Genomic DNA, 56998 nt, shown 5'->3' on the forward strand with positions numbered 1-56998 from the left:
CGACCGGGCATGCCGCTGGGCGTTGTCGAGCAGATTGGCGAGGACGCGCCCCAGCTGCCCCCGTGATCCGGCCACGTCCACCGGCTCCGCGTCCACCGTCACACCCGTCCGCCCCTCGGCCTCCTCCCGGGCCATCCCTGCGAGGTCGACCCGCGCGTCGTTGGGCCGCTCCCCCGCGTCCAGCCGGGCGAGCAGCAGCAGATCGGCGGCCAGCCGCTGGAGCCGTACGGTGTCCTCCACGGCCCCGTCGAGGTCCAGCAGCTCGGGATGCGCGGCGGCCACCTCCAGCTGCGTGCGCAGTGAGGCGATCGGACTCCGCAACTCGTGGGACGCGTCGGCGACGAAGCGCCGCTGCCGTTCCACGGAGGTCTCCAACGCCGCGAGCGTCTCGTTGGTGGTGCTGGCCAGCCTGGCGATCTCGTCGTGCGTGTCCGGCTCCGGAACGCGGCGCGCGAGGTCCTGGGACTGGGTGATCGCGGCCATCTCGGTCCGGATGCCCTCGACCGGACGCAGCGCCCGCCGGGTGACCAGCCAGGTCACTCCCGCGACGACCCCGAGCAGCAGCGGGAAGCCGATCAGCATCACCGTCAGGGCGCTCCGCACGGCCCCGTGCTCGGCGGCCAGCGGCGAACCGGCGTAGACCTTGAGGGTCCCCCGGTCCTGGGTCTCCACCTTCACGGCGGCGAACCGGTAGTCCTCCGCCTCGCCGTCGATCGTCGCGGACCCGTTGCTGAAGAGGCTCTCCCCGGCGATCTCCCCGGGTTCGAGAGCCTCTTCGTGGTCGTCGGCGTCGTCGTCCTCGTCTCCGCGGAGCGCGGCCGGCGGCTGCGGCTTCACCCGGTCGGAGTCGGTGCCGCTGATCTTCTGGAGATCCTCACTGGCCGCGACCAGCCGCTTGTGCTCGTCGAGGACCTGCACCGGCCCGTCGTCACCGTCCAGCCCGGACAGCTTGTCGTACGGCGTCCCGGCGGCGAGTTCGGAGGCGACGGCCCGGGCGGACTGCTCGGCCTGCGTCCCGGCCTCGCCGATCAGGTTGGACCGCAGCGACAGCAGCACGGCGGCGCCGGCCGCGACGAGCGCCACCGCGACCACGAGCGTGGCTCCCAGCGTGGCCCGCGCCCGGACGGACCCGAACAGCCGCCTCATGGCGACGTCTCCAGCCGGTACCCGGCCCCGCGCACGGTCCGGATCAGCCCCGGCCGCAGCTTCCGCCGCAGGGTGCTGATGTACACCTCGACGATGTTGGGGTCACCCTCGTACGCGAAGTCCCACACATGTTCGAGGATCTCGGACTTGGACACGACCTCCCCGGCCCGCAGCACGAGCTGCTCCAGCACGGAGAACTCCTTGGTGGTCAAGGAGACTTCGTCCTCCCCCAGAAACACCCGCCGGGCCGCGGTGTCCACCTTCAGATCCCCGTGCACATGCACGGGCGAGGCCCCGGCCCCACGCCGCCGCAGCAGCGCCTTGATCCGGGCGACGAGCACGACGTACGAGAAGGGCTTGGTCAGATAGTCGTCCGCACCGGTGTCGAGCCCCTCGGCCTCGTCGTACTCGCCGTCCTTGGCGGTCAGCATCAGGATCGGCACCTCGTGCCCGGCGGCGCGCAGGGCGGCGCAGACCCGGTAGCCGTTGAGGCCGGGCAGCATGATGTCGAGGATCACCAGGTCGTACGCCCCCTCCGAGGCCTGGTGCAGTCCCTCCCGTCCGTCGTGGACGACGTCCACGGCGTACCCCTCGGCCGTCAGGCCCCTGGCGAGCGACAGGGCCAGCCGCTTCTCGTCCTCCACGATCAACAGGCGCATGGGTAAAGAGTCGCAAAGGCAAGCTGAAGATCCCTTCAGGGGGCTTCAGGTTCCTCTCAGCCTCGATCAGCCACCTTGGAACACGTCGAAAACGAAACGACTCGGGAGGAACCCCCATGAAGCGCAACATCGTGATCGCCGCTGTGACCGCTGCCGCTCTGATCGGAGGCGGTACGGCCACGGCCCTCGCGACCACGGGAGACGGCGGGGGCTCGGCGCAGCAGACGGCGAACACGCGGCTGTCGGACGACGACGTCCGCGACGACCAGGACGACCGCGACGACGACAAGGGCCAGGACGACGACGCCGCGCAGGCCGCTTCCGGCGACGTGACGGCGCCCGAGGCGATCGCCTCCGCGCTGAAGCACACGTCCGGCACGGTCGTGTCCGCCGAGCTGGACGACGAGGACGACAGCGGCAAGGTGATCTGGAAGGTCGACGTCCTGTCCGGTGACAACACCTGGCACAGCGTCCACGTCGACCCGTCCAACGGCAAGGTCCTCGGTGCGCACACCGACGACGAGGACGACACGGCGCAGGTCCGGGCGGCCCTGAAGGGCTCCTCCGTGACGGCCGAGCAGGCCGCGAAGGCTGCCGCCGGCAAGGGCACGGTGACGTCCGTCGACCTGGACGAGGACGGCAAGAACAAGTCCTGGGAGGCCGAGACCCGCAAGTCCGGCGGCGCCGAGCAGGACTGGAAGATCGACCTCAACACGGGCAAGGTCACGGCGGACCGCGCGGACGACCAGGACGACACCGACGACCAGGACTGACCTGCCACTGCCAATTTCAACCGCCCCGGCGTCTCCGCTGACGCCGGGGCGTTGCGCAACCCGGCGGAGCGGGGTGCCTCCCCCACTCTCGGCTTCGCTCGAGCGGGGGGACCCCCACCGCCCACCCGTGCCGCCCTAGCGGCACGCATGCCCGCAGCTAGGTACGCACGGAAGGGGACGTGTCGGGGGGGTGTCCGCCCGCAGCTGGTTGGCGCGTCAACGAACAGTCAGTCGGCGTGAGACCCCATCGCGCCGTTCCGAGGACGAACACCCCCCGACACGGCCCCGACCCACCACCGGCGATCAGGCGCTACACGCACACACCCGCGCCACTCACCCCTCCGTCAACCCCGCCACCAGCTCATCAGCCGCCCGATAAGGATCCAGCTCCCCGGCCACGATCCGCTCGGCCAACGCCCCCAGCCGCCGGTCGCCGTGCAGATCCCCGATCCGCTCCCGCAGCGCCGTCACCGCGATCGTCTCGACCTCCCGCGCCGCCCGGGACGCCCGCCGCTCCGCGAGCACCCCCCGCTCCTCCATCCAGGCCCGATGCTTCTCCAGAGCCTCGACGACCTCGTCCATGCCCTCGCCCCGCGCGGCGACCGTCTTGACGATCGGCGGACGCCAGTCCCCCGGCCCCCGGGACTCCCCGAGCCCCAGCATGTGGTTCAGCTCGCGGGCCGTCGCATCGGCCCCGTCCCGGTCGGCCTTGTTCACGACGTACACGTCGCCGATCTCCAGGATCCCGGCCTTGGCCGCCTGGATCCCGTCCCCCATCCCCGGCGCCAGCAGCACCACGGACGTGTCCGCCTGCGAGGCGATCTCCACCTCGGACTGCCCGACCCCCACCGTTTCGACGAGGATCACGTCACAGCCCGCAGCGTCCAGCACCCGGATCGCCTGGGGCGCGGCCCACGCGAGCCCGCCCAGATGCCCCCGCGTCGCCATCGAACGGATGTACACACCGGGATCCGACGCGTGCTCCGACATCCGCACCCGGTCCCCGAGCAGCGCCCCGCCCGAGAACGGGGACGACGGGTCGACGGCGAGCACGCCGACCCGCTTCCCCTGCTTGCGATACGCCGTCACCAGCGCCGACGTGGACGTGGACTTGCCGACCCCGGGCGACCCGGTCAGCCCCACCACATACGCCCCACCCGTCAGCGGCGCCAGCGCCGCCATGACCTCCCGCAGCTGCGGGGACGCCCCCTCCACCAGGGAGATCAACCGGGCCACGGCCCGCGGCCGGCCCTCCCTGGCCTGGGCGACCAGCGTGGAGACGTCCTGCATCACAGCTCCGTTCATGAAGGAAAGGCCCGAAACCGAAAACCGGTGCTCAGACCTTCGGTACCCGCACGATCAGCGCGTCACCCTGACCACCGCCACCGCACAGCGCGGCCGCGCCCACGCCACCGCCCCGCCGCTTCAACTCCAGCGCGAGATGCAGCACGAGCCGGGCACCGGACATCCCGATCGGGTGCCCCAGGGCGATGGCACCGCCGTTGACATTCACCTTTTCGGTGGACACCCCAAGATCCTTCATTGACTGCACGGCCACCGCCGCGAACGCCTCGTTGATCTCGACGAGATCGAGATCCTCGACGCCCCGCCCCTCCTTCTTCAGCGCGTGCAGGATCGCGTTGGACGGCTGGGACTGCAGCGAGTTGTCCGGCCCGGCCACGTTCCCGTGCGCCCCGATCTCGGCGATCCACTCCAGGCCGAGTTCCTGGGCCTTGGCCTTGCTCATCACCACGACGGCCGCAGCGCCGTCGGAGATCTGCGACGCCGAACCGGCGGTGATCGTGCCGTCCTTGGCGAACGCCGGCCGGAGCTTCCCGAGCGACTCGGCCGTCGTGTCGCCCCGGATGCCCTCGTCCTTGCTGAAAAGCACCGGGTCGCCCTTGCGCTGCGGGATCTCGACGGGCGTGATCTCGGCGTCGAACAGGCCGTTCTTCTGCGCGGCGGCGGCCCGCTGGTGCGACAGCGCGGCGATCTCGTCCTGCTCGGCCCGGCCGATGCCCAGCCGGGTGTTGTGCTTCTCCGTCGACTCGCCCATGGCGACGTTCTCGAAGGAGTCGGTCAGCCCGTCGTACGCCATGGCGTCGATCATCTCGACGGCGCCGTACTTGAAGCCCTCGCGGGACTTGGGCAGCAGATGCGGGGCGTTGGTCATGGACTCCTGACCGCCGGCGACAACCACGTCGAACTCACCCGCGCGGATCAGCTGGTCGGCCAGCGCGATCGCGTCCAGGCCCGACAGACACACCTTGTTGATGGTCAGCGCGGGCACGCTCATCGGGATGCCGGCCTTGACCGCGGCCTGGCGTGCCGGGATCTGCCCCGCCCCGGCCTGGAGCACCTGCCCCATGATCACGTACTGCACCTGGTCGCCGCCGATCCCCGCACGGTCGAGGGCGGCCTTGATCGCGAAGCCGCCGAGGTCGGCTCCGGAGAAGGACTTCAGCGACCCGAGCAACCGCCCCATCGGAGTACGGGCGCCCGCCACGATCACGGACGTCGAGCCGTTGGTCCCAGAAGTTCCAGGAGTTCCAGAAGACATGAGCTGCGATCCCCTTACCGGCTGCACAGCCGAGGAGTGAACGAGGGTTTACTTCGAATGTACTGACCAGTACTCCACCCCGTCATCGGGCTGTCGGTGTGATCGCGCGCACGTTGCGTAACCACCTCCGGAGCGCTGCACTGAATCCATGCTGACGCGAATCGACCACATCGGAATCGCCTGTTTCGACCTCGACAAGACCGTCGAGTTCTACCGTGCCACCTATGGCTTCGAGGTGTTCCACTCCGAGGTCAACGAGGAGCAGGGCGTGCGCGAGGCCATGCTCAAGATCAACGATACGTCCGACGGCGGCGCCTCGTACCTGCAGCTTCTCGAACCCACCCGCCCGGACTCCACCGTCGCGAAGTGGCTCGACAAGAACGGCGAGGGCGTCCACCACATCGCTTTCGGTACGGCGGACGTGGACGCAGAGTCGGCCGGGATCCGCGACAAGGGCGTACGCGTGCTGTACGAAGAGCCGCGACGCGGTTCCATGGGGTCACGGATCACCTTCCTTCACCCCAAGGACTGTCATGGCGTACTGACAGAACTGGTCACTTCGGCGCCCGTTGAGTCACAGGAGCACTGACCCTCGTACATAAGGGCCGGTAGGGTTGGGTGCGGTCGCCGCTCAATCTGTGGCGATCGCATTCCGGGGTCCGGGTTTCGGGGGACGAGCGTCGGGGCAGCAGCCCATGCTCCGCCGATGATCTGACACCATTCCCCGGGGGCCCCGTTCGGCGGATGGACGGAGCTCGTTTGGAGAGAGTTGCGACCAGGGGACGGATGGGACCGCGCAGTGCGGGGCTACGAGAGCCAGGAGCGAGAGCCGGCGGCTGACGTCGACCACCTCTCTCGGTTCGAAGCCGAGATGAAGCGGCTGAAGACCGAGCGGGAAAAGGCGATCCAGCACGCCGAGGACCTCGGCTACCAGGTCGAGGTGCTGCGTGCCAAGCTGCACGAGGCGCGGCGCACCATCATGTCCCGGCCCTCCTTCGAGGGGGGCGACATCGGCTGGCAGGCCGAGCAGTTGCTGCGCAACGCTCAGATGCAGGCCGACCAGATCCGGACGGACGCCGACCGCGAGCTGAGCGAGGCCCGGGCGCAGACCCAGCGGATCCTCCAGGAGCACGCCGAGCAGGCGGCCCGGCTCCAGTCGGAGCTGCACCAGGAGGCGGTGACCCGCCGCCAACAGCTCGACCAGGAGCTGGCCGAGCGCCGCCAGACGGTCGAGTCGCACGTCAACGAGAACGTGGCCTGGGCAGAGCAGTTGCGGGCCCGCACGGAGCAGCAGGCCCGGCGCCTGCTGGAGGAGTCCCGGGCCGAGGCCGAGCAGGCCTTGGCCACGGCCCGCGCGGAGGCCGAGCGGCTTGCGACCGAGGCCCGGCAGCGGCTGACGAACTCGGCCGAGGAAGCCCGCGCCGAGGCCGAGCAGATCCTGCGCCGCGCCCGTACGGACGCCGAGCGGCTCCTCAACGCCGCCTCTTCGCAGGCCCAGGAGGCCACGGACCACGCCGAGCAGCTGCGGACGTCCACCGCCACCGAGTCGGAGTCCGCGCGCCGCGAGGCCACGGAGCTGAGCAAGGCCGCCGAGCAGCGGATGGCCGAGGCCGAGGAGGCGCTGCGCAAGGCGCAGGCCGAGTCGGAGAAGCTGGTCACGGAGGCCAAGGAGGCCGCCGCCAAGGCCCTGGCCAGCGCCGAGTCCGCGAACGAGACGCGTACGCGCACCGCCAAGGAGCAGGTCGCCCGGCTGGTCGAGGAGGCCACGAAGGAGTTCGAGAACACCAAGGCCGAGGCCGAGCAGCTCGTCGCCGACGCCCGCGCCGAGGCCGAGAAGATCGTCGCGGAGGCCTCCGAGAAGGCCCGTACGTCCACCGCCGAGGAGACCGCGACCCAGCTCTCCAAGGCGGCCAGGACCGCCGAGGAGGTCCTCAACAAGGCGTCCGAGGACGCCAAGAAGACCACCAAGGCCGCAGCGGAGGAGGCCGAGCGGATCCGCTCTGAGGCCGAGGCCGAGGCGGACCGGCTGCGCGCCGAGGCGCACGACATCGCCGAGGAGCTCAAGGGCACGGCGAAGGACGACACCAAGGAGTACCGCGCCAAGACGGTCGAGCTGCAGGAGGAGGCCCGTCGGCTGCGCGGCGACGCCGAGCAGCTGCGGGCGGACGCCGTCGAAGAGGGCGAGAAGATCCGCGCCGAGGCCCGCAAGGAGGCCGTAGCGCAGATCGAGGAGGCGGCGAGGTCCGCCGAGGAGCTGCTCGCCAAGGCCAAGGCGGACGCGGACGAGCTGCGCACGAACGCCCAGGGGGACAGCGAGAAGGTCCGCACCGAGGCCATCGAGCGGGCGACGACCCTGCGCCGGCAGGCCGAGGAGACCCTTCAGCGCACCCGGCAGGAGGCCGAGCGGCACCGCGAGGAGGTCGTCGAGCAGGCCGAGGCCCTCAAGGCGGACGCCGAGCGCGCGGTGGTGGAGCTGCACGAGGAGACCGAGCGCGCCATAGAGGCCCGCCGTACGGAGGCCGCCGCGGAGCTGACGCGGCTCCAGACGGAGGCCGAGGAGCGGCTGACGGCCGCCGAGCAGGCGCTGTCGGACGCCCGTGAGGAGGCCGCGCGGATCCGCCGCGAGGCCGCCGAGGAGAACGAGCGGCTGCGCGACGAGGCCGCCGAGCGGATCCGTACGCTCCGGGAGCAGGCCGAGACAGAGGCCGAGCGGCTGCGCGATGAGGCCGCTTCCGACGCGTCCGCCTCGCGTGCCGAGGGCGAGGCCGTCGCCGTACGCCTGCGCTCGGAGGCCTCGAACGAGGCCGAGCGGCTGAAGTCGGAGGCGCAGGAGAGCGCCGACCGGATGCGCGCGGAGGCGCAGGCCGCCGCCGAGCGGCTCGCCACGGAGGCGTCCGAGACGCTGGCCGCCGCCCAGGAGGAGGCCAACCGCCGGCGCCGCGAGGCCGAGGAGCTCCTCGGCAGCGCCCGGCAGGAGGCCGACCAGGAGCGCGAGCGGGCCCGCGAGCAGAGCGAGGAGCTGCTGGCTTCGGCGCGCAAGCGCGTGGAGGAGGCGCAGACCGAGGCCGTGCGGCTGGTCGAGGAGGCCGACCGGCGGGCCACGGAGATGGTGTCGGCCGCCGAACAGCACGCCCAGCAGGTACGGGACTCCGTCGCGGGGCTGCACGAGCAGGCCCAGGACGAGATCGCCGGGCTGCGCAGCGCCGCCGAGCACGTCGCGGACCGGACGCGGCGGGAGGCTCAGGAGGAGGCGGACCGGGTCCGTACCGACGCCTACGCGGAGCGGGAGCGGGCGAGCGAGGACGCCGGCCGGCTGCGGCGCGAGGCGCACGAGGAGACCGAGGCCGCCAAGGCGCTCGCCGAGCGCACGATGTCCGAGGCGATCACGGAGGCGGAGCGCATCCGTGCGGAGGTCTCCGAGCACGCCCAGCGGGTGCGCACGGAGGCGTCGGACGCCATCGCCGAGGCCGAGCAGAACGCCTCGCGCACCCGGGCGGATGCCCGTGAGGACGCCAACCGCATCCGGTCGGACGCGGCGACGCAGGCGGACACCCTCATCACCGAGGCGCGCAACGAGGCGGAGCGGCTCACGTCCGAGACGGTCACGGAGACGGACCGGCTGCGGATGGAGACGGTCGCCGAGGCCGAGCGGGTCCGCACCGAATCCCTGAACGAGGCCGAGCGGGTCCGGTCCGAGGCGGTCGCCAAGGCCGACCAGCTGGTCGGGGAGGCCACCGGAGAGGCGGAGCGGCTGCGGGCCGAGGCCGCCGAGACGGTCGGCTCGGCACAGCAGCACGCCGAGCGGGTCCGCAGCGAGGCCGGGCGCGTCAAGGCCGACGCGGAGGCGGAGGCGGAGCGGCTCGTCGCCACCGCGCGCGAGGAGGCCGACCGCACGCTGGACGAGGCCCGCAAGGACGCCAACAAGCGGCGCTCCGAGGCGGCCGAGCAGGTCGACAAGCTCATCACGGAGACCACGGCCGAGGCCGACAAGCTGCTGAGCGAGGCGCAGCAGCAGGCGCACAAGACCACGGCGGAGGCCGAGTCGCAGGCCGACACGATGGTGGGTGCGGCCCGCACGGAGGCCGACCGGCTGGTGTCCGAGGCGACGGTCGAGGGCAACTCGCTGGTGGAGAAGGCCCGTACGGACGCGGACGAGCTGCTGGTCGGCGCGCGCCGGGACGCCACGCAGATCAGGGAGCGCGCCGAGGAGCTGCGCGACCGCATCACGAGTGAGATCGAGGAACTGCACGAGCGGGCCCGCCGGGAGTCGGCCGAGACGATGAAGTCGGCGGGCGACCGCTGCGACGCGCTCGTCAAGGCCGCCGAGGAGCAGCTCGCGAAGGCGCAGGCGAAGGCCAAGGAGATCGTCTCGGAGGCCAACTCCGAGGCGGGCAAGGTCCGTATCGCCGCGGTGAAGAAGGCCGAGGGGCTGCTCAAGGAGGCCGAGCAGAAGAAGTCCACGCTGGTCCGGGAGGCCGAGGAGCTCAAGGCCGAGGCGATCCGCGAGGCCAAGCGCACGGTCGAGGAGGGCAAGCGCGAGCTGGAGGTTCTGGTCCGCCGCCGGGAGGACATCAACGCCGAGATCTCACGTGTCCAGGACGTCCTGGAGGCGTTGGAGTCCTTCGAGGCCCCGGCCGGGGGCAAGGACAACGGAGTCAAGGCGGGCGCGACAGTGGGCGCACCCCGTTCGGGTGGCAAGTCCTCGGAAAGCTAGGGCCTTCCGGTGGGCCGTGCCACACTTGGGCGGACGCTTCGGGGCCATGGCTGCGCGGGGGCGATGGGGTGCTCCCACAGCGAGAGACGCCCCGAACGGCAGGTCGATTCCGGTGTCATCCGGGGGCTTTGACCAAGTTTTGGCAAGCCCCCTGCCGCTTAGCCACCCAAAAGGGGTCTCATTTTCCGTATCAAACGCGCATCCGCTCGATGACACACCGTTTCGGCCCCTAGGATTCCACCTATCACCTCACCGGTCTCATTCGACAGGAACCCCATGAGCGACACTTCCCCCTACGGCTTCGAGCTTGTGCGGCGTGGATACGACCGCGCTCAGGTGGACGAACGTATCTCCAAGCTCGTCTCCGACCGTGACAGCGCTCTCGCCCGCATCACCGCTCTGGAAAAGCGCATCGAAGAGCTCCACCTCGAGACGCAGAACGCCCAGGCCCAGGTCACCGACGCCGAGCCGTCGTACGCGGGTCTCGGTGCGCGCGTGGAGAAGATTCTCCGCCTCGCCGAGGAAGAGGCGAAGGACCTGCGCGAGGAGGCCCGGCGCGCGGCCGAGCAGCACCGTGAGCTCGCCGAGTCGGCGGCCCAGCAGGTGCGCAACGACGCCGAGGCGTACTCCGCGGATCGCAAGGCGAAGGCCGAGGACGAGGGCCTGCGGATCGTCGAGAAGGCCAAGAGTGACGCCTCCCAGCTGCGTTCCGAGGCGCAGAAGGACGCGCAGTCCAAGCGCGAGGAGGCGGACGCCCTCTTCGAGGAGACCCGCGCCAAGGCCGCTCAGGCCGCCGCGGACTTCGAGACGAACCTCGCCAAGCGCCGCGAGCAGTCCGAGCGCGACCTGGCGTCCCGTCAGGCCAAGGCCGAGAAGCGCCTCGCCGAGATCGAGCACCGCGCCGAGCAGCTGCGTCTGGAGGCGGAGAAGCTGCGCACGGACGCCGAGCGCCGCGCCCGCCAGACGGTGGAGACGGCCCAGCGCCAGGCCGAGGACATCGTGGCCGACGCCAACGCCAAGGCCGACCGCATCCGTTCGGAATCCGAGCGCGAGCTGGCCGCCCTCACCAACCGCCGCGACAGCATCAACGCCCAGCTGACGAACGTCCGCGAGATGCTCGCGACGCTCACGGGCGCAGCGGTCGCCGCCGCCGGTACGCCGGCCGAGGACGAGCCGATCTCCCGTGGGGTCCCGGCCCAGCAGTCCCGGTAACACGCGGGCATACGGAGTCTGAATCTCCGAAAAGCCCTCTGCCGCTCGGGTGGCAGAGGGCTTTGTCCCGTTCTAGCGTGGCGGCATGATTGAGCTCGAGGGGCTGACCAAGCGTTACGGCGAGAAGGTGGCGGTCAACAACCTGTCCTTCACCGTCAGACCAGGCATCGTCACCGGCTTTCTCGGGCCCAACGGCGCGGGCAAGTCCACGACCATGCGGATGATCCTCGGTCTCGACCACCCCACCGCCGGCGACGTCCGTATCGACGGCAAGCACTACCAGCAGCTCAAGGACCCGCTGACGTACATCGGCGCCCTGCTGGAGGCCAAGGCCTGGCACGGCGGGCGCACCGCCTACAACCACCTGCTGTGCCTCGCACAGAGCAACGGCATTCCGCAGGGCCGGGTGCGGGAGGTGCTGGAGACGGTCGGGCTGACGGCGGTCGCCAAGAAGAAGACCAAGGGCTTCTCGATGGGCATGGGGCAGCGGCTCGGCATCGCGGCCGCGCTGCTCGGCGACCCGCGGATCCTGATGTTCGACGAGCCGGTCAACGGCCTCGACCCCGAGGGCATCCACTGGATCCGCACCCTGATGAAATCGCTGGCCGCGCAGGGCCGGACCGTGTTCGTCTCCTCCCATCTGATGAGCGAGATGGCCCTGACGGCCGAGCACCTCGTCGTCATCGGGCAGGGCCGGCTACTCGCGGACACCTCCATGGCCGACTTCATCGCGCGCAACTCACGGTCGTACGTCCGGGTCCGCAGCCCGCAGCGGGAGCGGCTGCTCGATGTGCTGCACCAGGCCGGGATCGTGGCCGTGGAGAGCGGCGAAGGGGTGCTGGAGGTGGACGGCGGCAAGGCCGAGCACGTCGGCGAGCTGGCGGCGCAGCACGGTCTCACACTGCACGAGCTGAGCCCGCAACAGGCCTCGCTGGAGGAGGCGTTCATGCAGCTGACCGCGGAGTCGGTGGAGTACCACGCACACAGCGAGACGAGCCCGCAGCCGCCACAGCAGCAGCAGTGGGGCGACGGCTGGAAGAGGGGCTGAGCATGGCGACGACCCAGGTCGTACGGTCGGAGTGGACCAAGATCCGGTCAGTGGCGTCCACGGTGTGGACGCTCTCGCTGGTGGTGGTCGTGACGGTCGCCCTCGGCATGCTGATCTCGGCGCTTTCTAAGAACGAGTTCGACAGCATGAACGCACGGGACCGGGCGGAGTTCGATCCGACGTTCATCAGTTTCGCGGGGATGAGCCTCGGCCAGCTGGCGATGATCGTGTTCGGCGTGCTGGTGGTGTCGAACGAGTACAGCACCGGCATGATCCGCACCTCGCTGGCCGCCGTGCCGCAGCGCGGCTCCTTTCTGTTCAGCAAGATCGCGGTGGCCAGTGGTCTCGCCCTTCTGGTCGGTCTCGTCACCAGCTTCGCCGCGTTCTTCCTGGGGCAGGCGATGCTCGGCGGGCACCGGGCGGAGATCGGCGACCCGGGTGTGCTGCGGGCCGTGCTCGGCGGCGGCCTCTACATGGCACTCATCGCGATGTTCTCCATGGGCGTCGCCGCGATGCTGCGCTCGCCGATGCTGTCGCTGGGCATCCTGATGCCGTTCTTCTTCCTGATCTCCAACATCCTCGGCAATGTCGACGCGACGAAGAAGGTCGGCCGGTATCTGCCCGACCAGGCCGGCAGCAAGATCATGCAGGTGGTCACGCCGATCGACGACGACACCCCGTACGGGCCATGGGGCGGCCTCGGAATCATGGGGCTGTGGGTGCTCGCGGCCCTGATCGGCGGGTACGTGTTGCTGAAGAAGCGCGACGCCTGAGCCGGCAGGGTCTGAAGGAGGATGTCGGGGCGCGTGGGGCCCCACCCTTTACTTTGATTTGGGCGGAACCGTCAGCGCCTCGATATCCTCCTAACCCTTACGGGGGGCGTGTGCCCCGCTGTCCTGAACCTTGCGATGGGTGCGGAGCATGATCGAAGCAGTCGGTTTGACTAAGCGCTACGGCGACAAGACCGCTGTGTACAACCTTTCCTTCCAGGTGCGGCCCGGAGCCGTCACCGGCTTCCTCGGGCCGAACGGCTCGGGCAAGTCGACGACGATGCGGATGATCCTCGGCCTGGACAACCCGACGGCCGGGCAGGTGACGATCGGGGGCTATCCGTATCGCAAGCTGCCCAACGCCCCCCGCCAGGTCGGGGCCCTGCTGGACGCCAAGGCCGTGCACGGCGGCCGGGCCGCCCGCAATCACCTGCTGTGCCTGGCGCAGCTGTCCGGCATCCCGGCCAGGCGTGTGGACGAGGTGCTCGGGGTCGTCGGTCTGCAGGACGTGGCCAGGAAGCGGTCCAAGGGCTTCTCGCTCGGCATGGGACAGCGGCTCGGCATCGCCGCCGCGCTGCTCGGCGACCCGCAGGTGCTGCTGTTCGACGAGCCGGTCAACGGCCTCGATCCCGAGGGCATCCTCTGGGTGCGCAACCTGATGAAGGCGCTGGCATCGGAGGGCCGTACGGTCTTCGTCTCCTCCCATCTGATGAGCGAGATGGCGCTGACCGCCGACCACCTCATCGTCATCGGGCGCGGACAGCTGCTCGCCGACATGAGCGTCACGGACTTCATCTCCGCGAACTCCGCGGACTTCGCGCGGGTCCGCACCCCCGACACCGAGCCGCAGCAGCGCGAGAAGCTGTCGGCCGCGCTCACCGAGTCGGGCGGGCACGTGCTGCCCGAGCAGGACGGCGCGCTGCGGGTGACCGGGCTGCCGCTCCCCCGCATCAGCGACATCGCGCACACCGCCGACGTACGGCTGTGGGAGCTGTCGCCGCACCAGGCCTCGCTCGAGGAGGCGTACATGCGGATGACGCAGGGCGCCGTCGACTACCGCTCGACCATCGACCAGAAGGAAGGCCTCCAGCAGCCGCTGCCGCCCGGCGCGCAGCCGCCGATGCCGGTGCCGGGGCAGGGCCAGCCGGACTGGTACGCCCCGCCGCCGCCCCAGCAGGGCGGGCAGCCGCTCCCGATGCCGCCGCAGGGCGCGCCGGGTCAGGCCCCGGCGGGCCCGTACGGGGCTCCCGGGACTCCCGGCGCGCCCGGGTCCGCTCCGGCCGCCCCTGGCGCCTCCGGCGCGGGTGCACCCAACCCGTACGCCCAGCCCGCGCCCCAGGCGCCGCAGGCACCGCAGGCACCGCAGGCACCGCAGGCACCGCAGGCACCGCAGGCACCGCAGGCACCGACGCAGCCCGCACCACGGGCGCCGCAGGGCGGCCAGGCAGCCTCCGCCGCCCCGCAGGCGGCTGCCCAGCCGCCCGTGCCGCCACAGGCGCCCGCCGCCCCGCCGGCTCCCGCCCCGACCTCCGACCTGACCAAGCCCGAGGACGCCCGATGAGCAGCCCCCAGTCCCAGACGCCGCAGGCCGCGCCCAGCTGGCAGGCGGCGCCCGGTGCCACGCATCCCGCCTCCGGCGCCGCTTACCCCGCCTCCGGCTCGGCGTACCCCGGCTACACGTCGCCGATCCCGGTCGTGCGCACGCACCTCGGGCACGCCATCGCCTCCGAGTGGACGAAGATCAGGTCGGTGCGCTCCACGATGTGGACGCTCGGCGTGTTCGTCCTGCTCGTCGTCGGCATCGGCGTGCTGACCGGCGTGGTGGTGGCGAACTCCGACCCGGCCCTGTCCGGCGAGAGCCCGCTCGGCCTGGGCTTCTTCGGGCTGCTGCTGGGCAGCATGTGCCTCATCACGCTGGGCGTGCTGACCACGGCCTCGGAGTACGGCACCGGCATGGTCCGCACCACGATGGTCGCGTGCCCGAGCCGCGGCCGGGTGCTGGCGGCGAAGGCCATCGTGTTCTTCCTGGTCGCGTTCGTGGTGACGCTGGTGTCCTCGTCCCTCGTCGCCTTCCTGCACGTCGCCATGCTGGAGGGCGACGGCGCCAAGCCCCCCACCGGCGGGGAGTGGCTGAAGGCCACGGTCGGCATGTCGGCCTACGTCGCGCTGCTGGGCCTGCTCTCGCTCGCCGTCGGCTCGATCATCCGGCACTCGGCGGGCGCCATCACCATCATGATCGGCGCCGTGCTCGCCCCGCTGGTGATCGCGCTGTTCATGTTCTCGGAGTCGCTGGTGGCCGTGCGCGACGCCCTGTTCGAGTACTCCATCCCGAACCAGCTGAGCATCTTCTACGCCAACTCCCTCAGCGAGTCCGGCCCGTCGGGCTGGGACCCGCTGTGGATCATCCTCGCCTCGACGGCCGTCGCGTTCGCCGCCGCCTTCGCGCTGCTGGAGAAGCGGGACGTCTGAGTTCCCTCAGAATCTGGGCGAGTTACGGGACCGCCGCACCCCCGGGGTGCGGCGGTCCCGCGCGTTCCAGCAGGCCTTGTGCCAGTGCCGGCGATCGTCGACGCCCGTGTGCTCGGACCAGGCCACCACGTGCGGCACACCGTCGGGGATCAGCTGGTCGCAGCCGGGGCAGCGGTACGACTTGCCCTGCGCGCTCGCACCGGCCACATGCCGCACGCTCCAGTTCTCACCCTGCCAGTTCTCCGAGGACTGCCAGCCGCCGTAGCGGCCGGGGCTGTCGTCCTCGGCGCTCCGGCCGGACGAACCGGCATCCTTGGGTCGGTTACGACGCGGGGACACGGGACACCTCTCGGGGCTATACAGGGAGCACGGGCCGTGTCCAGCCTACGTGGCGCGGACGAGGGTACGCGTACGGCACCAATCGCCACAAGTCCCTCTCCGGGCGAGGCGGGTGCTCGCCGGGCCCCCAGCGGAACGCCCCATTCTGCAGACAATCCGCAAAATACTCCGCCCGGCCGTGTCCTCGGCACGTGTCAGACGGTTATGCCCTGTGGGGGAGCTCCGTGTCGGAGCCAAGGAAGCAGGAAAGCAATGCACGTTGGAAGTTTCGTGTTGGCGGCCCAGTTCCCCGGTCAGGGCGAGGGAGAAGCGCTGCACCGCGCGGTCCGCTCGGCCGAGGTGGCCGAGGAGTCGGGGCTCCACGCGGTCTGGCTGGCCGAGCACCACTTCGTGCCGTACGGCACGTGCCCGTCGGCCATCACTCTGGCCGCCTTTCTGCTCGGCCGCACCCGCCGTATCCGGGTCGGTACGGCGGTCAGCGTCCTGCCCACCGCCCACCCCGTGGCCCTCGGCGAACAGGCCGCGCTGCTGCACCACACGAGCGGCGGCCGGTTCACGCTCGGCGTCGGGCGCGGCGGCCCATGGGTCGACCTGGAGGTGTTCGGCGCGGGCCTCGAGGCGTACGAGAAGGGGTTCCCGGAGGGCCTGGACCTCCTGGAGCGCTGGCTGCGCGAACCGTCCGTGGCGGCCGACGGGGAGCGCTTCCGCTTCCGTGAAGTCCCGGTGGTCCCCCGGCCCGCGGAGGCCCTGACCGACGTCCAGGGGCCCGAGCTGGTCGTCGCCTGCACCTCCCCGGCGAGCGTGCGGCTGGCCGCCGAGCGCGGTCTCTCGATGTTGCTCGGGATGCATGTGGGGGACGAGGAGAAGGCCGAGATGGTCGCCCTGTGGCGGCAGCACGCGCGGGCGTGCGGCCGGCCCGCCGAGGAGATCCTCGGCGCGTCCCATGTGTCGGCGGGCGTCTGCCAGATCGCGGACCGGCGCGTCGACGCGGCCGAGACGCTCATGAAGGCGATGCCGGGCTGGCTGAAGCAGGGCCTGGAGGCGCATGTCACGGTCGACGGGCGCACACGCCGGATGCGCGACCCACTGGCGTACACCGAACTGCTCTGCGGGCTGCACCCGGTGGGGACGCCGCGGCTGTGCGCCGACCGGCTGGCGGCGACCAGCGAGCGGACCGGCATCTCCCGCTTCGCCCTGCTCGTCGAGGGCTCCGGGGACCTGGCGGCGACCGAGGAGAACGTACGGCGGCTGGGGACCGAGGTGCTCCCCCAACTCGTCTGAGAGCGCGGTGAATTCCTGGGGGCTTGCCGCTCCGGTACAAAAGCGCACCTCCCCCGCACGGAGCGGCAAGCAAGCGGCGCCGCGTCAGCAGTCCCGGAACTCGGGTGACTGGTTCAGCACCTGGCTGCGGACCGAGGTGAAGCGGCCCAGCTTCTCGTCGACCGAGGAGTCAAGCGGGAACACGGCTACCCGGTGGCAGTTCTGAAAAGCCAGCCGCACACCGAAGTGCCGTTGCAACGCGCCGCGTATCGCGTCACTCGCAAGCGCACGCAGCAACTGCCCGCGTGCCTGCTCGTCCGGCGGAGGCGTCTGGTTGTCGGCGAACGCACCGCCGTCCACCTTCAGCTGGGCCACCAGGGAGCTGATCATCTCCCACGCATAGGGCAGGGAGGTCCGGACGCAGTCGACGAATTCCGCTTCGTCGACCTCGCCTCGCTCGGCCTGTTCGAGTAGGGCCGGTGAGACGTCGAGCGACATGAGTTCTCCTCTCGCACCCCCAACGAGCGGGGGTTGCCGGACAGATGGGGGAGGTTCGCGATACCGGACACGCTGCGTACACACCTCGCGACCTCCCGTTCATACGGTAAGCAACCGACGGTGACGGCACCAGGAGAATGCGCAGATGAGACACTCTCAATGAGCACACCGTGCACACAATCGGCCATTACCGAACACGTGTTTTCCAGGGCGAATCGCGTCGGCAGGCGCCCGTCGAGTAGCGTTGCCGACCATGCGTCTCGTCATTGCCCGCTGTTCCGTGGACTACGCCGGGCGGCTCACCGCCCACCTTCCCTCGGCCCCGCGCCTGATCCTGGTGAAGGCGGACGGCAGCGTCTCGATCCACGCCGACGACCGGGCCTACAAGCCCCTGAACTGGATGTCGCCGCCCTGCACGCTGAAGGAGGGCACCGGCGAGGAAGAGGGCGTCTGGACCGTCATCAACAAGGCGGGCGAGAAGCTCATCATCACGATGGAGGAGGTTCTCCACGACTCCTCGCACGAACTGGGCGTGGATCCCGGCCTGATCAAGGACGGCGTGGAAGCGCACCTCCAGGAGCTGCTCGCCGACCGCATCGAGACACTCGGCGACGGCTACACCCTGATCCGCCGCGAGTACCCGACGGCCATCGGGCCGGTGGACATCCTGTGCCGGGACGCCGACGGCAAGACCGTCGCGGTGGAGATCAAGCGGCGCGGTGAGATCGACGGCGTGGAGCAGCTGACGCGCTATCTGGAGCTGCTGAACCGCGATCCCCATCTCGCGCCGGTCCGCGGCGTCTTCGCCGCCCAGGAGATCAAGCCCCAGGCCCGCGTCCTCGCGACGGACCGGGGCATCGGCTGCCAGGTCCTCGACTACGACGCGATGCGCGGCATCGAGGACGACAAGCTGCGGCTGTTCTGACCCACCCCCGCCTTTGACACACCCCGTCCGACGAAGAGGGCCGGGTCCGTGGAAACGGACCCGGCCCTGCTGTCTGTACGGGTGTCAGATCACTTGGTCGGAGCTGCTGGGCGTGCCCGCGCCACTGCTCTGCGGCGCGCTCGCGGTGGTGCTCGCGGGCGCGCTCGGGGCCGGGCCGCTGGCCGAGTCGGAGGTGGTCGGCGAGGACGGCGGCGGGTCGGACGTCGGGGGCTGCGAGGTCGGCGGCTCGGACGTGGGCGGTTGCGAGGTCGGCGGCTTCGAGGTCGTCGGCGGCTTGGACGTCGTGGGGGGCTTGGACGTCGTCGGAGGCTTGGACGTCGTCGGAGGCTTCGAAGACGTCGGCGGCTTCGACGTCGAAGCCGGATCGCTCGGACTCTGCGAACCGCTCGGTTCGTCCGTCGGCGTCGGATCGTCCGACGTACCGAGCGTGCCGTCCGGCCCCGGGGCCGTCGGGCGGCTGGTCGCCGCGCCGGTGTCGCCGCCCTCGTTCGCCGCCGGGTCGGCGCCCAGGCTGCCGTCGCCCGCGCCCTGGCTGGCCGAGGGGTTGACGCCGACCTGGTCGGACGGCGGGTTCCGGTCCTTGTCGGAGGTGGCGCCGAGGGTCACCACCGTGCCGAGCACGGCGACGAGCAGGGCACCGGCACCCGCGGCCACGAGGTTGCGACGGGCCAGGCCCTTGAGACCGCCTCGGGCCTTGCGCGAGGGCGCGGACGAGCTGTGGTGGGTGACCACGGTCGGCGAGGAGGGCTGCTGGAGCGTCGGGAAGGCCGCCGGGACACCGCCGGCCGGGGACGCCGACTCCTCGTACCGGGCGTCGGGCACCTCCTCCCCCGCGGTCGGCCCGAGCCCGATCGGGGTGCCCGAGCGGTCGGAGACCAGGGCGAGGGCACGACGGCCGGCGACGGTGCCGCGCTTGTCGGCCAGGGCGCCGCGCAGGCCGATGGAGGCCTCCAGTTCGGCGCGTGCCCGGTCGAGCCGGCCGCCGCACAGGGCGAGGATGCCGAGCTCGTGGTGGAAGTAGGCCTCCTCGGCGACGTCCCCGGCGAGCCGGGCGGCCTCGGCGCCGGCCCGCAGGGTCCGTTCCCAGGCGCTCCAGTGCAGTCCGGCGGCGAACGCGGGGGCGGCGGTGCGGGCCAGGTGCACGGCCGCGCTCTCCTCTCCCTCCGCGGGCGGCTGGGTGACCGGCCCGAGGACGGCCAGCGCGGCGAGGACGGCGTCGGACTCGGCACACACGCGCTCCGGGGTGACCGAGGGGTGCCCGGCCCACCAGGAGTAGTGCTGGGCGGCGCTGCGGGCCCGGGCCTCGGCCTCGTCGGCGTATCCGGCGGCCTCCAGCTGGGCCGGCACGCCCGCGGCGAGCCGGTAGCGGGAGCCGACCGGGGAGACCAGACCGCAGACGGCCAGTTCACCGAGGGCGGCGTCCGCGTGGGTGTCGCCGACCAGGGCGGGCAGATGCGCCTGGTGCGGGACCTCGCCGCCGAGGGCGACGGCGAACCGCAGGGTGGCGCGGGCGGAGGCGCTCAGGCGGGAGGCGAGCAGCGGGGCGGGGGCGGCGGCCTCGCCGAGGGCGGGCAGCGGTACGTCGTCGCCCTCGGCGGCGTCGTACGCCTCGGCCGACGGCACGTCCTCGACGCCGGACTCGTCGACGGCACTCGTCCCGGCGCGCAGCCGGTCGCGCTGCCGCAGCAGGGCACCGGCCTGGACGAAGCGCAGCGGCAGGCCCTCGGACTCGAACCAGAGGTCGCCCGCCCAGTTGGACTCCTCTTCGGTGAGGGACCGGCCGACGGCGTGCTCCAGCAGGTCGAGTCCGGCCGCGCGTTCCAGGCCGCCGAGGACGACTTCCTCCACGGCGGCGCCGGCGGAGGGAGCGGGCACGTCCGGGGTGGCGCCCAGCAGGAAGGCGCACTCCGGGGTCGCGTCCAGCAGCTCGTCGAGCGCGGCGCCGCCGAACTCGATGTCGTCGAGGACGACGACCGCGCCGATCTCACGGAGGTGGGTGAGCAGTTCGTCCCGGTCCGGGCGGTACAGGGGGGCGCTGAAGACGGCGTGGAACAGCTCGTACTGCAGGTCGCCGGAGGTGCGGCCGAAGCCGTTGAGGCGGACGACGCCGTCGGGGGCGAGGTCCGAGCAGTCCTCGGCGACGAGGTCGAGGAGGCGCGTGCGGCCCGAGCCGGCGGGTCCGGTGAGGCGGACGGAGCGGCCGCGGGCGAGCAGGCGCACCAGGTGCTCGCGTTCGTCCTGGCGGGCCAGCAGCGGCAGGGCGGGACGCGCGGGACCTGGCGGGACGGGCGGCCGGGCCGCGCGCTCGGCCTCGGCGCGTTCGGCCGTGGTGAGCTTCACGGGCCGAGCGGGCCGTTCGGCGGGCGGGCAGGCCTCTATCTCGCTGCCGTCGACGGGGTTGACCGTCAGCAGGAAGTCGCCGGCGACGAGCTGCACCGTCCGGGCGAGCGCGGGCGCGTGCTGCGCGAAGTCGGGTGCGAGGGATTCCCGGGGCGGGCGCTGGCGCGGCCCCTGGCCGTCGCCGTCGTGGCCGTACTCCTCGGGTCCCCGGGTGTTCGGGTCCATAAGTCAAGCCCCCCAAAAGCGGGTGTGTGCTGTGAAAGCCCCTCCCGGCCTTGCTGCACACCGCGCTGTCGCTTCTGGTCCGGGCCCGCTCGAAGGGTGGCAAGGCAGCGGGCAGCCGAACCCTAAACCTTCGCACAGTATCTACGACAGTCCGGGGTGCCGCGGCGTCCGAGACGTCACGGTCTCGTGAGGATTGTGCGCGTCGCACGATTCGACGACGTCCGTCCGGGTCCTCCCCGGTCTCCCGGTTCACACCCGTTCGTCGGCGTCACACGCGGGGCAGTGTCTCCACCCCGATGCCCCCTTCGATCGCCAGGATCCGGTGCAGGCGGGTGGCCACCAGCAGGCGCTGCATCTGCGGCGGTACACCGCGCAGCACCAGGCGCCGGCCGCAGCGGCCGGCCCGCCGGTGGGCTCCCATGATCACACCCAGTCCGGTGGCGTCCCAGGAGTCCAGTTCGGACAGGTCGAGCACGAGGTCGCCGACGCCGTCGTCGACGGCCGAGTGCAGGACCGTACGGGCGTCCGCCGCGCTCCGGACGTCGAGGCGGCCCCCGACGACCAGCTCGGCGTGGTCGCCCCTGATGTGCATATGCGCTCCCCGTGCGTGCGTCTCGTGCTCCGCGTTTCTGATGCCGGTGATGCAACCTCTGACTGTGTGGAGGCGGCAGAGGTTGCTTCCTGTAAGCGAACCGATACCGAATTCACCCGGGGGTGTGATGCCCCCGGGGCATGTGCGGTTTCAGTGCTTGTAGAAGCCCTGCCCGCTCTTGCGTCCGATGTCACCGGCGTCAACCATCCGGCGCATCAGCTCGGGAGCCGCGAACTTCTCGTCCTGGGACTCGGTGTAGATGTTGTTCGTGGCGTGCAGCAGGATGTCGACGCCCGTCAGGTCCGCCGTCGCCAGCGGTCCCATGGCGTGACCGAAGCCCAGCTTGCAGGCGAGGTCGATGTCCTCGGCGCTCGCCACGCCCGACTCCTGCAGCTTCGCGGCCTCGACGACCAGGGCGCAGATGAGACGGGTCGTCACGAAGCCGGCGACGTCGCGGTTGACGACGATGCAGGTCTTGCCGACCGACTCGGCGAACTCCCGGGCCTTGGCGAGGGTTTCGTCGCTGGTCTTGTAGCCGCGGACCAGTTCGCACAGCTGCATCATCGGCACCGGCGAGAAGAAGTGCGCGCCGACGACCCGCTCGGGGCGCTCCGTCGCGGCCGCGATCTTGGTGATCGGGATGGCGGAGGTGTTGGAGGCGAGGATCGCCTCGTCCTTCACGAGCTTGTCGAGCGCGCGGAAGATCTCGTGCTTGATCTCGAGCTTCTCGAAGACGGCCTCCACGACGACGTCCGCGTCGGCCACGGCGTCCAGGTCGGTGGTGGCGGTGATCCGGGCCAGGGCCGCGTCGGCGTCGTGCGCCTCCAGCTTGCCCTTGGCGACGAACTTGCCGTACGAGGCCTCGATGCCGTCGGTGCCCCGCTTCAGCGCCTCGTCCGTGACGTCGCGCAGGACCACGTCCCAGCCCGCCTGCGCCGAGACCTGGGCGATACCGGCTCCCATGAGGCCGGCTCCGATGACGGCGAGCTTCCCTGCCACGTTACGACTCCCTGCTGACACGGCTCTTATGTATGCCTCTCGGGCGGACACTAGCGCTCGTGAGGCGCTGTGTGACCGCTAAGTAACGCGCGTCACGTCTCACATGACGGACATCACACCGGGCCGGGTCATTCGGGGTCTCGTACGGCGTAGTTGAGCACCTTCTCGCTCAACAGCTCCTCGATGTCGTCGAGGAGGACGAGCATCTCTCGTGACACTTCGTCCGGGTTGCGCCCCTTGACCATCTCGCGGCCGATCGCGACGAAGACGGTGCCGTGGATCCAGCAGATCTGACCGGCGATCAGCCCGGGCAGCGGGTCGCCGTCACCGGCGCCGGCCTCCTCGCGGAGGGTCGCCTCCAGGTTGTCCTGGAGCTCCTGCTGGATGCTCCACAGCCGGGAGCGCAGCGGCGGCGCCTCGTCGATGCAGCGCATGAAGCGGTCGTAGCCCTCGATGAGACCCATCCGGGGCGAGACGGCCTCGGTCTCGGCGCGCAGCTCGCGCAGTACCGCCCGGGTGGCCGACTCCCCCGGGTCCCGGCCGCGCACCCAGCGGGAGAGGCGGTCGACGACGCCCTGGGAGCGGTCGAAGAAGAGGTCCTCCTTGGCCGGGAAGTAGTTGTAGACGGTGTTCACGGAGACGTCGGCCGCTTCCGCCACGTCCGCGATCGTCACGGTCACGAACCCGTGCTCCAGGAACAGCCCGGTGGCGATGTCCGAGATGCGCTGCCTGGTCTCGCGTTTCTTCCGTTCCCTGAGCCCCTCAGCCATGTCCGAATCCTAGCTTCCCTGGGGGTTCTGAAAATTTGGAGTCATTGCAAACTTTAAGAGACTCTGTTTTTCTGTGGGGCATGGCAATCATCAGTACGGCCGGTCTGGCCCGTACCTTCCAGACGAAACGCGGCCCGGTGCAGGCCGTGCGCGGCATCGACCTGACCGTCCGCGAGGGCGAGATCCTCGGCTTCCTCGGCCCGAACGGCGCCGGCAAGACGACGACCCTTCGGATGCTGACGACCCTGCTGGAACCGACCGGCGGGGCAGCCACCGTCGCGGGCCACGACCTGGCGACCGACCCGGCGGGGGTGCGGCGGGCCTGCGGCTACGTGGCGCAGTCCGGCGGGGTCGATCCGCAGATCACCGCGCGGGAGGAGCTGATCACCCAGGGGCGCCTGTATCGCCTGACCAGGGCGCGGGCCGCCGAGCGCGCCGAGGAACTGGCCCGCGACCTGGGCCTCACCGAATTGCTCGACCGCAAGTGCGCCGCGCTCTCCGGCGGACAGCGGCGCCGCCTGGACATCGCGATGGCGCTCACCCACCGCCCGAAGGTGCTGTTCCTCGACGAGCCGACGACGGGTCTCGATCCCGGCAGCCGTGCCGACCTGTGGGATCTGGTGCGCCGGCTGCGCGACGAGCACGGCACGACCGTCTTCCTGACCACTCACTACCTCGACGAGGCCGACGCCCTCTCCGACCGGCTGGTGGTCGTCGACCAGGGGGTGGTGGTCGCCGAGGGCACCCCGAGCGTGCTGAAGCTCCGGTACGGCGGCTCGCTCGACGCCTCGCTCCAGGACACGTTCCTCGCCATCACCGGCCGCAGTGCCGCGCCGGCCGACCAGACCCCCGTCGCCGTATAGGCCCCTCGAGAGGATCCAGAGGACTCCCGATGCTGTTGCACGACACCGCGCTCGTCTACGGGCGCTATCTCCGCCAGTCCCTGCGCTCCCGTTTCGCGCTGCTCTTCGGCGTCCTGATGCCGCTGCTGTACCTGCTGTTCTTCGGTCCCCTGCTCACGGACCTGCCGCTCGGCGAGCGGGGCAGCTCATGGCAGGTGCTCGTCCCCGGCCTGCTGCTTCAACTGGGCCTGTTCGGGGCGTCGTTCGCCGGCTTCTCGATCATCATCGAGAAGGGACAGGGGGTGGTCGAACGTATGCGCGTCACCCCGGTCAGCCGGCTGGCCCTGCTGCTGGGCCGGGTGCTGCGGGACGCCACGGTGTTCGTCTTCCAGGCGGTGCTGCTGGTACTGGCGGCGATGGCGATGGGTCTGCGGGCCCCTCTGGCCGGCGTGCTGATCGGCTTCGGGTTCGTCGCCCTGCTCTCGCTCTCGCTGGCCTCGCTGTCGTACGCGCTGGCCATGAAGCTGGACACCCCGCAGAGCTTCGGTCCCGCGATCAACGCGCTGACCATGCCGTCCATGCTGCTGTCCGGCCTGATGCTCCCGATGACCCTGGGCCCGGCCTGGCTGGACGTCCTGTCGCACCTCATGCCGTTCCGCTATCTGGTGGACGCGGTGCGGGACGCCTACGTCGGCAGCTACGCGACGGCACCCATGCTGTACGGCGTCCTGGTGGCCGTCGGGCTCACGGCTCTGTCCGTGACAGTGGGCACACGCGTGTTCCGAACCGCCGGAGCGTAACTACGCTGGCCATATGGTCAATCTGACGCGCATCTACACCAGGACCGGCGACCAGGGCACCACCGCCCTCGGCGACATGAGCCGGGTCGCCAAGACAGACCTGCGGATCTCCGCGTACGCCGACGCCAATGAGGCGAACGCGGCGATCGGCGCGGCGATCGCCCTGGGCGGCCTGGACGAGGAGGTCGTCAAGGTCCTCACCCGGGTGCAGAACGACCTGTTCGACGTGGGTGCCGACCTGTCCACGCCGGTGGTGGAGAACCCGGAGTTCCCGCCGCTGCGGGTCGAGCAGTTCTACATCGACAAGCTGGAAGCCGACTGCGACCGCTTCCTCGAGCAGGTGGAGAAGCTCCGCTCCTTCATCCTGCCGGGCGGCACCCCGGGGGCGGCCCTGCTCCACCAGGCCTGCACGGTCGTACGCCGGGCGGAGCGCTCGACGTGGGCCGCCCTGGAGGTGCACGCCGAGACGATGAACCCGCTGACGGCGACCTACCTCAACCGCGCCTCCGACCTGCTGTTCATCCTCGCGAGGACGGCGAACAAGCAGGTCGGAGACGTGTTGTGGGTGCCGGGCGGAGAGCGCTAGGTTCTCCCCCGGACGGCATGCCAGAGGCCGTTGGCGGAGAGGACCCCGCCGACGATCATCATCACGATGCCGACCTTGGTGAGGGTGACGACGGGGACGTCCACGTCTCCGGTGAGGCGCCACAGCAGCAGGCCGATCAGGAAGGTGACGACGCCTTCGGTCAGATACCGCTTTGCCTTGGTCATGACTGGATCCTTTCCTTCGATGTGCTGACGGTGGTGTCCCGCTCCCCGGCGGAGGGCTTTCGCGGCCAGACGAAGTAGCTCAGCGCGATCAGGCCGTGGATACCGGCCGCGCGCCAGGCCGTATAGCGCCAGCTCTCCAGGGAGGTGACGCGGCTCGGGTCGTCCACGTACCAGATGGCGCCCTGGAGCAGCACGGTCGCGACGACCGCGCCGACCAGCGTGCCCAGCCAGATCCTGGCCTCGTGGCGCGCGCGGGCCATGCCGTCGCGCGGGGGCTTCCGCGGAGGCGGGGCACCGCCGAACCGGTGGGCCGCGTGGCCGTCGAGCCACTTCACCGTGCGATGGCCGTGCCCGACGGTGTAGCCGATGTACAGCGCGGCCAGGCCGTGCGTCCAGTTCGGGTCGGCACCGTTCTTCAGGTCCAGCGCGGTGGCGACCAGCAGGACGACCTCCAGCAGCGGCTCGCAGAGCAGCAGCGCCAGGCCGGTGCGCGGCATCTTCAGCAGGTAGCGGGCGCCCAGTCCGGCGGCCAGCAGTACCCAGAAGCCGATCTCGCAGGCGGCGATCAATGCGACGATCACGTTCGCTCCTCTCGGTCACCTTCAAGGCTCCCGGTCGGGGCGGCCGGAATCGTCGTCGCGACTGACGAACCCGCGGTACATCGAAAGATGCAGCCAGGGACCCTACGCGGGGATCACGCACGAGGCGTCACGGCCGTGTTGGATGGAGTCATGGCCGTACGACTCCCCCGCCCACGCCGCTTCGACGTCTGCATCGCGACGGGCGGCCTGCTCGGCGGACTGCTGCTGTGGGGCCTCGGACTGGCCACCCGCCCGCACACCGAGGTGTACGTGCTCCTGCCGGGCCGCTGGCCGGTCCTGCTGCCGCTCTTCGTCATGGCCGGCTGCGAGCTGCTGCGCCGGGCCGCCCCGCGCACGGCTCTGCTGACCGGCACGGCCGCGATCGTCCTGGACACCCTCACCCAGGGCAACCTGGTAACGATCCTGATGTACACCGACCTGATGTACGCGGCCGTCCTGTACGGCACGCCCGCCTCGGCCCGCCGCATTCCGCGGGTCACCGGGCTGCTCTCGGTGGCCGGGACCGTGGTGCCGTTCGCCCTGTGGCGGGAGCCCGAGGCGCTGCTGATCGGTGTGGTCACGGGCATCGTGGCCTTCGGTCCCGCCGCCACCGGCCTGATCGTCCGCAACCACCGCGACGCCGCCGAGTCCGCCCGGCTGCGCGCCGAGCAGACCGCGCTGCTCGCCGAGATGGACCGCACCCAGGCGGTGACCGCCGAACGCGCCCGGATGGCCCGCGAACTGCACGACATGGTGGCCAACCACCTGTCCGCGATCGCCATCCACTCCACGGCCGCCCTCTCCCTCGACGACCCGAAGACCTCTCAGGACGCCCTGGTCGTCATCCGCGAGAACAGCGTGGAGGGGCTCTCGGAGATGCGGCGTCTGATCGGCATCCTGCGCGACAGCAGCGGTGACCTGGAACCGGCCGCGGCCCCGACGCTCGACGGCCTCGGCTCGCTGGTGGAGGGCGCCCGCGCCAACGGCCTCGACGTCACGCTGAACACCGGCCAGGGCGAGGTGCCGGCGCCCGTCGAACTCGCCGCGTACCGCATCGTGCAGGAGTCGCTGACCAACGCCCTCAAACACGCCTCATCGGGCCGGGTCACCGTGTGTCTCGCCATGGGGGCACCTTCCATGCCCTCGAGGCAATGCGGGAAGGACGGCTCACTCGTCGTCACCGTGACCAGCCCGTACGGGGACCGGGACGCCCCCCGCGCGCCCGGCTCCGGCGCCGGTCTGGTCGGCATGCGCGAGCGGGTGGAGCTGCTGGACGGCACGTTCGAAGCCGGCCCCGAAGACTCACCGGACGGCAAGATCTGGGTCGTACGCGCCACACTCCCCGTCCACGACACCGTCGAAGGAGACACCGCATGAGCCGGCCCATCCGGGTCCTGGTCGCCGAGGACCAGTCCGCCGTCCGCGCCGGACTGGTCCTCATCCTGCGCAGCGCGCCCGACATCGAGGTGGCCGGCGAGGCGGCGGACGGCGAGCAAGCGGTGGCGCTGGCCCGCGAGCTGCGGCCGGACCTGGTGCTGATGGACGTCCAGATGCCGCGTCTGGACGGGGTGTCGGCGACCCGGCAGGTCGTCACGGAACGGCTGGCCGATGTGCTGGTGCTGACCACCTTCGACCTCGACGAGTACGTCTTCGGGGCGCTGCGGGCGGGCGCGTCCGGCTTCCTGCTGAAGAACACCGAGGCGAGGCAGCTGCTGGAGGCCGTACGGACGGTGGCGCGCGGGGAAGGGCTGATCTCCCCTGCGGTCACGCGGCGGCTGATCGCGGAGTTCGCCGCGAAGCCGACGCGGGAGTCCACGGCCGACCCGGCCGTCCTGGACCGGCTGACCCGGCGCGAGCGCGAGGTGCTGTCCTGCCTCGGCGAGGGCCTGTCCAACGCGGACGTCGCCGACCGGCTCGACATGGCCGAGGCGACCGTGAAGACCCATGTCAGCAGGCTGCTGGGGAAGCTGGAGCTGCGCAGCCGGGTACAGGCGGCGGTGCTGGCACAGGAGTTGGGGATCTGACCCAGCCCGTGGGCGGTGGTCCAGACCTATTGACCGGTGGTCCAGACCTTTCTATTCTCACCGCACCATGAGGGGCGTGAGGCTCAGTCACGCCCCGCTCACCCCACAAGGGAGGCGCAGCATGCGCTTCAGACACAGAGCCGCGGCAGGGTTCGCGACCCTGTTGCTCCCGCTGGCCGGTCTCGTCGGCCTCGCGAGCCCCGCCCAGGCGGCCGGCTCCGCCACCGCCACCTACGCCAAGACCCAGGACTGGGGCTCCGGCTTCGAGGGCAAGTGGACGGTGAAGAACACCGGCACGACCGCCCTCAGCTCCTGGACCGTCGAGTGGGACTTCCCCTCCGGTACGTCCGTCACCTCCGCCTGGGACGCCGACGTCACCTCCTCCGGCACCCACTGGACCGCCAAGAACAAGTCCTGGAACGGCACCCTCGCCCCCGGCGCCTCCGTCTCCTTCGGCTTCAACGGCACCGGCTCCGGCTCCCCCGCGAACTGCGAGCTCAACGGCGGCAGTTGCGACGGCGGATCCACCGAGCCCGGCGACAACGCCCCGAGCACCCCCGGCACGCCCACCGCCTCCGACATCACCGACACCTCGGTGAAGCTGTCCTGGAGCGCCGCCACCGACGACAAGGGCATCAAGAACTACGACGTCCTGCGCGACGGCGCCAAGGTCGCCACCGTGACGACCACGTCGTACAGCGACACGGGCCTGGCCGCGGGCACCGACTACTCCTACACCGTCCAGGCCCGCGACACCGCCGGCCAGACCGGCCCGGTCAGCGGAGCCCGCTCTGTGCGCACCACCGGCGGCGGCACCGAGCCGCCGACGGGTGACAAGGTCAAGCTCGGCTACTTCACCGAGTGGGGCGTCTACGGCCGCAACTACCACGTCAAGAACCTGGTGACCTCCGGCTCCGCCTCGAAGATCACCCACATCAACTACGCGTTCGGCAACGTCAAGAACGGTCAGTGCACCGTCGACGACACCTACGCCGCCTACGACAAGGCCTACTCCGCCGACCAGTCCGTCAGCGGCACCGCCGACACCTGGGACCAGCCGCTGCGCGGCAACTTCAACCAGCTCCGCCAGCTGAAGGCCAAGTACCCGCACATCAAGGTGCTGTACTCCTTCGGCGGCTGGACCTACTCGGGTGGCTTCGGCCAGGCCGCCGCCAACGCGGCCGCGTTCGCCAAGTCCTGCAAGGCCGTCGTCGAGGACCCGCGCTGGGCCGACGTCTTCGACGGCATCGACATCGACTGGGAGTACCCGAACGCCTGCGGCCTGACCTGCGACACCTCCGGCCCGGCGGCGTTCAGGAACCTGTCCCGGGCACTGCGTGCCGAGTTCGGCCCGGACTACCTGGTGACCGCCGCCATCACGGCCGACGCCTCCGACGGCGGCAAGATCGACGCGGCCGACTACGGCGGCGCCGCGCAGTACCTCGACTGGTACAACGTGATGACGTACGACTACTTCGGCGCCTTCGACAAGGACGGCCCGACCGCCCCGCACTCCCCGCTCACCTCGTACCCGGGGATCCCGCAGGCGGGCTTCAACTCCGCCGACGCGATCGCCAAGCTCAAGTCCAAGGGCGTGCCGTCCAAGAAGCTGCTGCTCGGCATCGGCTTCTACGGCCGCGGCTGGACCGGCGTCACACAGGCCGCCCCTGGCGGCACGGCGACCGGCGCGGCTCCCGGCACCTACGAGGCGGGCATCGAGGACTACAAGGTCCTGAAGAACTCCTGCCCGGCCACCGGCACGATCGCGGGCACGGCGTACGCCCACTGCGGCAGCAACTGGTGGTCGTACGACACTCCCGCCACCATCGGCTCGAAGATGGCGTGGGCCAAGACCCAGGGTCTCGGCGGCGCGTTCTTCTGGGAGTTCAGCGGCGACACCGGCAACGGAGAGCTGGTGAACGCCATCAACAGCGGGCTGTCGTAGAACAGTTCGGCGAGTTACGCCACGTTGACGCGCTGACCGGGCGGGGCCGCCTCAAGCCACGCCAGGAAACCGGTCAGCGCGTCCTCGCTCATCGCGAGTTCGAGACGCGAGCCCCGGTGCAGACAGGCCAGGATCACATGATCGGAGAGCAGCGCCAGCTCCTCCTCGCCCTCCGGGACCCGGCGGCCGGCCACCTCGATCGCGGAACGCTCCAGGACGCGGCGCGGGCGGGGCGAGTACGAGAAGACGCGGTACCACTCGACGCGGTCGCCGTTGTACCGGGCCACCCCGTACGCCCAGCCCTTGCCGTTCGTGTCGCCCTGCTCCGGGGCGTCCCAGCGCAGGCTGGCGTCGAAGGTGCCGCCCGAACGCTGGATGAGCCGGCGGCGCAGACCGAAGACGAACAGCCCCACCACCACGAGGGCCACCACGATTCCGCACACAGTCAGAGCGAGGACCATCGACACCGACCTCCTCGTCTCCTAGGTAACGGAACGGAAAAATCTCCCACATCTGCCTCAGCCGCGACTGGGTCCGGATCTCTCCGGTACCCAGCCGCGGCTGAGTGACGTCATCACACGGCGGACAGAGTCAGCGCGCCGCCGTCGCAGCACGCAGACGGACGTCAGCGCGGCGCTGGGCGTCCGCGTCGTCCTCCGCCTTCGCACGCTCGAGCTCCTGCTCCGCGCGCTGGACATCGATCTCGTCCGACAGCTCGGCGACTTCGGCGAGCAGCGAGAGCTTGTCGTCCGCGAACGAGATGAAACCGCCGTGGACCGCGGCGACGACCGTCCCGCCATCGCTCGTGCGGATGGTCACCGGGCCCGACTCCAGCACACCGAGCAGCGGCTGGTGACCGGGCATGACGCCGATGTCGCCGGACGTGGTGCGCGCGACGACCAGGGTGGCCTGGCCGGACCAGACCTCACGGTCGGCGGCGACCAGCGCGACGTGCAGCTCAGCAGCCAAGGTGGCTCCTCGGGTCACCACCCGGCGGTAGTGCCGGGTGTTGGTTACAAGTCTAGTAGGCGTGACAGAGGGGGCGGGACGAACCCCGCCCCCTCATGACTCGAGCGCGGCTCGGGTCAGGAGACGCCCAGCTCCTTGGCGTTGTTCTTCAGGTCCTCGAGACCACCGCACATGAAGAACGCCTGCTCCGGGAAGTGGTCGTAGTCGCCGTCGCAGATCGCGTTGAACGCGGCGATCGACTCGTCCAGCGGCACGTCCGAACCGTCCACGCCGGTGAACTGCTTGGCGGCGTGGGTGTTCTGGGACAGGAAGCGCTCCACGCGACGGGCACGGTGGACGACGAGCTTGTCCTCCTCGCCGAGCTCGTCGATACCGAGGATCGCGATGATGTCCTGCAGGTCCTTGTACTTCTGCAGGATGTTCTTCACGCGCATCGCGGCGTTGTAGTGGTCCGCCGAGATGTACCGCGGGTCGAGGATCCGGGACGTGGAGTCCAGCGGGTCCACGGCCGGGTAGATGCCCTTCTCGGAGATCGGACGGGAGAGCACCGTCGTCGCGTCGAGGTGGGCGAAGGTGGTGGCCGGGGCCGGGTCGGTCAGGTCGTCCGCGGGGACGTAGATCGCCTGCATCGAGGTGATCGAGTGACCACGGGTCGAGGTGATGCGCTCCTGGAGGGTGCCCATCTCGTCGGCCAGGTTCGGCTGGTAGCCCACCGCGGAGGGCATACGGCCGAGCAGGGTCGAGACCTCGGAACCGGCCTGGGTGAAGCGGAAGATGTTGTCGATGAAGAACAGCACGTCCTGCTTCTGGACGTCACGGAAGTACTCCGCCATCGTCAGGCCGGCCAGGGCCACGCGCAGACGGGTGCCCGGGGGCTCGTCCATCTGACCGAAGACCAGGGCGGTCTTGTCCAGAACGCCGGACTCTTCCATCTCCGCGATGAGGTCGTTGCCCTCACGGGTGCGCTCACCGACGCCCGCGAAGACGGAGACGCCCTCGTGGAGGTTGGCGACACGCATGATCATTTCCTGGATCAGCACGGTCTTGCCGACACCGGCACCACCGAACAGACCGATCTTGCCGCCCTTGACGTACGGGGTGAGCAGGTCGACGACCTTCAGGCCCGTCTCGAACATCTCGGTCTTCGACTCGAGCTGGTCGAACGCGGGGGCCTTGCGGTGGATGGACCAGCGCTCGCCCTCGTGCACCTCGTCGCTGTTCAGCACCTCACCGAGGGTGTTGAACACCTTGCCCTTGGTGAAGTCGCCGACCGGGACGGTGATGCCCGCACCGGTGTCCACGACGGTGGCCTGGCGGACCAGACCGTCGGTGGGCTGCATGGAGATGGCGCGGACCAGGCCCTCGCCCAGGTGCTGGGCGACCTCGAGGGTCAGCGTCTTCTTCTCGCCCGCCAGCGCCGGGTCTGCGACCTCGACGTGCAGGGCGTTGTAGATCTCCGGCATCGCGTCGACGGGGAACTCCACGTCGACGACCGGGCCGATGACCCGCGCGACGCGGCCCGTCGCCGTGGCCGTCTCAACAGTGGTGGTCATTTTCAGTCACTCCCCGCGGTCGCGTCGGCCAGGGCACTGGCACCACCGACGATCTCGCTGATTTCCTGGGTGATTTCGGCCTGGCGGGCCTGGTTGGCAAGCCGGGTGAGGTTCTCGATGAGATCACCGGCGTTGTCGGTTGCCGACTTCATCGCGCGCCGCGTGGCGGCGTGCTTCGAGGCGGCCGACTGGAGCAGCGCGTTGTAGATACGGCTCTCCACGTAGCGCGGCAGCAGGGCGTCCAGGACGTCCTCCGCCGAGGGCTCGAAGTCGAACAGCGGGAGGATCTCGCCCTTGGGCTTCGCCTCTTCCGCCACCTCGTCGAGGCTGAGCGGCAGCAGCCGTGCCTCGACAGCGGTCTGCGTCATCATCGACACGAACTCGGTGTAGACGATGTGGAGCTCGTCCACGCCGCCCTCGGCCGTCTCCGTCTCGATCGCCTCGATCAGCGGGGCCGCGACCTTCTTGGCGTCCGCGTACGAGGGGTCGTCGGTGAAGCCCGTGAACGACTCCGCGACCTTGCGCTCGCGGAAGTTGTAGTGGGCGACGCCACGGCGGCCGACGATGTAGTTGACGACCTCCTTGCCCTCACCCTCGAGCTGCGCGGTGAGCCTCTCCGCGGCCTTGATGGCGTTGGAGTTGAAGGCGCCGGCCAGACCGCGGTCGCTCGTGAGGAGCAGGACCGCGGCGCGGGTCGGGTTCTCCGCTTCCGTCGTCAGCGGGTGCTTGGTGTTCGACCCGGTGGCGACTGCGGTGACCGCGCGGGTGAGCTCGGTCGCATACGGGGTGGAGGCCGCCACCTTGCGCTGCGCCTTGACGACGCGCGAGGCGGCGATCATCTCCATCGCCTTCGTGATCTTCTTGGTCGCGGAGACGGATCGGATGCGACGCTTGTAGACCCGGAGCTGGGCTCCCATGAGTCAGGTCCCTTCCGTCGTCACTTACCGGCAGCCGGGGTGTCCTCGCCGAGCAGCTTGCCGTCGGAGGTCTCGAACTGCTTCTTGAACTCCGCGATGGCGTCGGCCATGGCCTGGAGGGTGTCGTCCGACATCTTGCCGCCCTCGCGGATGGAGGTCAGCAGGCCCTGCTCCTTGCGGTGCAGGTACTCCAGCAGCTCCTTCTCGAAGCGGCGGATGTCGACGACCGGGACCTCGTCCATCTTGCCGGTGGTGCCGGCCCAGATGGAGACGACCTGGTCCTCGGTGGCCATCGGCTGGTACTGCGGCTGCTTCAGCAGCTCGACCATGCGCTGACCACGCTCGAGCTGAGCCTTGGACGCGGCGTCCAGGTCGGAACCGAAGGCGGCGAACGCCTCCAGCTCACGGAACTGGGCGAGGTCCACGCGGAGGCGGCCGGACACCTGGCGGATCGCCTTGTGCTGGGCGGAACCACCGACTCGGGAGACGGAGATACCGACGTTCAGCGCGGGGCGCTGACCGGCGTTGAACAGGTCCGACTCCAGGAAGCACTGGCCGTCGGTGATGGAGATGACGTTGGTCGGGATGAACGCCGAGACGTCGTTGGCCTTGGTCTCGACGATCGGCAGACCGGTCATCGAGCCGGCGCCCATCTCGTCGGAGAGCTTGGCGCAGCGCTCCAGCAGGCGGGAGTGCAGGTAGAAGACGTCACCCGGGTAGGCCTCACGGCCCGGCGGGCGGCGCAGCAGCAGCGACACGGCGCGGTAGGCGTCGGCCTGCTTCGACAGGTCGTCGAAGATGATGAGGACGTGCTTGCCGTCGTACATCCACTGCTGGCCGATGGCCGAACCGGTGTACGGCGCCAGGTACTTGAAGCCGGCCGGGTCGGACGCCGGGGCGGCGACGATGGTCGTGTACTCCAGCGCGCCGGCCTCTTCCAGAGCGCCGCGCACACCGGCGATGGTGGAGCCCTTCTGGCCGATGGCGACGTAGATGCAGCGGACCTGCTTGTCCGGGTCGCCCGAGCGCCAGTTGTCGCGCTGGTTGATGATCGTGTCGACGGCCAGGGCGGTCTTGCCGGTCTGGCGGTCACCGATGATCAGCTGACGCTGGCCACGGCCGATCGGGGTCATGGTGTCGACGGCCTTGTAGCCGGTCTCCATCGGCTGGTGGACCGACTTACGGACCATGACGCCCGGGGCCTGCAGCTCCAGGGCGCGACGGCCGTCCGTCTCGATCTCGCCGAGGCCGTCGATCGGGTTGCCGAGGGGGTCCACCACGCGGCCGAGGTAGCCCTCGCCCACCGCCACGGAGAGAACCTCACCGGTGCGCTGCACCGGCTGGCCCTCCTCGATACCACTGAACTCACCGAGGACGACGCAGCCGATCTCGCGCTCCTCGAGGTTGAGGGCGAGACCGAGGCTCCCGTCCTCGAACTTCAGCAGCTCGTTGGCCATGACCGAGGGCAGACCCTCGACCTTCGCGATGCCGTCGCCGGCGAAGGTGACCGTACCGACCTCCTCGCGCGAGGCCGCGTCCGGCTTGTACGCCTGGACGAAGTTCTCCAGCGCGTCCCGGATCTCCTCCGGCCGGATCGTGAGCTCCGCCATCTGGGTTCCCTGCTCTCCTTGTTGGGCCCGAAGTTTCACTTTGGGGGTCTGGGGGCGACCCCCAGGATTCTTCTGCACGGCCCAACCAGGGCCGTCGTAAGTACGTGGTGCTATGAAGTTGCTGCTCAGCTCGCCAGGCGGCGGCTCGCGTCCTCCAGCCGGTCCGCGAGGGAGCCGTTGATGACCTCGTCGCCGACCTGCACCCGGATTCCGCCGAGGACCTCGGGGTCCACGTCCAGGTTGAGGTGCATCTGGCGGCCGTAGACCTTCGCGAGGGCGGCGCCCAGGCGCCGCTTCTGCGGGTCGCTCAGCGGCACCGCCGAGGTGACGATGGCCACCATGCGGTTCCGGCGCTCGGCGGCGAGCTTGGACAGGGACTCCAGTCCCGACTCCAGGCTACGTCCCCGCGGCGCGGTCACAAGGCGGGTCACCAGACGCTCGGTGGCCGACTGCGCCCGGCCGCCGAGCAGGCCGCGCAGCAGCTCGCCCTTGGCCGAGGTGGTGGCCTTCCGGTCGGTCAGCGCGGCACGCAGCTCGGTGCTGCCGGAGACGATCCGGCCGAACCGGAACAGCTCGTCCTCGACGTCGTCGAGCTTGCCGGCCTGCTGCGCGGCGGTGAGGTCGGCGGTGTCGGCCAGTGTCTCCAGCGCGTCCACCAGGTCACGCGACCGCGACCAGCGGGAGCGCACCATACCGGCGACCAGGTCACCGGCCGGGCCGCTGACCTGGGTGCCGAGCAGACGCTGGGCCAGCTCGGCCTTGGCCTCTGCGGCCTGCGCCGGGTCGGTGAGGACCCGACGCAGCGAAACCTCGCGGTGGAGCAGAGCGGTGACGGCGGCCAGCTCGTCGGCGAGCGAGCCCGCGTCGACGGACGTGGAGTCCGTCAGCGCGTCGAGACGCTCTCGTGCGGCTGCCAGGGCCTCGCGGCTCGCTCCGTTCATCGCCCGGCCTCGGCCTTCTCCTCGAGCTCGTCGAGGAACCGGTCGATCACACGGCTCTGGCGGGCGTGGTCCTCGAGGGACTCCCCGACGAGCTTGCCGGCCAGGTCGGTGGCGAGCTTGCCGACGTCCTGACGCAGCGCGGACGCGGCGGCCTTGCGGTCGGCCTCGATCTGGGAGTGGCCGGCGGCGACGATCTCCTCGCGCTGACGCTGGCCTTCGGCCCGCATCTCGGCGATGAGCGTGGCGCCCTGCTCCTGCGCCTCCTGGCGCAGGCGCGCGGCCTCGTGCCGGGCCTCGGCGAGCTGTGCCTTGTACTGCTCAAGGACGCTCTGGGCCTCGACCTTCATGGTCTCGGCCTCTTCGATACCGCCTTCGATCGCCGCGCGGCGCTCCTCCAGAACCTTGTTGATGTTCGGAAGCAGCTTCTTCCAGAAGAAGAAGAACACGATGGCGAAGGCGATGGTGCCGACGAGCAGCTCGGGGCCCGGAGGAATGAGCGGGTTCTGCTCTTCCTCGGCCGCCAGCTGCACCAGGTTGGCGATCACATCAGTGCCTTTCGTCGATGCCTGTCGGTAGGGATTTTTTAGTCAATACCGAAGACGAACGGCATGACGATGCCGATGAGGGCGAGCGCCTCACAGAAGGCGAAGCCCAGGATCTGGTTGGCACGGATCAGGCCGGCGGCCTCGGGCTGGCGGGCGAGGGCCTGGGTGCCGTTGCCGAAGATGATGCCGACGCCGATGCCGGGGCCGATAGCCGAGAGGCCGTAACCGACGGAACCGATGGAACCGGAGACAGCGGCGAGGGTCTCAGTGGCAGCCATGCTGAATCTTCCTTCTCTTAACGGACCGGTGGGGGTTGGCCACCGGACGACCGGGGGTGGGGTGGGGCTCAGTGATGCTCAGCGAGAGCGCCCTGGATGTACGTGGAGGCGAGGAGTACGAAGACGTACGCCTGGACTGCCTGCACGAAAAGCTCGAAGCCGATCATGGCGATGGTCATCACGAACGAGACACCGGCCGCCGGGATCATCCAGCTGTTCAGCAGGTACCAGGATGCGACGGTGAACATGACCAGCATCAGGTGGCCGGCGAACATGTTGGCGAAGAGTCGCACCGCGTGCGTGAACGGCCGGACGAGCAGGTTCGAGAAGAACTCGATGACCATCACGAGCGGCAGCACCGGGCCGAGCGACTTGTCGTAGCCGGTGACGTTCTTGAAGAACCCGACGAAGCCGTGGCGCTTGAAGGTCAGCGAGACCCAGGTCACGTAGACGATCGCGGCCAGGACCGCCGGGAACGCGATGATCGACGACACCGGGAACTGCGCCAGCGGGATCACGGACCAGATGTTCATGATCCAGATGAAGAAGAACAGCGAGACCATCAGGGGGACGTACTTCTCGCCCTCCTTCTTGCCGAGCGTCTCGTAGACGATGCCGCGGCGGACGAAGTCGTAGCCGGCCTCACCGACCATCTGCAGCTTGCCCGGCACCACCTTGGCCTTGCCGAAGGCCGCATAGAAGAAGCCGATGACGAGGACGGTGGTGATGAGGGCAAGCAGCATCACCTTGTTGAACTCGAACCCCCCGACCGTGGCGATCGGCTTGAAGAGGAACGAGTGCAGGCCCGGTGCCGGAAAACCACACCCGTCGGACATGATCCGACAGCTCCAGTCAAAGGCGAGCTGGGTCTGGTCAGCACTCACCGGGGGCTCCTTCGGCGTGACGCATGGGTACGGCAACCTCGTTGTGTCGGCGCGGCGCGCAGCCGCGGATCGGCACTGGACTGGTGTTACGGATGTGAGGGCGGCTTTGGGGCATCGAGCCTCGCGTTCGAGCAGGCGTCAGCTCAGATGCCCGCGCCCGCGATGCCGCAGTTGGCACCGGACGATAGCAGGAGTTCCGACTGCCCTTTATCGCGCCCCTACTCGTCACGACGATGACCCGGTCTTCTCGGGCTTCTCGCTCTTCTCGGAGTCCGGGTCGATGTAGAAGATCTTGGCCTTCATATGCGCACGAGCCTGCGCGGCCATCCACACGACGGTCGCGACGACGAGCCCGATGGCAAACGTCTTCGCGTTGAAGAGAGAGGTGTCCTTGAAGAGGGCCACGAAGATCAGGAGCAGTAGGAGCTGAGTTGTATAAAGCATCAGCCCCATGGCCTGGAACAACTGCGGGAGCGTTTTTGCCGTCCGCTGGAGAACGTACAGACCGATCCCCATGAAGAGGATGGCCAGCAGGGTGCCGACGGCGGCCCCGATTGCTCCCTTGCCTCCGGCCACCACGCCGCTGACGGCGACCGCGACCGCACCGGCAGCCGCTGTGGGCACAGCACACTGCAAGAGGTTCCGGGCGTCATTGGACGGCATGGCGGCAACTCCGCTTTCGCAGGGGGCAGGGGTGTCGTCATGGACGAGCGTAGTCCCGGGCTGAGTGGAGTCCTCACGCCAATGGACCGTCGCACTGCGGTCCTTCGGCTCTATCCGGGGGTTCTCGTGAACCGTATCACAAACTATTTGATGCAGTCTTTACCTGGGGGTGTGCGTGCTGTCACACATGAGAGTGATGCTGCGCGTCTGTGCAAGATCAGCGCCGACTTGTCTGGTATTGGGGCGCTTCGCTCCCCCATCGCAACCCCACGACTTGGCAATGCTCTAGTCAGATTCTTACCTTGTCCCGGCCTTGCGCCGGTCCGCCAGACGCGAACGGGGGCCGATGGCGGTCGCCCCGTTGACACCGGAGACACCGGAGACCCCTGACACGGCCGCCGCGGACGCCGGTGTCGAGGCCTCGGGTGCGAGGGCGGCGACCGAGACGCGGCGCCGGTAGCGCGGCGGCACGAAGCGTTCCATCCAGCGCGGGGCGCGCGGCGTGAAGCGCGGCAGCAGAAGCAGCAGGAGACCGATCGCGCTGAGGAACACGACGCCGAGCACGATCCACATGGACGCCGAGTTGACCGAGTAGGCGAGCGCTCCGAAGGCGATCAGCGCCGACCAGAAGTACATGATCAGCACCGCGCGGCTGTGCGAGTGGCCGATCTCCAGGAGGCGGTGGTGCAGATGGCCGCGGTCGGCGGCGAATGGCGACTGGCCCCGCCAGGTGCGCCGCACGATGGCCAGGATCAGGTCGGCGGCCGGCACCGCGATGATGGTCAGCGGCAGCAGCAGCGGGATGTAGACGGGGACCGTCTGGTGCACGGCCTCCTTCTCGGACCCGACGTACAGGTTGAGCGCGTCCGGGTCGACCTGCCCGGTGACGGAGATCGCGCCGGCCGCCAGGACCAGACCGATGAGCATGGAGCCCGAGTCGCCCATGAAGATCCGCGCCGGATGCATGTTGTGCGGCAGGAAGCCCAGGCACATGCCCATCAGGATCGCCGAGAAGAGGGTGGCGGGGGCGGCGGCCTCGACGCCGTACGAGTACCAGATGCGGTAGGCGTACAGGAAGAACGCCGCGGCCGCGATGCACACCATGCCCGCCGCCAGACCGTCCAGGCCGTCGACGAAGTTGACCGCGTTGATGGTGATGACGACCAGCGCCACCGTCAGCAGCGTGCCCTGCCCCTGGGAGAGCGCGACCGACCCGACGCCCGGGATCGGCAGCCACAGGATCGTCAGACCCTGCACGACCATCACGCCCGCGGCGATCATCTGACCGCCCAGCTTGATCAGGGCGTCGATCTCGAACTTGTCGTCCAGCACCCCGATCAGCCAGATCACCGCCGCCCCGGACAGCAGCGCCCGGGGTTCGTTCGACGCCTCGAAGACCTGGCTGAGGTTGGTCAGGTGGTCGGCGACCAGCAGGCCGGCGCACAGGCCGAAGAACATCGCGATCCCGCCGAGCCGCGGAGTGGGTTCCCGGTGCACGTCACGTGCCCGGATCTCCGGCATCGCTCCGGCCACGATCGCGAATTTCCGTACCGGCCCTGTCAGCAGATACGTCACCGCGGCCGTGATGCAGAGCGTCAGCAGGTATTCACGCACGGGCTTCCCCACAGGTCTCGCTGGCCATCACAGCCCCACACCCTAGCGATGCGCGCATATGGGTGGGGACTTCCGGGTAGCGACGATGGTTGCACGAGTGGCTGTGCACCCTGGTGCGTCTACCCCCACTCAGAGCGGATACGGCGGAAATCCACCGGCCAGCTCCCGCACTTCTTCACGGGCCCTCACGGTCTCGGTCACGCCCCTGAGCACCCCCGCGAGCAGTTTGGCGATCCTCGCCATCTCCGCCTCCCCCATGCCCTGCGTGGTGACCGCGGCCGTGCCCAGCCTGAGGCCCCGGGCGTCGCCGTGAGGAAGCGCACAGCAGTCAAGGACCAGGCCGGCCGCGGCGAGACGGCCGCGGGCGGTGCGTCCGTCGACGCCCAGGGGTGCCGGGTCGGCGGTGATGAGGTGGGTGTCGGTGCCACCGGTGGTGACGACCAGGCCCTCGGCGGCCAGCCGGGCCGCGAGAACCCTCGCATTGGCGACCACCTGATGGGCGTACGCGACGAACGCCGGTGTTGCCGCCTCCCCGAAGGCGACCGCCTTGGCGGCGATGGTGTGCATCTGCGCACCGCCCTGTGTGAAAGGAAACACGGCCCGGTCGACCCGCTCGGCCAGCTCCGCGCGGCACAGGATCATGCCGCCGCGCGGGCCGCGCAGCACCTTGTGGGTGGTCGCGCAGACGATGTCCGCGTACGGCACCGGGTTCGGCGCCGCTCTCCCCGCGACGAGCCCGATGGGGTGCGCGGCGTCCGCGACGAGGTAGGCGCCCACCTCGTCGGCGACCTCGCGGAAGAACGCGTAGTCGATGTGCCGGGGGTAGGCGATCGAACCGCACACGATCGCCTTGGGCCGGCGCGTGCGGGCCAGGGTGCGCACCTGCTCGTGGTCGATGAACCCGGACTCGGCCTCGACGCCGTAGCCGGCGAAGTCGAACCAGCGGCCGGAGAAGTTGGCGGGCGAGCCGTGCGTGAGGTGGCCGCCGTGCGGCAGGCCGAGGGCGAGGACGGTGTCGCCGGGGCGGAGCAGGGCGGCGTAGGCGGCCAGCACCGCCGAAGAGCCCGAGTGCGGCTGGACGTTGGCGTGGTCGGCGCCGAACAGGGCCCTGGCCCGGTCCACGGCGAGGCGCTCGGCGACGTCGACGATCTCGCAGCCGCCGTGGTGCCGTGCCCCCGGGTAGCCCTCGGCGTACTTGTTGGCCAGCGTCGAGCCGAGGGCGGCCAGCACGGCCGGCGACGTGAAGTTCTCGGCGGCGATCAGCTGGAGCGTCGTCGACTGCCGCTCCCGCTCAGCGAGCAGGATGTCGGCGAGCTCGGGGTCCTGGTGGCGCAGGACGTCGGCCTCGATTGCAGGGGTGACCGTCATGATGGGCTCCGGGCGGCGTCGACGGTGACGTACGTCCAATGTAGGCCCGGTGCCCCCGGGGCGCTCGGTCGGTTACGTCTTTGCGGGGACACCCGTCAGGGCCGTGACCACCGGATCGAGTGCCTGGTGTATCTCGTCCCCGATGGACCGGAAGAACGTCAGGGGCGCCCCGTACGGGTCGTACACCTCGTCCGCCTCGGCGTTCGGCGCCAGGAGCCACCCGCGTAGAGCCGCCGCGGCACGCACCAGCGCACGCGCGCGGATGACCACGCCCTCCTCCAGGGGAGGCAGGGTCGCCGGGTCGATGGCCTTCACCAGACGGGTGAACTCCTTGAGCGTGAAGGTCCGCAGGCCCGCCGAGTGCCCCATCGAGATGACCTGTGCCCGGTGGTCCCGGGTGGCGGTCAGCACCAGGTCGGCGCGGATCACGTGCTCGTCGAGGAGTTCACGCCCGGTGAAGCCGGAGGCGTCCGCGCCGAAGTCGGCCAGGACGGTCTCCGCGTGGGACTCCATGGGCGCGCCCTCGTGGCCCCAGGTGCCCGCGCTCTCCACGATCAGCCCGCCGCCCAGGATCCCCAGCCGCTCCCGCACGGCATGGCGGGTCAGCCGCTCGGTGATGGGCGAGCGGCACACATTGCCGGTACTGACGTGGAGGACGCGGAAACTGTCACGCGGAAGCCCCACGAACGTCGTCGTGATCTCCGCCGCGCTTTCCCCGTTGCCTATGCCACGCCCCGCTCCAGGGGCCGTCAATTCGCCACCTCGAGGTCGGGTACGACCTTTCGCAGCTCGTCCGCCGAGATGGCGCCCGCGCGCAGCAGCAGCGGTACCTCACGGGTCACGTCGACGATCGACGACGGCACGTTGCCGGGGGTCGGGCCGCCGTCGAGGTAGACGGAGACGGAGTCGCCGAGCATCTCCTGCGCGGCGTCGCAGTCCTCCGGCGCCGGGTGGCCGGTGAGGTTGGCGGACGACACGGCCATCGGGCCGACCTCGGTGAGCAGCTCGATGGCGACCGGGTGCAGCGGCATGCGCACGGCGACGGTGCCACGGGTGTCCCCGAGGTCCCACTGGAGTGACGGCTGGTGCTTGGCGACGAGGGTCAGCGCGCCCGGCCAGAAGGCGTCGACGAGCTCCCAGGCCAGCTCGGAGAAGTCCGTGACGAGCCCGTGCAGGGTGTTCGGGGAGCCGATGAGGACGGGGGTGGGCATGTTGCGGCCCCGGCCCTTCGCGTCCAGCAGGTCGGCGACGGCCTCCGAGGAGAACGCGTCGGCGCCGATGCCGTACACCGTGTCCGTCGGCAGCACCACGAGCTCGCCACGGCGGACGGCGGACGCTGCCTCACGCAGACCGGTCACGCGGTCGGTCGCGTCGTTGGTGTCGTATCGCCGTGCCATCTTTAGCTGGCCTCCTCGTACACGTGCTGCGGGGATGAAGACTGCGAAGACTGCGGGGAGATCGGGGTGCTCACGGCAGCGCCTTGCGGGCCGTGGCGAAACGCGGGCGCTTGTTGAGGTCCGGATGGTCGGCCGCGTCGGCCCAGCCCCGCTCCTCGGTGAAGATCCACGGCACCTGACCACCCTGGGTGTCGGCGTGTTCCACGACCACGACACCGCCGGGGCGCAGCAGCCGGTGCGCGGTGCGCTCCAGGCCGCGGATGAGGTCGAGGCCGTCCTCGCCGGAGAAGAGGGCCAGGTCGGGGTCGTAGTCCCGCGCCTCCGGGGCGACGTACTCCCACTCGGTGAGCGGGATGTACGGCGGGTTGGTGATGACCAGGTCGACCTGGGCGTCCAGGTCCGGGAAGGCCGTCAGGGCGTCTCCCTGGCGCAACTCGACCCTGGACCCCTCCACGTTCTTGCGGGTCCACCTGAGGGCGTCCTCGGACAGCTCCACGGCGTACACGCGCGAGCGCGGCACCTCCTGGGCGAGGGCGAGCGCGATGGCGCCGGAGCCGGTGCACAGGTCGACGATGCACGGCTCGACGACGTCCATGGCCCGTACGGCGTCTATGGCCCAGCCGACCACGGACTCGGTCTCGGGGCGCGGCACGAACACTCCGGGGCCGACCTGGAGTTCCAGGTACCGGAAGTAGGCCCGCCCGGTGATGTGCTGGAGCGGCTCGCGGGCCTCCCGGCGGGCGATGACCTCCCAGTAACGGGCGTCGAAGTCGGAGTCCTTGACGGAGTGCAGCTCGCCGCGCTTGACGCCGTGCACGAACGCGGCGAGTTCCTCCGCGTCGGTACGCGGCGAGGGCACGCCGGCGTCGGCGAGCCGCTGGGTGGCCTGGGCCACCTCCGCGAGCAGCAGGTTCACGCAAGTCCTCCGGTACTCGTACTCCTACGTGTCTTACGCGGCCGCCAGCTTGGCCGCCGAGTCCGCGTCGACACAGGCCTGGATCAACGCGGTGAGGTCGCCGTCCAGGACCTGGTCCAGGTTGTACGCCTTGAAGCCGACGCGGTGGTCCGAGATGCGGTTCTCCGGGAAGTTGTACGTGCGGATCTTCTCGGAGCGGTCGACGGTGCGGACCTGGCTGCGGCGGGCGTCGGCGGCCTCCCTCTCCGCCTCCTCCTGCGCCGCGGCAAGCAGCCTCGAGCGCAGGATACGCAGTGCCTGCTCCTTGTTCTGCAGCTGGCTCTTCTCGTTCTGGCAGGAGGCGACGACTCCGGTGGGAATGTGCGTGATGCGCACGGCGGAGTCGGTGGTGTTGACGGACTGTCCGCCCGGTCCCGAGGAGCGGTAGACGTCGATCCGGAGGTCGTTGGGGTTGATCTCCACGTCGACCTCCTCGGCCTCCGGCGTGACCAGCACACCGGCCGCGGAGGTGTGGATACGGCCCTGGGACTCCGTCGCCGGCACCCGCTGCACGCGGTGCACGCCGCCCTCGTACTTCAGGCGGGCCCACACGCCCTGTCCGGGCTCCGTCGCACCCTGGCCGCCCTTGGTCTTCACGGCGACCTGGACGTCCTTGTAACCGCCCAGCTCGGACTCGGTGGCGTCGATGATCTCGGTCTTCCAGCCGACCCGCTCGGCGTAGCGCAGGTACATGCGCAGCAGGTCGCCGGCGAACAGCGCCGACTCGTCGCCGCCCGCACCGGCCTTGATCTCGAGGATGACGTCCTTGTCGTCACTGGGGTCGCGCGGGACGAGGAGGAGGCGCAGCTTCTCCGTCAGCTCCTCGCGCTGCTGCTCCAGGACCTTGACCTCGGCCGCGAAGTCGGGGTCGTCGGCGCCCAGTTCGCGGGCGGTCTCGATGTCGTCGCCCGTCTGCGTCCAGGAGCGGTACGTGGCGATGATCGGGGTGAGCTCGGCGTAACGCTTGTTCAGCTTGCGCGCGTTGGCCTGGTCGGAGTGGACCGACGGGTCGGCGAGCTTCTTCTCCAGGTCGGCGTGCTCGGCGACGAGTTCCTCGACGGCCTCGAACATCTTGGGCTCCTGTGTACGGACGGGGGGTGAAGGGGCGGGCGACCAAAAACGCCGGTCCCGGAGCGCCCGGTGAGGGGGCGCGTCCGCGGACCGGCGAAGTGGGGCTCGCTACTTCTTGGAGCCGGCGGCCTTGCCGAAGCGGGCCTCGAAGCGGGCCACACGGCCACCGGTGTCGAGGATCTTCTGCTTGCCCGTGTAGAACGGGTGGCACTCGGAGCAGACGTCGGCACGGATGCTGCCGGACGCGATGGTGCTGCGAGTCGTGAACGACGCGCCGCAGGTGCAGCTGACCTGCGTCTCGACGTACTCGGGGTGGATGTCGCGCTTCAAGGTGTCTCCTAGGTTTCGGGAGGGCGCCGGGTCGCTGCCGCGGGGTGCGGGAGCGTGAACCGGAGCCGACGTACCAGTCTGCCAGGACTGGGGCCATCCCCCAAAACCGGGGGTTGCTGTCGTTTGTTCCCTGCGGGCCGTCGTGGGCTGTTCGCGCCCACGCGGCGGAGCCGCATATCGATACAGCCCGCGCCCCTTACGGGGCGCTGACCACGCCCTTGGCCTCGCCGGCTGCCGAGCCTTCCGTCGCTGACTTCGGGATCGGCTTGTCGTGTTGCAGGGCCTTCCAGATCTGGTCGGCCTTCTTCTCCTGGAGGAGGACGCGGTTGGGGTCGGCGGGATCGTAGGCGACCGGCATCGTGACCATGTTCATGTTCGACGGGGTGATGCCCTTGAGGCCGTTCGTGAAGGAGACGAGTTTGTCGACCGAGCCGAGGTCGGAGTCGGCCGTCACCGTCTTGGTCGCGGTCTCCGCGAGGTCGTAGAGCTTCTTCGGGTTGGAGAAGACGCCGACGTCCTTGACCTGGTTGAGCAGGGCCTTGATGAAGGCCTGCTGGAGCTGGATGCGGCCGAGGTCGGAGCCGTCGCCCACGCCGTGCCGGGTGCGGACCAGGCCGAGGGCCTGCTCACCGTCGAGTCTGTGGGTTCCGGCCTTCAGCTTCAGGTGGCTGTCGGGGTCGTCGATGCGCTCGGTCGTGGTGACCTCGACGCCGCCGAGGTCGTCGATGAGCCTCTGGAAGCCGGCGAAGTCGACCTCCAGGTAGTGGTCCATGCGCAGGTCGGTGATCGACTCGACGGTCTTCACGGCGCAGGCGGCCCCGCCCGTGGAGTACGCGGAGTTGAACATCACGCTGTTCGCGGCGGGGTACTGCTTGCCCTTGGTGTCCGTGCAGGAGGGCCGGTCGATGAGGGTGTCACGCGGGATGGAGACCACGCTGGCCTTCTTGTGGCCCTTGTAGACGTGCACGATCATCGCCGTGTCGGAGCGGGCACTGCCGTCGTCGGTGCCGCCGCCGAGCTTCTTGTTGCCGCCGGCGCGGGTGTCGGAGCCGAGGACGAGGATGTTCTCGGAGCCGTTGTCGGCCTTCTTGGGCCGGTCGGTGCCGAGGGCCTGGTCGATGTCGACGCTCTTGAGGTTGCCGTTGAGCTTGAAGTACACGTACCCCGCCCCGGTGCCGCCCAGGACGACGATGCCCGCGGCGGTCCAGGCCGTGACCATCAGGCCCTTGTGGCGCTTGCGGGGCTTGCGGCGTCGGCCCGTGGCGCGGTGGCGCGATCCGGTGGTGCCGGTCTCGCCCGGTATGCCCGGACCCGGCGTGCTCTCGGCAGCCATGTGCTCCTCAGCTCGTCTTCGGTCGATTACCCCCTGCGGTCGGTGCCAGGCGTACTCGGTCGGGGGACCACCCCCTGGCACCATCGTCGCTCCGCCTGGTCAGACGGGGAAACTCGGGAAAGGGTTGCACAACGGACTGTGCCCACCGCGTACGGCGGTGGGCACAGTGCGTGTTCGTGACAGCGAGGTATATCCCGCTCACCTGCGGTTTCAGCCGAAGATGTCGTACTGCTTGAAATCGGTACCTACGGACTTCCTTGTGGCAAAGATCTCGCTGGTCGCCTTGCCGGTGCCCGGGTACAGGTAGAGCGTGCCGCCGGGGGTGCGGGCCAGGAAGTCGGCCTTGCCGTCGCCGGTGATGTCGCCGGTCGCGTCGAAGGCGTTGTAGCCGCTCCAGGTGCGCACCTTGACCCGTGCCGAGAAGGCGCCCGAGCCGGCCTTGCCGGTGCCCTTGTAGAGGTAGATGTGGCTGCCCGTCTTGCTGCGGGCGATCAGGTCGGTCTTGCCGTCCCCGGTGAAGTCGCCGTGGCCCCGCACGGAGTTGTACTGGTTCCAGCCGGAGCCGACCTTCACGCGCGGCGCGAAGGTGCCGCTGCCCTTGCCCGGGTAGATCCACATCACGCCCGCCGAGTCGACCGAGAGCAGGTCGGGCAGGTAGTCGCCGGTGACGTCACCGGGGGTGATGATGCGGGTGCGGGTCTTCCAGTTGTCGGCGATCTGCTTGGTGGACCAGGTGCCGGTGGAGATCACGTAGTGGGTCCAGAAGACGTCGCCGTCGCTGCTGCGCCGGTAGACCAGGTCCTGGTAGCCGTCCCGGTCGAAGTCCGTCTGGAGGACGGTGTTGAAGCCGTTCCAGTTGCCCCAGGACTCGCGGGCGGCGAAGGACGTGCCCTTGGAGTCCTTGGAGTAGCCCGTCTTGGTGGAGGCGTTGCGCACCCACAGGTCGGCCTTGTGGTCGCCGCTGATGTTGGTGTCGTCGAGGCGCGGGTAGGCGGCGCCGACGTAGGAGCTGACCTTGCTGAAGACGCTGTAGGCGCCCTTGGCGACGCAGTCGGTCACGCCCCAGGACACGACACCGACGATCCGGTTGTTGACGACCAGGGGGCCGCCGGAGTCGCCGTTGCAGGCGGAGGTGGTGCCGGAGTCGCTGCCGGTGGCGGGCTTGCCCGCGCAGACCATGTGGCCCTTGACGAAGTCCGTGCCGTAGGCGCCCGCACAGGTGGTGTCGGACTGGACGGGCAGTGTGGCCGTCTTCAGCGTTTCGGAGATGGCGTCGCTGGTGGAGCTGGTGCGGCCCCAGCCGTAGACCTTGGCGCTGGTGCCGGCCTTGTACGAGGTCGTGTCGCCGGACGTCGTCATCCGGATCGGCGTGGCCTTGACCGGCACGGGCAGGGTGAGCACCGCTATGTCGTTGTCGATGGTCGTCGCGTTGTACGACGGGTGGTTCCACTGCCGCCAGACGCCGGTGACGGTGCCGCCGTGCAGGTCGGTGCCGTCGGCCGAGGGCAGCTGGGCGGTGCCGGTGACGACGGCGCCGTTGGCGTTCCAGTCGTAGCCCTTGGCGCAGTGCGCGGCGGTGAGGATCTTCGTCGGCGCGACGACGGCGCCGCCGCAGAAGAAGCCGATGTCGTCGCTCGTGCTCGAGGTGCCCCGGTCGTCGAAGTAGTGGAGCTGCGCCATCCACGGGGCCGAGGTGATGGTCGTCTGGCTGCCGCCGATGACCTTCGGGTCGATGCTGCCCTCGTTCGTGCTCGCGCTCAGCGACGCCTTGCTCGTCCTGCCCGCGGTGTCGTCGCCGGCCAGGGCGCCCGCGACGCGCTTCTCCAGCTCGGCGGGCGACGGCGAGCTGGTGGCGGGCTTGACCGTCGGCTGCGGCAGCGGGGTGGCCGCGTCGGCGGATGTCGTCAGCAGGGCGGCGGCCACGGCAGCCGCGACACCGGCCGCGGCGACGGGCAGTGCGATGCGTATCCGGCGTCTGTGCCGTCCGCCCCCAGGCATGGATGTACCCACGTATGTCCCCCCTCGGGATCACATGTTCGAAGAGCGTGATCCTACCTGCACACCAACACCACAAAGGGCCGCCCCCGTTCACGGGAGCGGCCCTTTGCCCAGTGCTTACCTCAGTCGCCGTTGCCCGGCATCGGGGTCGTCTTCTGGATCTGCATCAGGAACTCGGCGTTCGACTTCGTCTGCTTCATCTTGTCCAGGAGCAGCTCGATCGCCTGCTGCTGGTCGAGCGCGTGCAGCACACGGCGCAGCTTCCAGGTGATGGCGAGCTCGTCGCTGCCGAGCAGGATCTCTTCCTTACGGGTACCGGACGCGTCCACGTCCACCGCCGGGAAGATGCGCTTGTCGGCGAGCTTCCGGTCGAGCTTGAGCTCCGCGTTGCCGGTGCCCTTGAACTCCTCGAAGATCACCTCGTCCATGCGCGAGCCGGTGTCGACGAGCGCGGTGGCCAGGATGGTGAGCGAGCCGCCGTCCTCGATGTTGCGCGCGGCACCGAAGAAGCGCTTCGGCGGGTACAGCGCGGTCGAGTCGACACCACCGGACAGGATGCGGCCGGAGGCGGGCGCGGCGAGGTTGTAGGCACGGCCCAGACGCGTGATGGAGTCCAGCAGGACGACCACGTCGTGCCCGAGCTCGACCAGCCGCTTGGCGCGCTCGATGGCGAGCTCGGCGACCGTCGTGTGGTCCTCGGCCGGGCGGTCGAAGGTCGAGGAGATGACCTCGCCCTTGACCGACCGCTGCATGTCGGTGACCTCTTCCGGACGCTCGTCGACCAGGACGACCATCAGGTGGCACTCGGGGTTGTTGTGCGTGATCGCGTTGGCGATCGCCTGCATGATCATGGTTTTGCCGGTCTTCGGCGGGGCCACGATCAGACCACGCTGGCCCTTGCCGATGGGCGAGACCAGGTCGATGATGCGGGTGGTCAGGACGCCCGGGTCGGTCTCCAGGCGGAGCCGGTCCTGCGGGTACAGCGGCGTCAGCTTGTTGAACTCCGGCCGCCCACGCCCGGATTCGGGCGCCATGCCGTTGACGGAGTCCAGGCGCACCAGCGCGTTGAACTTCTCGCGCCGCTCGCCTTCCTTCGGCTGACGCACGGCACCGGTGATGTGGTCACCCTTGCGCAGGCCGTTCTTACGGACCTGGGCGAGGGAGACGTACACGTCGTTCGGGCCGGGCAGGTAGCCGGACGTGCGGATGAAGGCGTAGTTGTCGAGGATGTCCAGGATGCCCGCGACGGGGATCAGGACGTCGTCCTCGGTGATCTGCGGCTCCTGCACGTCGTCGCGGCCACGACGGCCACGACGGTCGCGGTAACGCCCGCGACGGCCACGGCGGCCGCCCTCGAAATCGTCGTCATCCTGCTGCTGGCCACGGTCCTGACGACCGCCGCCGCCCTGCTGCTGGTTCTGCTGCTGGCCGCGCTGGCCGCCCTGCTGGTCGTCGCCCTTGTTGCCCCGGCCGCCACGGTCACGGTCCCGGTCCCGGTCCCGGCCGCGGTCACGGCGGTCGCGGCGGCGGCCCTCGCCGCCGTCACCGGAGTCGGACTTGGCGTCGTTCTGGGACTGCTGCTGCGACTGCTGCGCCGGCGCATCGGCCTTGGTGTCGTTCTTCGCCTCGGCCGCGACCGTCTCGGGGGCGGAGGCCGGGGCTCCGGCGTCGGCGGTGGCACGGCGACGACGACGCTCCGAGGGCGCGTCGTCTCCCCCACGCTCGGCTTCTCCCCCACGCTCGGCTGCGCTCGCGCGGGAGGTACCCCCATCGCGGGAGGGGCCCCCAGCGGGCTGACCGGGAATCTCGATCTGCTGCTGCGCCACGGCCTTGTCGGCCTTCTCGGCGGGGGCCTCGGAGGCCTGCTTCGCGTCCGCCTTCTTCTCCGCCTTCTCGGCGTTGTCCCCCGTACGGGTCCGGGAGGTGGCGCGGCGCTTCGGCTTGGTCTCGGCGGGGGCGTCGGCCTTCGCGGCCGGAGCGGCGCCGCCGGACGCCTGCGCCTCCTTGATGACCTCGATCAGCTGGCTCTTGCGCATACGCGCGGTGCCCCTGATGCCGAGGCCGGATGCGACCTGCTGCAGCTCGGCCAGCACCATGCCCTCGAGGCCGGTACCGCGGCGCCGCCGGGAGCCGGCACCGCTGGCAGGCGCGGAGGCGTCCGTGGCGGGCGCGGCAGCGGTCTCCTCGACACGTGCGCCCATCAGATCGGTGGTGTCGCTCACGAAGGGTCCTTCCCTGGAGCGGACGTCGGCCTGTCTGGCTCGGCGACCGGTTGTGCTGTCCGACTTCGGTCCGTGTGGTGTGAACCGTGCCGGGGCGGTGGTCCGCCTAAGCGGCGGAGGAATCTGGTGATGGCGCTTCCTTAAGCCGTGGCACCCAGTGTCAGTGTCACGCGGCGTGGTCGCACCGGTTCCGGAGCGTGCCCTGCGCCCCGCTCAGTGTCCGCGTACGGCGTACGGTCCGACGTACGGAACACAGTGCGGCTTGGGGGGCTCCCGGAAGAATGTCTGTCCCGGACGGGGACACGAGGCACCTCGCCATGGTGGGGTCGGGTGCAGACTTGAGGTTAACACTACCGGATCCAACAAACATTCCCCCTCTCCAAATCCGGCAACCGAGTGCTTCAGAAGTCACCGGGGGCCGCGAGCGGAAGAACACTCGCCCCCTGCGGATCGAGGCTCAGCCGGTTCGCGGCCCAGTCCGCGCCCGCCAGGGCCTCGACCTTGTCGGCGGTGCCCGCGTCGGTCAGCGCCATGACCGTCGGTCCCGCGCCGGAGATGACCGCGGGGACACCCTCGGCCCGCAGCCGCTCCACCAGCGCCGCGCTCTCGGGCATGGCGGGCGCGCGGTACTCCTGGTGGAGGCGGTCCTCGGTGGCGGGCAGCAGCAGCTCGGGGCGCCGCGTCAGGGCCTCGACGAGCAGGGCGGCCCGGCCCGCGTTGACGGCGGCGTCGACGTGCGGAACGGAGCGCGGGAGCAGGCCGCGCGCCGTCTCCGTCAGAACTGGCTTTCCGGGCACGAAAACCACCGGAACGATGGAATCGGCGGGCTCCATCCTGATCGCGCGGGCCGCGCCGCCCTCCATCCAGGACAGGGTGAAGCCGCCCAGCAGACACGCCGCGACGTTGTCGGGGTGGCCCTCGATCTCGGTGGCGAGCTCGAGCAGCGCGGTGTCGTCGAGCTTGGCGTCGGCGCCTATGGTCACGGCGCGGGCGGCGACGATCCCGGCGCAGATGGCGGCCGAGGAGGAGCCCAGGCCCCGGCCGTGCGGAATGCGGTTGGCGCAGACGATCTCCAGACCGCGCGGCTGTCCGCCGAGCAGGTCGAAGGCCGTGCGCAGGGAACGGACGAGGAGGTGCTTCTCGTCGCGCGGCAGCGTCTCGCTGCCCTCACCCGCGATGTCGATGTGCAGCCCGGAGTCGGCCACCCGGACGACGACGTCGTCGTACAAGCCCAGCGCGAGGCCGAGGGCGTCGAAGCCCGGGCCGAGGTTGGCGCTGGTGGCGGGGACGCGCACCCGGACGGCGGCGGCGCGGAACGCTGGACCGGCCATCGCTCGATGACTCTCCTTGAGCTGCGGAATTGTCGAATGACGTTCGATGGACATTCGATGCGTACGAGAACCCTGGGGGCCGCTGCCGACCGGGGTGGCCGGCCGCTGTCCCGGCCGCGGAGACGGCGCGGCACCGTGCTCCATGCGGAGGCATATGCGGCGGGCGGGTTCAGTACAGCCTATCGAAAGAAGGTTCTGTGGCGACATAGGGCGCACAGGAGGCGCACGATGCGTGTCGTATGAGCCCTGTGCACCCCCTGCGGGGAACTTCCCCGGGCAAGCGCCGTCTTACGCCGGACCGTGCCGAGCCCCACACCGGCGCTCGGCACGTCCGCGCACGTCAGGCGAGTCCGAGGCGCTCCGCCGCGGCCGCCGAGTCGACGGGGACGGTGACCGGCTGCGGGGCGCCGGCGACGGCCCAGTCGGGGTCCTTCAGCCCGTTGCCGGTGACGGTGCACACGATCCGCTGCCCCGGGTCGACCTTGCCCTGCTCGGCGGCCTTCAGCAGACCGGCGACGGACGCGGCGGACGCGGGCTCGACGAAGACACCCTCCTGCGAGGCCAACAGCCGGTAGGCGCGCAGGATCTCACGGTCCGTCACCTCGTCGATGAAGCCGCCGGACTCGTCCCGCGCGGCGATCGCGTGGTTCCACGACGCCGGGTTGCCGATACGGATGGCGGTGGCGACGGTCGACGGGTCCTTGACGATCTCGCCGCGCACGATCGGGGCGCTGCCGGAGGCCTGGAAGCCCCACATCCGGGGGGTCCGGGCGGCGACGCCGTCGGCGGCGTACTCCTTGTAGCCCTTCCAATAGGCCGTGATGTTGCCCGCGTTGCCCACCGGCAGGACGTGGATGTCCGGCGCGTCGCCGAGCATGTCCACGATCTCGAAGGCCGCCGTCTTCTGGCCCTCGATACGTACCGGGTTGACCGAATTGACCAGCGCGACGGGGTAGTTGTCGCTCAGGCCGCGCGCGAGGGTGAGGCAGTCGTCGAAGTTGCCGTCGACCTGGAGGATCTTCGCTCCGTGCACGAGGGCCTGGCCCATCTTGCCGAGCGCGATCTTGCCCTGCGGCACGAGCACGGCGCAGACCATCCCGGCCCGCACGGCGTACGCGGCGGCGGAGGCCGACGTATTGCCGGTGGAGGCGCAGATGACGGCCTTCGCCCCCTCCTCCTTGGCCCGGGTTATGGCCATGGTCATGCCGCGGTCCTTGAAGGACCCGGTGGGGTTCGCGCCCTCCACCTTCAGGTGGACCTCGCAGCCCGTGCGCTCGGAGAGCACCTGCGCGGGCACGAGCGGCGTGCCGCCCTCACGGAGCGTCACGACCGGCGTGGTGTCGGATACCGGCAGCCGGTCCCGGTACTCCTCGATGATTCCGCGCCACTGGTGGGTCATTGCTGGTTACTCTCCTTCAACCCGCATGATGCTGGCGACACCACGCACGGTGTCGAGCTTGCGCAACGCCTCGACGGTCCCGGTGAGGGCGGCGTCGGACGCACGGTGGGTGACGACGACGAGGGACGCCTCGCCGTCCTTCCCCTGCTGGCGAACCGTATCGATCGAGACTCCGTGCTCGGCGAACACGGTCGCGACCTGGGCGAGAACACCCGGTTTGTCGGCCACGTCGAGGCTGATGTGATAGCGCGTGACCACGTCGCCCATGGGCGACACCGGCAGGGCGGCGTAGGCGGACTCTCCCGGTCCGGTCGCGCCGTTGAGCCGGTTACGGCAGACGGCGACGAGATCGCCGAGCACGGCGGAGGCGGTCGGGGAACCGCCCGCTCCGGGCCCGTAGAACATGAGCTGCCCGGCGGCGTCGGACTCGACGAACACGGCGTTGTAGGCGCCGCGGACGGAGGCCAGCGGGTGGCTCAGCGGGATCATGGCGGGGTGCACGCGCGCGGTGACGGACGCCCCGTCCGCGGCCCGCTCGCAGATGGCGAGCAGCTTGATGGTGCAGCCCATCTCCCTGGCGGAGGCGAAGTCGGCGGCGGTGACCTCGGTCATGCCCTCGCGGTAGACGTCGTCGAGGCGCACACGCGTGTGGAAGGAGATGCCGGCGAGGATGGCGGCCTTGGCTGCGGCGTCGAAGCCCTCGACGTCGGCGGTGGGGTCGGCCTCGGCGTATCCCAGGGCGGTGGCCTCGTCGAGGGCCTCCTGGTAGCCGGCCCCGGTCGAGTCCATCTTGTCGAGGATGAAGTTGGTCGTGCCGTTGACGATGCCCATCACCCGGTTGATCTTGTCGCCGGCGAGGGACTCGCGCAGCGGCCGGAGCAGCGGGATGGCACCGGCGACGGCGGCCTCGTAGTAGAGGTCCTTGTCGTGCTGCCCGGCGACGGCGTGCAGGGCGGCCCCGTCCTGGGCGAGCAGCGCCTTGTTGGCGGAGACGACGGAGGCGCCGTGCTCGAAGGCGGTGGTGATGAGGGTCCGGGCGGGCTCGATCCCGCCGATCACCTCCACCACGACATCAATGTCGCCGCGCTTGACGAGGGCGGTGGCGTCGGTCGTGACGAGGTCCTGGTCGATGCCTTCCCTGACCCGGTCGGGCCGCCGTACGGCCACGCCCGCGAGCTCCACGGGGGCACCGATCCGGGCTGTGAGGTCGTCGGCGTGCGTCGTCATGATGCGCGCCACCTCTGAGCCGACCACTCCACAGCCCAGCAGCGCCACCTTCAGCGGACGCGTACGCATCATCCGACCTCGTTTCCTCATACCGTCTACGGTTTCACCAGTCTCACTCACCGGACGGGACTTTCTGCCCTTCGTCCGGATCGTGAGATATCTATTTCATTTGTACGGGGGTGGAAGACAGGAGATCTTCCACCCCTCCGTCGGTCCCGGCTCAGCCGACGTCGAGACGCAGCAGGTCCTCCTCGGTCTCCCGGCGGACGATCACCCGGGCCTCGCCGTCGTGCACGGCGACGACCGGCGGCCGCAGCATGTGGTTGTAGTTGCTGGCCATGGACCGGCAGTAGGCGCCCGTCGCCGGTACGGCGATGAGGTCACCCGGTGCCAGGTCGGCCGGCAGGAACGCGTCCCTGACCACGATGTCCCCGCTCTCGCAGTGCTTGCCGACGACGCGGGCGAGCATCGGCTCGGCGTCGGAGGTGCGGGAGACGAGCGCGACGCTGTACTCGGCGTCGTACAGCGCGGTGCGGATGTTGTCCGACATGCCGCCGTCGACGGAGACGTACGTCCGCAGCCCGTCCAGGGGCTTGATGGTGCCGACCTCGTAGAGCGTGAAGGCGGTCGGGCCGACGATGGCGCGCCCCGGCTCGACGGAGATACGCGGCACACGGAGGCGGGCGGCCTCGCACTCCCTCGTGACGATCTCGGTGAGCGCCTTGGCGATCTCGTGCGGCTCGCGCGGGTCGTCGTCACTGGTGTACGCGATACCGAGCCCGCCGCCGAGGTCGATCTCCGGCAGCTCGACGCCGTGCTCGTCGCGGATGTCCTTGAGCAGCGAGACGACCCGGTGGGCGGCGACCTCGAACCCGGACATGTCGAAGATCTGAGAGCCGATGTGGCTGTGGATGCCGACGAGTTCGAGCCCGTCGAGCTGCAGGGCACGGCGTACGGCCTCGGCGGCGTGCCCGCCGGACAGCGGGATGCCGAACTTCTGGTCCTCGTGGGCCGTGGCGATGAACTCGTGGGTGTGGGCCTCGACGCCGACCGTGATCCGGATCAGGACCTTCTGCCGCTTCCCGAGGCTCTGCGCGATGTGGGCGACACGGGCGATCTCCTGGAAGGAGTCGAGCACGATGTGGCCCACGCCGGTCTCTACGGCCCTGGTGATCTCATCGACGGACTTGTTGTTGCCGTGGAAGGCGATGCGGTCGGCGGGCATGCCGGCGGAGAGGGCGGTGGTCAGCTCGCCACCGGAGCAGACGTCGACGTTCAGCCCCTCCTCGTGCAGCCAGCGCACGACGGCACGGGAGAGAAACGCCTTGCCCGCGTAGAAGACGTCGGCGTCGGTCCCGAAGGCGGTGCGCCACGCACGCGCGCGGGCCCGGAAGTCGGCCTCGTCGAGGACGTAGGCGGGGGTGCCGAACTCCTCGGCGAGCTCCGTGACGGCGATACCGCCGACGGTGACGACACCGTCCTCGCCCCGCGTGACGGTCTCGGCCCACACCTTGGGGTCCAGGGCGTTGAGGTCGGCGGGCGGGGCGGAGTAGTGGCCCTCCGGGAGGACATCGGCGTGCCGGGGCCCGGCGGGGTGTGCGGAACGGCTCATGTTCGTGTCTTTCAGAGGTGATCGGATGCTTCGATGCCAAGCAGGGAGAGGCCGCCGGCCAGCACCGTCCCGGCGGCTTCGGCGAGCGCGAGCCGGGCACGGTGGGCGGCCGAGGGTTTCTCCTCGCCGAGGGGCAGCACGTCGGAGAGCAGCGGCAGCGTGGCGTCGGCGACGGTGACGAGGTGCCGGGCCAGGCGGTCGGGGGTGTGGCCGGTGGCGGCGGCCGCGAGGATGCGGGGGTGGTCGCCGAGTACGGCGACCAGCGCTTCCGCACCGCTGACGGGGCCGGGCTCGGGCCGGAAGCCGAGGTCGTCGGCGTTGCGCAGCAGGGCCCGGGTGCGGGCGTGGGCGTACCGGACGCGGAAGAGGGGGTTGGTCTCCCGCTGGACCAGATGATCGCCGGTGATCCTGGGCCGGTCGTGCGCGGCGGGGTACAGCAGGGCCCAGCGGGCTGCGTCCCGGCCGAGAGGGAGGGGGTCTGCCGGGGCGGGAACGGGA

53 protein-coding genes (2 of these 53 only partly in view) are annotated in these 56998 nt (G+C 70.2%); 16 read left to right on the top strand and 37 right to left on the bottom strand.

What is annotated here, in order from left to right:
• Together OG542_RS12370 and OG542_RS12375 are read right to left on the bottom strand one after the other, a co-directional pair.
• A protein-coding gene (locus OG542_RS12370) for an ATP-binding protein (RefSeq protein WP_311127785.1) crosses the window boundary here: on the bottom strand, positions 1-1146 show its 5' portion. The gene continues 264 nt to the left of window position 1, outside the view; only the first 1146 of its 1410 coding nucleotides appear in the window; the start codon lies at positions 1144-1146; its stop codon lies beyond the left edge, outside the window.
• Positions 1143-1805, bottom strand: coding sequence for a response regulator transcription factor (locus tag OG542_RS12375; RefSeq protein WP_328410643.1), 663 nt, complete (start codon positions 1803-1805; stop codon positions 1143-1145). Before OG542_RS12375 ends, OG542_RS12370 begins: the two co-directional genes overlap by 4 nt.
• Positions 1806-1921: 116 nt before the next feature.
• Between OG542_RS12375 and OG542_RS12380 the strand changes: the two genes are divergently transcribed.
• Entirely contained in the window at positions 1922-2578 is a 657-nt protein-coding gene (locus OG542_RS12380; protein WP_328410645.1) for a PepSY domain-containing protein, read from the top strand.
• Positions 2579-2911: 333 nt separating this feature from the next.
• On the opposite strand, the gene meaB is transcribed toward OG542_RS12380, so the two are convergent.
• Both meaB and OG542_RS12390 read right to left on the bottom strand, forming a co-directional pair.
• Positions 2912-3868: a methylmalonyl Co-A mutase-associated GTPase MeaB gene (gene meaB / locus OG542_RS12385; RefSeq protein ID WP_184591835.1), complete on the bottom strand. Its 957-nt coding sequence runs from the start codon at positions 3866-3868 to the stop codon at positions 2912-2914.
• Positions 3869-3914: 46 nt separating this feature from the next.
• Positions 3915-5138 (bottom strand): acetyl-CoA C-acetyltransferase, encoded by a 1224-nt coding sequence (locus OG542_RS12390; RefSeq protein ID WP_193480905.1) that lies wholly within the window; start codon positions 5136-5138, stop codon positions 3915-3917.
• A gap of 148 nt (positions 5139-5286) precedes the next feature.
• On the opposite strand from OG542_RS12390, the gene mce reads away from it, so the two are divergent.
• From mce to OG542_RS12425, 7 genes are all read left to right on the top strand, one after another.
• A complete protein-coding gene (gene mce, locus OG542_RS12395; protein ID WP_328410648.1) occupies positions 5287-5727 on the top strand; it encodes a methylmalonyl-CoA epimerase in 441 nt (146 codons plus the stop codon).
• 210 nt (positions 5728-5937) lie between these two features.
• Positions 5938-9852: a polarized growth protein Scy gene (scy, locus tag OG542_RS12400; protein WP_311127781.1), complete on the top strand. Its 3915-nt coding sequence runs from the start codon at positions 5938-5940 to the stop codon at positions 9850-9852.
• A 276-nt stretch (positions 9853-10128) separates the two neighbouring features.
• Positions 10129-11064: a coiled-coil domain-containing protein gene (locus OG542_RS12405; protein ID WP_193480907.1), complete on the top strand. Its 936-nt coding sequence runs from the start codon at positions 10129-10131 to the stop codon at positions 11062-11064.
• Between the two features lie 85 nt (positions 11065-11149).
• Entirely contained in the window at positions 11150-12112 is a 963-nt protein-coding gene (locus tag OG542_RS12410) for an ABC transporter ATP-binding protein (protein WP_328410652.1), read from the top strand.
• A 2-nt stretch (positions 12113-12114) separates the two neighbouring features.
• Positions 12115-12885, top strand: coding sequence for an ABC transporter permease (locus tag OG542_RS12415; RefSeq protein ID WP_311127779.1), 771 nt, complete (start codon positions 12115-12117; stop codon positions 12883-12885).
• Positions 12886-13033: 148 nt separating this feature from the next.
• Positions 13034-14443, top strand: coding sequence for an ABC transporter ATP-binding protein (locus OG542_RS12420; RefSeq protein ID WP_328410655.1), 1410 nt, complete (start codon positions 13034-13036; stop codon positions 14441-14443).
• Positions 14440-15351, top strand: a complete 912-nt coding sequence (locus tag OG542_RS12425; RefSeq protein WP_328410657.1) for an ABC transporter permease subunit — start codon at positions 14440-14442, stop codon at positions 15349-15351. The genes OG542_RS12420 and OG542_RS12425 overlap by 4 nt, the downstream gene beginning before the upstream one ends.
• Before the next feature lie 6 nt (positions 15352-15357).
• On the opposite strand, the gene OG542_RS12430 is transcribed toward OG542_RS12425, so the two are convergent.
• Positions 15358-15690: an ATP/GTP-binding protein gene (locus OG542_RS12430; RefSeq protein ID WP_261683981.1), complete on the bottom strand. Its 333-nt coding sequence runs from the start codon at positions 15688-15690 to the stop codon at positions 15358-15360.
• A 252-nt stretch (positions 15691-15942) separates the two neighbouring features.
• On the opposite strand from OG542_RS12430, the gene OG542_RS12435 reads away from it, so the two are divergent.
• Positions 15943-16971, top strand: coding sequence for an LLM class flavin-dependent oxidoreductase (locus OG542_RS12435; RefSeq protein ID WP_328410659.1), 1029 nt, complete (start codon positions 15943-15945; stop codon positions 16969-16971).
• Between the two features lie 84 nt (positions 16972-17055).
• On the opposite strand, the gene OG542_RS12440 is transcribed toward OG542_RS12435, so the two are convergent.
• Positions 17056-17448 carry an SCO5389 family protein gene (locus tag OG542_RS12440; protein ID WP_030246492.1) on the bottom strand — a complete coding sequence of 131 codons (393 nt, stop codon included), beginning with the start codon at positions 17446-17448 and terminating at the stop codon, positions 17056-17058.
• A 253-nt stretch (positions 17449-17701) separates the two neighbouring features.
• On the opposite strand from OG542_RS12440, the gene nucS reads away from it, so the two are divergent.
• Positions 17702-18373, top strand: a complete 672-nt coding sequence (nucS, locus tag OG542_RS12445; protein ID WP_184590411.1) for an endonuclease NucS — start codon at positions 17702-17704, stop codon at positions 18371-18373.
• A gap of 84 nt (positions 18374-18457) precedes the next feature.
• Here the strand turns inward: nucS and OG542_RS12450 are convergent, their stop codons facing one another.
• From OG542_RS12450 to OG542_RS12465, 4 genes are all read right to left on the bottom strand, one after another.
• Complete coding sequence (locus OG542_RS12450; RefSeq protein WP_328410661.1) at positions 18458-20959, bottom strand: ATP-binding protein; 2502 nt, start codon at positions 20957-20959, stop codon at positions 18458-18460.
• Positions 20960-21227: 268 nt separating this feature from the next.
• On the bottom strand, positions 21228-21551 hold the full coding sequence (locus OG542_RS12455) for an STAS domain-containing protein (protein WP_003993003.1): 324 nt from the start codon (positions 21549-21551) through the stop codon (positions 21228-21230).
• Positions 21552-21701: 150 nt separating this feature from the next.
• Complete coding sequence (locus OG542_RS12460) at positions 21702-22550, bottom strand: 3-hydroxyacyl-CoA dehydrogenase family protein (RefSeq protein ID WP_328410663.1); 849 nt, start codon at positions 22548-22550, stop codon at positions 21702-21704.
• Between the two features lie 128 nt (positions 22551-22678).
• A complete protein-coding gene (locus tag OG542_RS12465; protein WP_311127773.1) occupies positions 22679-23320 on the bottom strand; it encodes a TetR/AcrR family transcriptional regulator in 642 nt (213 codons plus the stop codon).
• An 80-nt stretch (positions 23321-23400) separates the two neighbouring features.
• Here OG542_RS12465 and OG542_RS12470 point away from each other — a divergent pair, with 80 nt between their 5' ends.
• From OG542_RS12470 to OG542_RS12480, 3 genes are read left to right on the top strand one after another with little or no spacing between them, the layout of a single operon-like run.
• Positions 23401-24183 carry an ATP-binding cassette domain-containing protein gene (locus tag OG542_RS12470; protein WP_328410666.1) on the top strand — a complete coding sequence of 261 codons (783 nt, stop codon included), beginning with the start codon at positions 23401-23403 and terminating at the stop codon, positions 24181-24183.
• Between the two features lie 29 nt (positions 24184-24212).
• The gene (locus OG542_RS12475; RefSeq protein ID WP_311127771.1) at positions 24213-24962 is read left to right on the top strand and encodes an ABC transporter permease; all 750 of its coding nucleotides are present in this window, start codon (positions 24213-24215) and stop codon (positions 24960-24962) included.
• Between the two features lie 13 nt (positions 24963-24975).
• Positions 24976-25548 (top strand): cob(I)yrinic acid a,c-diamide adenosyltransferase, encoded by a 573-nt coding sequence (locus tag OG542_RS12480; RefSeq protein ID WP_328410668.1) that lies wholly within the window; start codon positions 24976-24978, stop codon positions 25546-25548.
• Here OG542_RS12480 and OG542_RS12485 read toward each other — a convergent pair.
• Positions 25545-25733 carry a DUF5708 family protein gene (locus OG542_RS12485; RefSeq protein WP_328410670.1) on the bottom strand — a complete coding sequence of 63 codons (189 nt, stop codon included), beginning with the start codon at positions 25731-25733 and terminating at the stop codon, positions 25545-25547. The two genes, OG542_RS12480 and OG542_RS12485, sit on opposite strands and share 4 nt — an antisense overlap.
• Entirely contained in the window at positions 25730-26314 is a 585-nt protein-coding gene (locus OG542_RS12490; protein WP_328410672.1) for a hypothetical protein, read from the bottom strand. The genes OG542_RS12485 and OG542_RS12490 overlap by 4 nt, the downstream gene beginning before the upstream one ends.
• Positions 26315-26464: 150 nt before the next feature.
• Between OG542_RS12490 and OG542_RS12495 the strand changes: the two genes are divergently transcribed.
• The 3 genes from OG542_RS12495 to OG542_RS12505 all read left to right on the top strand — a co-directional run bounded on the left by OG542_RS12495 (position 26465) and on the right by OG542_RS12505 (position 30283).
• A complete protein-coding gene (locus OG542_RS12495; protein ID WP_328410674.1) occupies positions 26465-27691 on the top strand; it encodes a sensor histidine kinase in 1227 nt (408 codons plus the stop codon).
• Positions 27688-28338 (top strand): response regulator transcription factor, encoded by a 651-nt coding sequence (locus tag OG542_RS12500; protein ID WP_328410676.1) that lies wholly within the window; start codon positions 27688-27690, stop codon positions 28336-28338. Before OG542_RS12495 ends, OG542_RS12500 begins: the two co-directional genes overlap by 4 nt.
• A 121-nt stretch (positions 28339-28459) precedes the next feature.
• Positions 28460-30283: a glycoside hydrolase family 18 chitinase gene (locus tag OG542_RS12505; RefSeq protein ID WP_328410678.1), complete on the top strand. Its 1824-nt coding sequence runs from the start codon at positions 28460-28462 to the stop codon at positions 30281-30283.
• A gap of 14 nt (positions 30284-30297) precedes the next feature.
• Here OG542_RS12505 and OG542_RS12510 read toward each other — a convergent pair whose 3' ends face one another.
• The 25 genes from OG542_RS12510 to nrtL all read right to left on the bottom strand — a co-directional run.
• Positions 30298-30744, bottom strand: a complete 447-nt coding sequence (locus OG542_RS12510; protein WP_193480924.1) for a DUF2550 domain-containing protein — start codon at positions 30742-30744, stop codon at positions 30298-30300.
• Between the two features lie 130 nt (positions 30745-30874).
• Entirely contained in the window at positions 30875-31252 is a 378-nt protein-coding gene (locus tag OG542_RS12515; RefSeq protein WP_184590438.1) for a F0F1 ATP synthase subunit epsilon, read from the bottom strand.
• A 116-nt stretch (positions 31253-31368) separates the two neighbouring features.
• A complete protein-coding gene (gene atpD / locus OG542_RS12520) occupies positions 31369-32805 on the bottom strand; it encodes a F0F1 ATP synthase subunit beta (protein ID WP_328410680.1) in 1437 nt (478 codons plus the stop codon).
• 2 nt (positions 32806-32807) lie between these two features.
• Positions 32808-33722, bottom strand: a complete 915-nt coding sequence (locus tag OG542_RS12525) for a F0F1 ATP synthase subunit gamma (protein ID WP_328410682.1) — start codon at positions 33720-33722, stop codon at positions 32808-32810.
• A gap of 20 nt (positions 33723-33742) precedes the next feature.
• Positions 33743-35332, bottom strand: coding sequence for a F0F1 ATP synthase subunit alpha (atpA, locus tag OG542_RS12530; RefSeq protein WP_328410684.1), 1590 nt, complete (start codon positions 35330-35332; stop codon positions 33743-33745).
• 125 nt (positions 35333-35457) lie between these two features.
• Positions 35458-36273: a F0F1 ATP synthase subunit delta gene (locus tag OG542_RS12535; protein ID WP_328410686.1), complete on the bottom strand. Its 816-nt coding sequence runs from the start codon at positions 36271-36273 to the stop codon at positions 35458-35460.
• Entirely contained in the window at positions 36270-36818 is a 549-nt protein-coding gene (locus OG542_RS12540; RefSeq protein ID WP_261680572.1) for a F0F1 ATP synthase subunit B, read from the bottom strand. The genes OG542_RS12535 and OG542_RS12540 overlap by 4 nt, the downstream gene beginning before the upstream one ends.
• Before the next feature lie 38 nt (positions 36819-36856).
• Positions 36857-37096, bottom strand: a complete 240-nt coding sequence (locus OG542_RS12545) for an ATP synthase subunit c family protein (RefSeq protein ID WP_030246434.1) — start codon at positions 37094-37096, stop codon at positions 36857-36859.
• A gap of 68 nt (positions 37097-37164) precedes the next feature.
• Complete coding sequence (gene atpB / locus OG542_RS12550; protein WP_184591837.1) at positions 37165-37932, bottom strand: F0F1 ATP synthase subunit A; 768 nt, start codon at positions 37930-37932, stop codon at positions 37165-37167.
• A 273-nt stretch (positions 37933-38205) separates the two neighbouring features.
• Positions 38206-38643, bottom strand: coding sequence for a hypothetical protein (locus OG542_RS12555; RefSeq protein WP_328410688.1), 438 nt, complete (start codon positions 38641-38643; stop codon positions 38206-38208).
• A gap of 297 nt (positions 38644-38940) precedes the next feature.
• Positions 38941-40257 carry an MraY family glycosyltransferase gene (locus tag OG542_RS12560; protein ID WP_328410689.1) on the bottom strand — a complete coding sequence of 439 codons (1317 nt, stop codon included), beginning with the start codon at positions 40255-40257 and terminating at the stop codon, positions 38941-38943.
• A 129-nt stretch (positions 40258-40386) separates the two neighbouring features.
• Positions 40387-41625, bottom strand: coding sequence for a serine hydroxymethyltransferase (locus tag OG542_RS12565; RefSeq protein WP_311127760.1), 1239 nt, complete (start codon positions 41623-41625; stop codon positions 40387-40389).
• Positions 41626-41697: 72 nt separating this feature from the next.
• Positions 41698-42378 (bottom strand): arsenate reductase/protein-tyrosine-phosphatase family protein, encoded by a 681-nt coding sequence (locus OG542_RS12570; RefSeq protein WP_261680567.1) that lies wholly within the window; start codon positions 42376-42378, stop codon positions 41698-41700.
• Complete coding sequence (locus OG542_RS12575) at positions 42375-43022, bottom strand: L-threonylcarbamoyladenylate synthase (RefSeq protein ID WP_193480933.1); 648 nt, start codon at positions 43020-43022, stop codon at positions 42375-42377. Before OG542_RS12575 ends, OG542_RS12570 begins: the two co-directional genes overlap by 4 nt.
• Positions 43023-43092: 70 nt before the next feature.
• A complete protein-coding gene (gene prmC / locus OG542_RS12580; protein ID WP_328410692.1) occupies positions 43093-43938 on the bottom strand; it encodes a peptide chain release factor N(5)-glutamine methyltransferase in 846 nt (281 codons plus the stop codon).
• 33 nt (positions 43939-43971) lie between these two features.
• Positions 43972-45048 carry a peptide chain release factor 1 gene (gene prfA, locus OG542_RS12585; protein ID WP_193480935.1) on the bottom strand — a complete coding sequence of 359 codons (1077 nt, stop codon included), beginning with the start codon at positions 45046-45048 and terminating at the stop codon, positions 43972-43974.
• Positions 45049-45156: 108 nt separating this feature from the next.
• Positions 45157-45378 (bottom strand): 50S ribosomal protein L31, encoded by a 222-nt coding sequence (gene rpmE, locus OG542_RS12590; RefSeq protein WP_311127756.1) that lies wholly within the window; start codon positions 45376-45378, stop codon positions 45157-45159.
• A gap of 196 nt (positions 45379-45574) precedes the next feature.
• A complete protein-coding gene (locus OG542_RS12595; protein ID WP_328410694.1) occupies positions 45575-46711 on the bottom strand; it encodes an LCP family protein in 1137 nt (378 codons plus the stop codon).
• Positions 46712-46921: 210 nt separating this feature from the next.
• Entirely contained in the window at positions 46922-48709 is a 1788-nt protein-coding gene (locus OG542_RS12600) for a trypsin-like serine protease (protein ID WP_328417881.1), read from the bottom strand.
• Positions 48710-48831: 122 nt separating this feature from the next.
• The gene (gene rho / locus OG542_RS12605; RefSeq protein ID WP_328410696.1) at positions 48832-50931 is read right to left on the bottom strand and encodes a transcription termination factor Rho; all 2100 of its coding nucleotides are present in this window, start codon (positions 50929-50931) and stop codon (positions 48832-48834) included.
• 401 nt (positions 50932-51332) lie between these two features.
• Positions 51333-52262, bottom strand: a complete 930-nt coding sequence (thrB, locus tag OG542_RS12610; RefSeq protein WP_193480938.1) for a homoserine kinase — start codon at positions 52260-52262, stop codon at positions 51333-51335.
• Positions 52263-52602: 340 nt separating this feature from the next.
• Positions 52603-53661, bottom strand: coding sequence for a threonine synthase (thrC, locus tag OG542_RS12615; RefSeq protein WP_184590466.1), 1059 nt, complete (start codon positions 53659-53661; stop codon positions 52603-52605).
• 6 nt (positions 53662-53667) lie between these two features.
• Positions 53668-54960, bottom strand: coding sequence for a homoserine dehydrogenase (locus OG542_RS12620; RefSeq protein WP_328410700.1), 1293 nt, complete (start codon positions 54958-54960; stop codon positions 53668-53670).
• Between the two features lie 148 nt (positions 54961-55108).
• Positions 55109-56500, bottom strand: coding sequence for a diaminopimelate decarboxylase (gene lysA / locus OG542_RS12625; RefSeq protein ID WP_184590468.1), 1392 nt, complete (start codon positions 56498-56500; stop codon positions 55109-55111).
• A gap of 11 nt (positions 56501-56511) precedes the next feature.
• On the bottom strand, positions 56512-56998 hold the final stretch of the coding sequence (nrtL, locus tag OG542_RS12630; RefSeq protein ID WP_328410702.1) for an ArgS-related anticodon-binding protein NrtL. The gene runs 557 nt beyond the window's last position; only the last 487 of its 1044 coding nucleotides appear in the window; its start codon lies beyond the right edge, outside the window; the stop codon is at positions 56512-56514.

The sequence above is a fragment of the Streptomyces violaceus genome, from assembly GCF_036014075.1.
Classification (GTDB): domain Bacteria; phylum Actinomycetota; class Actinomycetes; order Streptomycetales; family Streptomycetaceae; genus Streptomyces; species Streptomyces violaceus.

Bases quoted from the DNA above. Each gene is read 5' to 3' on its own strand.
- OG542_RS12485 (WP_328410670.1), bottom strand. From the start codon at position 25,733: ATGACCAAGGCAAAGCGGTATCTGACCGAAGGCGTCGTCACCTTCCTG.
- thrC (WP_184590466.1), bottom strand. From the start codon at position 53,661: ATGACCCACCAGTGGCGCGGAATCATCGAGGAGTACCGGGACCGGCTG.
- OG542_RS12405 (WP_193480907.1), top strand. From the start codon at position 10,129: ATGAGCGACACTTCCCCCTACGGCTTCGAGCTTGTGCGGCGTGGATAC.
- OG542_RS12410 (WP_328410652.1), top strand. From the start codon at position 11,150: ATGATTGAGCTCGAGGGGCTGACCAAGCGTTACGGCGAGAAGGTGGCG.
- OG542_RS12555 (WP_328410688.1), bottom strand. From the start codon at position 38,643: ATGCCGTCCAATGACGCCCGGAACCTCTTGCAGTGTGCTGTGCCCACA.
- OG542_RS12415 (WP_311127779.1), top strand. From the start codon at position 12,115: ATGGCGACGACCCAGGTCGTACGGTCGGAGTGGACCAAGATCCGGTCA.
- prfA (WP_193480935.1), bottom strand. From the start codon at position 45,048: ATGTTCGAGGCCGTCGAGGAACTCGTCGCCGAGCACGCCGACCTGGAG.
- OG542_RS12500 (WP_328410676.1), top strand. From the start codon at position 27,688: ATGAGCCGGCCCATCCGGGTCCTGGTCGCCGAGGACCAGTCCGCCGTC.
- OG542_RS12525 (WP_328410682.1), bottom strand. From the start codon at position 33,722: ATGGGAGCCCAGCTCCGGGTCTACAAGCGTCGCATCCGATCCGTCTCC.
- OG542_RS12535 (WP_328410686.1), bottom strand. From the start codon at position 36,273: ATGAACGGAGCGAGCCGCGAGGCCCTGGCAGCCGCACGAGAGCGTCTC.
- OG542_RS12435 (WP_328410659.1), top strand. From the start codon at position 15,943: ATGCACGTTGGAAGTTTCGTGTTGGCGGCCCAGTTCCCCGGTCAGGGC.
- OG542_RS12600 (WP_328417881.1), bottom strand. From the start codon at position 48,709: ATGCCTGGGGGCGGACGGCACAGACGCCGGATACGCATCGCACTGCCC.
- OG542_RS12375 (WP_328410643.1), bottom strand. From the start codon at position 1,805: ATGCGCCTGTTGATCGTGGAGGACGAGAAGCGGCTGGCCCTGTCGCTC.
- thrB (WP_193480938.1), bottom strand. From the start codon at position 52,262: ATGGCCGGTCCAGCGTTCCGCGCCGCCGCCGTCCGGGTGCGCGTCCCC.
- OG542_RS12480 (WP_328410668.1), top strand. From the start codon at position 24,976: ATGGTCAATCTGACGCGCATCTACACCAGGACCGGCGACCAGGGCACC.
- OG542_RS12380 (WP_328410645.1), top strand. From the start codon at position 1,922: ATGAAGCGCAACATCGTGATCGCCGCTGTGACCGCTGCCGCTCTGATC.
- OG542_RS12390 (WP_193480905.1), bottom strand. From the start codon at position 5,138: ATGTCTTCTGGAACTCCTGGAACTTCTGGGACCAACGGCTCGACGTCC.
- OG542_RS12510 (WP_193480924.1), bottom strand. From the start codon at position 30,744: ATGGTCCTCGCTCTGACTGTGTGCGGAATCGTGGTGGCCCTCGTGGTG.
- OG542_RS12475 (WP_311127771.1), top strand. From the start codon at position 24,213: ATGCTGTTGCACGACACCGCGCTCGTCTACGGGCGCTATCTCCGCCAG.
- meaB (WP_184591835.1), bottom strand. From the start codon at position 3,868: ATGCAGGACGTCTCCACGCTGGTCGCCCAGGCCAGGGAGGGCCGGCCG.
- atpD (WP_328410680.1), bottom strand. From the start codon at position 32,805: ATGACCACCACTGTTGAGACGGCCACGGCGACGGGCCGCGTCGCGCGG.
- OG542_RS12595 (WP_328410694.1), bottom strand. From the start codon at position 46,711: ATGGCTGCCGAGAGCACGCCGGGTCCGGGCATACCGGGCGAGACCGGC.
- OG542_RS12495 (WP_328410674.1), top strand. From the start codon at position 26,465: ATGGCCGTACGACTCCCCCGCCCACGCCGCTTCGACGTCTGCATCGCG.
- OG542_RS12450 (WP_328410661.1), bottom strand. From the start codon at position 20,959: ATGGACCCGAACACCCGGGGACCCGAGGAGTACGGCCACGACGGCGAC.
- OG542_RS12575 (WP_193480933.1), bottom strand. From the start codon at position 43,022: ATGGCACGGCGATACGACACCAACGACGCGACCGACCGCGTGACCGGT.
- lysA (WP_184590468.1), bottom strand. From the start codon at position 56,500: ATGAGCCGTTCCGCACACCCCGCCGGGCCCCGGCACGCCGATGTCCTC.
- OG542_RS12565 (WP_311127760.1), bottom strand. From the start codon at position 41,625: ATGACGGTCACCCCTGCAATCGAGGCCGACGTCCTGCGCCACCAGGAC.
- OG542_RS12465 (WP_311127773.1), bottom strand. From the start codon at position 23,320: ATGGCTGAGGGGCTCAGGGAACGGAAGAAACGCGAGACCAGGCAGCGC.
- OG542_RS12620 (WP_328410700.1), bottom strand. From the start codon at position 54,960: ATGATGCGTACGCGTCCGCTGAAGGTGGCGCTGCTGGGCTGTGGAGTG.
- OG542_RS12505 (WP_328410678.1), top strand. From the start codon at position 28,460: ATGCGCTTCAGACACAGAGCCGCGGCAGGGTTCGCGACCCTGTTGCTC.
- OG542_RS12420 (WP_328410655.1), top strand. From the start codon at position 13,034: ATGATCGAAGCAGTCGGTTTGACTAAGCGCTACGGCGACAAGACCGCT.
- nucS (WP_184590411.1), top strand. From the start codon at position 17,702: ATGCGTCTCGTCATTGCCCGCTGTTCCGTGGACTACGCCGGGCGGCTC.
- OG542_RS12470 (WP_328410666.1), top strand. From the start codon at position 23,401: ATGGCAATCATCAGTACGGCCGGTCTGGCCCGTACCTTCCAGACGAAA.
- mce (WP_328410648.1), top strand. From the start codon at position 5,287: ATGCTGACGCGAATCGACCACATCGGAATCGCCTGTTTCGACCTCGAC.
- atpA (WP_328410684.1), bottom strand. From the start codon at position 35,332: ATGGCGGAGCTCACGATCCGGCCGGAGGAGATCCGGGACGCGCTGGAG.
- OG542_RS12425 (WP_328410657.1), top strand. From the start codon at position 14,440: ATGAGCAGCCCCCAGTCCCAGACGCCGCAGGCCGCGCCCAGCTGGCAG.
- OG542_RS12440 (WP_030246492.1), bottom strand. From the start codon at position 17,448: ATGTCGCTCGACGTCTCACCGGCCCTACTCGAACAGGCCGAGCGAGGC.
- OG542_RS12545 (WP_030246434.1), bottom strand. From the start codon at position 37,096: ATGGCTGCCACTGAGACCCTCGCCGCTGTCTCCGGTTCCATCGGTTCC.
- OG542_RS12455 (WP_003993003.1), bottom strand. From the start codon at position 21,551: ATGCACATCAGGGGCGACCACGCCGAGCTGGTCGTCGGGGGCCGCCTC.
- atpB (WP_184591837.1), bottom strand. From the start codon at position 37,932: ATGTCCGACGGGTGTGGTTTTCCGGCACCGGGCCTGCACTCGTTCCTC.